The 57,671-nt window shown below is 40.5% G+C and carries 45 protein-coding genes and 2 pseudogenes (1 of these 47 running past the window's edge); 22 read left to right on the top strand and 25 right to left on the bottom strand.

The window, feature by feature from the left end:
• Positions 1–128: 128 nt before the first annotated feature.
• Positions 129–521: pseudogene (locus QMA12_RS17300) on the top strand (integrase core domain-containing protein); the annotation flags it as partial.
• Positions 522–980: 459 nt separating this feature from the next.
• On the opposite strand, the pseudogene QMA12_RS22235 reads toward QMA12_RS17300, so the two are convergent.
• Positions 981–1,100 (bottom strand): annotated as a pseudogene (locus QMA12_RS22235) (PAS domain-containing protein); the annotation flags it as partial.
• Between the two features lie 293 nt (positions 1,101–1,393).
• Between QMA12_RS22235 and htpG the strand changes: the two are divergent.
• Positions 1,394–3,310, top strand: a complete 1,917-nt coding sequence (htpG, locus tag QMA12_RS17305) for a molecular chaperone HtpG (protein ID WP_290210764.1) — start codon at positions 1,394–1,396, stop codon at positions 3,308–3,310.
• A 175-nt stretch (positions 3,311–3,485) separates the two neighbouring features.
• Entirely contained in the window at positions 3,486–4,130 is a 645-nt protein-coding gene (gene adk, locus QMA12_RS17310) for an adenylate kinase (protein WP_087533681.1), read from the top strand.
• Positions 4,131–4,204: 74 nt separating this feature from the next.
• Here adk and tpx read toward each other — a convergent pair whose 3' ends face one another.
• On the bottom strand, positions 4,205–4,786 hold the full coding sequence (tpx, locus tag QMA12_RS17315) for a thiol peroxidase (RefSeq protein ID WP_290210765.1): 582 nt from the start codon (positions 4,784–4,786) through the stop codon (positions 4,205–4,207).
• A 204-nt stretch (positions 4,787–4,990) separates the two neighbouring features.
• On the opposite strand from tpx, the gene QMA12_RS17320 reads away from it, so the two are divergent.
• Together QMA12_RS17320 and QMA12_RS17325 are read left to right on the top strand one after the other, a co-directional pair.
• Positions 4,991–5,995: a response regulator gene (locus tag QMA12_RS17320; RefSeq protein WP_290210766.1), complete on the top strand. Its 1,005-nt coding sequence runs from the start codon at positions 4,991–4,993 to the stop codon at positions 5,993–5,995.
• Positions 5,996–5,999: 4 nt separating this feature from the next.
• A complete protein-coding gene (locus QMA12_RS17325; RefSeq protein WP_290210767.1) occupies positions 6,000–6,962 on the top strand; it encodes a diguanylate cyclase in 963 nt (320 codons plus the stop codon).
• Positions 6,963–6,988: 26 nt separating this feature from the next.
• On the opposite strand, the gene QMA12_RS17330 is transcribed toward QMA12_RS17325, so the two are convergent.
• The 4 genes from QMA12_RS17330 to QMA12_RS17345 all read right to left on the bottom strand — a co-directional run bounded on the left by QMA12_RS17330 (position 6,989) and on the right by QMA12_RS17345 (position 12,579).
• Entirely contained in the window at positions 6,989–8,503 is a 1,515-nt protein-coding gene (locus tag QMA12_RS17330) for a SpoVR family protein (RefSeq protein WP_290210768.1), read from the bottom strand.
• A 21-nt stretch (positions 8,504–8,524) separates the two neighbouring features.
• Entirely contained in the window at positions 8,525–9,808 is a 1,284-nt protein-coding gene (locus QMA12_RS17335; protein WP_290210769.1) for a YeaH/YhbH family protein, read from the bottom strand.
• 31 nt (positions 9,809–9,839) lie between these two features.
• On the bottom strand, positions 9,840–11,762 hold the full coding sequence (locus QMA12_RS17340) for a PrkA family serine protein kinase (protein WP_290210770.1): 1,923 nt from the start codon (positions 11,760–11,762) through the stop codon (positions 9,840–9,842).
• A 235-nt stretch (positions 11,763–11,997) separates the two neighbouring features.
• On the bottom strand, positions 11,998–12,579 hold the full coding sequence (locus QMA12_RS17345; RefSeq protein WP_087533674.1) for a Fe-Mn family superoxide dismutase: 582 nt from the start codon (positions 12,577–12,579) through the stop codon (positions 11,998–12,000).
• Positions 12,580–12,855: 276 nt separating this feature from the next.
• On the opposite strand from QMA12_RS17345, the gene QMA12_RS17350 reads away from it, so the two are divergent.
• Complete coding sequence (locus tag QMA12_RS17350) at positions 12,856–13,194, top strand: Grx4 family monothiol glutaredoxin (RefSeq protein ID WP_016709200.1); 339 nt, start codon at positions 12,856–12,858, stop codon at positions 13,192–13,194.
• A 44-nt stretch (positions 13,195–13,238) separates the two neighbouring features.
• Here QMA12_RS17350 and QMA12_RS17355 read toward each other — a convergent pair whose 3' ends face one another.
• The 6 genes from QMA12_RS17355 to QMA12_RS17380 form a co-directional block, all read right to left on the bottom strand.
• Entirely contained in the window at positions 13,239–14,552 is a 1,314-nt protein-coding gene (locus tag QMA12_RS17355; RefSeq protein WP_290210771.1) for an ATP-binding protein, read from the bottom strand.
• Positions 14,552–15,889, bottom strand: a complete 1,338-nt coding sequence (locus QMA12_RS17360) for a sigma-54 dependent transcriptional regulator (RefSeq protein ID WP_290210772.1) — start codon at positions 15,887–15,889, stop codon at positions 14,552–14,554. The genes QMA12_RS17355 and QMA12_RS17360 overlap by 1 nt, the downstream gene beginning before the upstream one ends.
• An 84-nt stretch (positions 15,890–15,973) precedes the next feature.
• A complete protein-coding gene (locus tag QMA12_RS17365; protein ID WP_290210773.1) occupies positions 15,974–17,182 on the bottom strand; it encodes an FtsX-like permease family protein in 1,209 nt (402 codons plus the stop codon).
• 10 nt (positions 17,183–17,192) lie between these two features.
• Positions 17,193–18,506 carry an ABC transporter permease gene (locus QMA12_RS17370; RefSeq protein WP_290210774.1) on the bottom strand — a complete coding sequence of 438 codons (1,314 nt, stop codon included), beginning with the start codon at positions 18,504–18,506 and terminating at the stop codon, positions 17,193–17,195.
• A gap of 3 nt (positions 18,507–18,509) precedes the next feature.
• The gene (locus QMA12_RS17375) at positions 18,510–19,220 is read right to left on the bottom strand and encodes an ABC transporter ATP-binding protein (RefSeq protein ID WP_290210775.1); all 711 of its coding nucleotides are present in this window, start codon (positions 19,218–19,220) and stop codon (positions 18,510–18,512) included.
• Between the two features lie 40 nt (positions 19,221–19,260).
• Positions 19,261–20,514: an HlyD family efflux transporter periplasmic adaptor subunit gene (locus QMA12_RS17380; protein ID WP_290210776.1), complete on the bottom strand. Its 1,254-nt coding sequence runs from the start codon at positions 20,512–20,514 to the stop codon at positions 19,261–19,263.
• Positions 20,515–21,305: 791 nt separating this feature from the next.
• Here QMA12_RS17380 and gltB point away from each other — a divergent pair.
• The 4 genes from gltB (at position 21,306) to QMA12_RS17400 (ending at position 28,454) form a co-directional block, all read left to right on the top strand.
• Positions 21,306–25,763, top strand: a complete 4,458-nt coding sequence (gene gltB, locus QMA12_RS17385; RefSeq protein ID WP_290210777.1) for a glutamate synthase large subunit — start codon at positions 21,306–21,308, stop codon at positions 25,761–25,763.
• 9 nt (positions 25,764–25,772) lie between these two features.
• Positions 25,773–27,188, top strand: a complete 1,416-nt coding sequence (locus QMA12_RS17390; RefSeq protein ID WP_290210778.1) for an FAD-dependent oxidoreductase — start codon at positions 25,773–25,775, stop codon at positions 27,186–27,188.
• A 505-nt stretch (positions 27,189–27,693) separates the two neighbouring features.
• Complete coding sequence (locus QMA12_RS17395; RefSeq protein ID WP_290210779.1) at positions 27,694–27,960, top strand: DUF1778 domain-containing protein; 267 nt, start codon at positions 27,694–27,696, stop codon at positions 27,958–27,960.
• On the top strand, positions 27,951–28,454 hold the full coding sequence (locus tag QMA12_RS17400; RefSeq protein WP_290210780.1) for a GNAT family N-acetyltransferase: 504 nt from the start codon (positions 27,951–27,953) through the stop codon (positions 28,452–28,454). Before QMA12_RS17395 ends, QMA12_RS17400 begins: the two co-directional genes overlap by 10 nt.
• A gap of 357 nt (positions 28,455–28,811) precedes the next feature.
• On the opposite strand, the gene QMA12_RS17405 is transcribed toward QMA12_RS17400, so the two are convergent.
• The 6 genes from QMA12_RS17405 to nadK form a co-directional block, all read right to left on the bottom strand.
• On the bottom strand, positions 28,812–29,732 hold the full coding sequence (locus QMA12_RS17405; RefSeq protein WP_290210781.1) for a hypothetical protein: 921 nt from the start codon (positions 29,730–29,732) through the stop codon (positions 28,812–28,814).
• A 508-nt stretch (positions 29,733–30,240) separates the two neighbouring features.
• On the bottom strand, positions 30,241–30,564 hold the full coding sequence (locus tag QMA12_RS17410) for a hypothetical protein (protein WP_290210783.1): 324 nt from the start codon (positions 30,562–30,564) through the stop codon (positions 30,241–30,243).
• A gap of 98 nt (positions 30,565–30,662) precedes the next feature.
• On the bottom strand, positions 30,663–31,085 hold the full coding sequence (locus tag QMA12_RS17415) for a hypothetical protein (RefSeq protein WP_290210784.1): 423 nt from the start codon (positions 31,083–31,085) through the stop codon (positions 30,663–30,665).
• A 41-nt stretch (positions 31,086–31,126) separates the two neighbouring features.
• A complete protein-coding gene (gene recN, locus QMA12_RS17420) occupies positions 31,127–32,800 on the bottom strand; it encodes a DNA repair protein RecN (protein WP_290210785.1) in 1,674 nt (557 codons plus the stop codon).
• A 215-nt stretch (positions 32,801–33,015) separates the two neighbouring features.
• Positions 33,016–33,573, bottom strand: a complete 558-nt coding sequence (locus tag QMA12_RS17425; RefSeq protein WP_290210786.1) for a hypothetical protein — start codon at positions 33,571–33,573, stop codon at positions 33,016–33,018.
• A 78-nt stretch (positions 33,574–33,651) separates the two neighbouring features.
• Positions 33,652–34,536 carry an NAD(+) kinase gene (gene nadK / locus QMA12_RS17430; protein WP_087533686.1) on the bottom strand — a complete coding sequence of 295 codons (885 nt, stop codon included), beginning with the start codon at positions 34,534–34,536 and terminating at the stop codon, positions 33,652–33,654.
• Between the two features lie 105 nt (positions 34,537–34,641).
• On the opposite strand from nadK, the gene QMA12_RS17435 reads away from it, so the two are divergent.
• Positions 34,642–35,607, top strand: a complete 966-nt coding sequence (locus QMA12_RS17435) for an HrcA family transcriptional regulator (RefSeq protein ID WP_087533659.1) — start codon at positions 34,642–34,644, stop codon at positions 35,605–35,607.
• A gap of 58 nt (positions 35,608–35,665) precedes the next feature.
• A complete protein-coding gene (grpE, locus tag QMA12_RS17440; RefSeq protein WP_087533658.1) occupies positions 35,666–36,274 on the top strand; it encodes a nucleotide exchange factor GrpE in 609 nt (202 codons plus the stop codon).
• Between the two features lie 35 nt (positions 36,275–36,309).
• Here grpE and QMA12_RS17445 read toward each other — a convergent pair whose 3' ends face one another.
• Complete coding sequence (locus QMA12_RS17445; protein WP_290210787.1) at positions 36,310–37,506, bottom strand: Bcr/CflA family efflux MFS transporter; 1,197 nt, start codon at positions 37,504–37,506, stop codon at positions 36,310–36,312.
• 188 nt (positions 37,507–37,694) lie between these two features.
• On the opposite strand from QMA12_RS17445, the gene QMA12_RS17450 reads away from it, so the two are divergent.
• On the top strand, positions 37,695–38,492 hold the full coding sequence (locus QMA12_RS17450; protein ID WP_290210788.1) for a M48 family metalloprotease: 798 nt from the start codon (positions 37,695–37,697) through the stop codon (positions 38,490–38,492).
• 58 nt (positions 38,493–38,550) lie between these two features.
• On the opposite strand, the gene QMA12_RS17455 is transcribed toward QMA12_RS17450, so the two are convergent.
• Both QMA12_RS17455 and QMA12_RS17460 read right to left on the bottom strand, forming a co-directional pair.
• A complete protein-coding gene (locus tag QMA12_RS17455) occupies positions 38,551–39,675 on the bottom strand; it encodes a polysaccharide lyase family 7 protein (protein WP_290210789.1) in 1,125 nt (374 codons plus the stop codon).
• A gap of 285 nt (positions 39,676–39,960) precedes the next feature.
• Positions 39,961–41,805, bottom strand: coding sequence for a M2 family metallopeptidase (locus tag QMA12_RS17460; protein WP_290210790.1), 1,845 nt, complete (start codon positions 41,803–41,805; stop codon positions 39,961–39,963).
• A gap of 177 nt (positions 41,806–41,982) precedes the next feature.
• Here QMA12_RS17460 and QMA12_RS17465 point away from each other — a divergent pair, with 177 nt between their 5' ends.
• Positions 41,983–44,259 carry an acyl-CoA dehydrogenase gene (locus QMA12_RS17465; RefSeq protein ID WP_290210791.1) on the top strand — a complete coding sequence of 759 codons (2,277 nt, stop codon included), beginning with the start codon at positions 41,983–41,985 and terminating at the stop codon, positions 44,257–44,259.
• A 46-nt stretch (positions 44,260–44,305) separates the two neighbouring features.
• Here QMA12_RS17465 and QMA12_RS17470 read toward each other — a convergent pair whose 3' ends face one another.
• From QMA12_RS17470 to QMA12_RS17480, 3 genes are all read right to left on the bottom strand, one after another.
• Positions 44,306–44,746: a hypothetical protein gene (locus tag QMA12_RS17470; protein WP_290210792.1), complete on the bottom strand. Its 441-nt coding sequence runs from the start codon at positions 44,744–44,746 to the stop codon at positions 44,306–44,308.
• A gap of 144 nt (positions 44,747–44,890) precedes the next feature.
• Positions 44,891–45,859: a cysteine synthase A gene (cysK, locus tag QMA12_RS17475; protein WP_087533652.1), complete on the bottom strand. Its 969-nt coding sequence runs from the start codon at positions 45,857–45,859 to the stop codon at positions 44,891–44,893.
• A 557-nt stretch (positions 45,860–46,416) separates the two neighbouring features.
• Entirely contained in the window at positions 46,417–47,040 is a 624-nt protein-coding gene (locus QMA12_RS17480; protein WP_290210793.1) for a LysE family translocator, read from the bottom strand.
• A 223-nt stretch (positions 47,041–47,263) separates the two neighbouring features.
• Here QMA12_RS17480 and QMA12_RS17485 point away from each other — a divergent pair, with 223 nt between their 5' ends.
• The 5 genes from QMA12_RS17485 (at position 47,264) to ihfA (ending at position 52,858) form a co-directional block, all read left to right on the top strand.
• Positions 47,264–48,319, top strand: a complete 1,056-nt coding sequence (locus QMA12_RS17485) for a DUF2066 domain-containing protein (protein ID WP_087533649.1) — start codon at positions 47,264–47,266, stop codon at positions 48,317–48,319.
• Positions 48,319–49,029 carry a DnaA inactivator Hda gene (hda, locus tag QMA12_RS17490; protein WP_176372566.1) on the top strand — a complete coding sequence of 237 codons (711 nt, stop codon included), beginning with the start codon at positions 48,319–48,321 and terminating at the stop codon, positions 49,027–49,029. The genes QMA12_RS17485 and hda overlap by 1 nt, the downstream gene beginning before the upstream one ends.
• Before the next feature lie 143 nt (positions 49,030–49,172).
• Positions 49,173–50,153 (top strand): phenylalanine--tRNA ligase subunit alpha, encoded by a 981-nt coding sequence (pheS, locus tag QMA12_RS17495; RefSeq protein WP_087533648.1) that lies wholly within the window; start codon positions 49,173–49,175, stop codon positions 50,151–50,153.
• Positions 50,154–50,168: 15 nt separating this feature from the next.
• Complete coding sequence (gene pheT, locus QMA12_RS17500) at positions 50,169–52,556, top strand: phenylalanine--tRNA ligase subunit beta (protein WP_087533647.1); 2,388 nt, start codon at positions 50,169–50,171, stop codon at positions 52,554–52,556.
• A 2-nt stretch (positions 52,557–52,558) separates the two neighbouring features.
• Positions 52,559–52,858, top strand: a complete 300-nt coding sequence (gene ihfA, locus QMA12_RS17505; protein ID WP_002960690.1) for an integration host factor subunit alpha — start codon at positions 52,559–52,561, stop codon at positions 52,856–52,858.
• 46 nt (positions 52,859–52,904) lie between these two features.
• Here the strand turns inward: ihfA and QMA12_RS17510 are convergent, their stop codons facing one another.
• Positions 52,905–53,705 carry a DUF2989 domain-containing protein gene (locus QMA12_RS17510; protein ID WP_290210794.1) on the bottom strand — a complete coding sequence of 267 codons (801 nt, stop codon included), beginning with the start codon at positions 53,703–53,705 and terminating at the stop codon, positions 52,905–52,907.
• A 177-nt stretch (positions 53,706–53,882) separates the two neighbouring features.
• On the opposite strand from QMA12_RS17510, the gene QMA12_RS17515 reads away from it, so the two are divergent.
• The 3 genes from QMA12_RS17515 to QMA12_RS17525 all read left to right on the top strand — a co-directional run.
• A complete protein-coding gene (locus QMA12_RS17515; protein ID WP_290210795.1) occupies positions 53,883–55,325 on the top strand; it encodes a glyceraldehyde-3-phosphate dehydrogenase in 1,443 nt (480 codons plus the stop codon).
• Positions 55,326–55,535: 210 nt separating this feature from the next.
• Positions 55,536–56,666, top strand: coding sequence for a M14-type cytosolic carboxypeptidase (locus QMA12_RS17520; RefSeq protein WP_087533644.1), 1,131 nt, complete (start codon positions 55,536–55,538; stop codon positions 56,664–56,666).
• A 307-nt stretch (positions 56,667–56,973) separates the two neighbouring features.
• Positions 56,974–57,671 carry the 5' portion of an alanine/glycine:cation symporter family protein gene (locus QMA12_RS17525; protein WP_087533643.1) on the top strand. Its footprint extends 817 nt past the window's final position, so 698 of the gene's 1,515 nt are visible here — the first part of the coding sequence; the start codon lies at positions 56,974–56,976; the stop codon falls past the right edge of the window.

Here is a 57,671-nt window from a genome sequence, read left to right on the forward strand (position 1 = left end):
TGGTAAAACAGCATACGAAAAGTAAGGGTTCAATAAGAAGTAAGTGCGTAAGAGCATGTTATGACGATGCTTTTAGGGAAGAATTGTTGTTTGGTTAACATCATTAACAAAGTGTGCTCGCGCCCTGGTTGGCTACATTACAGGAGTTAGGCATTGTGCCATCATTTAGTCGACCGTCAGTAAGTAATGACAACCCGTACTCTGAGTCATTATTTAAAACGTTAAAGTATCGCCCAGAGTATCCAGAAAAGGCATTTGAAGATATAAGCGCAGCAAGAGAATGGGTAAGCGGGTTCGTTGATTGGTACAATAATGAGCACCTACACAGTGGTATAAAATTTGTGACGCCAAACCAACGTCATTCAGGTTTAGATAAAGAAATATTAGCTAAGCGTCAGCAGATAAATGACGCAGCTAAATTGAATAACCCAAGTCGTTGGTCAGGAAAGTCACGAGACTGGTCAATGATAAATGAAGTAAATTTAAATCCTGAGAAAAAAGAAGAAATGCGGGCGGCATAAAATTTAACTTGAGGCGACAACTAACTTGAAAACTCCGTGATAGGAATAAATCAGTTGCCTGAATTTAAGTAAGGCAACTGATCAGAACTTCTGTGAACGAGTACTAGAGTATTAAATCTGGCTTTATGGATAGAGTTAGGAGTGACAGCGCGGAGCATATTGTGCAAAATAGTAGACGCATTCATGGTGTTTAGTTCTGTTGTTTTTGGCGATTCATAAGATCACAAAACACCATGAATGTTCCCTCACATTCCACATTTTTTAATACTATTAGTTCATTGATATATAAAGGCTAATTCTGGGGGTACTTTAGGTTAACTTCATTAGGCGAGAAAAAATCCCATGGTGTTTACCAACTAGTTGAGCTCGGCTATATTTCACACCATTCAAGAAGTTATCATTTGCATCTAAAATAACACCGTCTAAACTAAACTCAAATCGCCTTACTATGTTTTTTATTCACTGATTTTTTAATAAGATTTCATCAAAAGAGCGATTAATTATTTCTTCATATGAATACCCTAATACAGTACAAAAACGTTCATTAGCATCAATTATTTTAGACTTATCGTTTATAGAGAAAAAAGCATCTCCTCTTTCAGTTCATTTTTAATTCGCTCATATTCGAAAGCAGCAATTTTAATTTGTGAAATTTCACTCCGTAATTTTTTCCTGTGAATTACATTATTTAATTTCTTTTGCAAATGAATGTAAACAGGTTTACAGCTTTGGTAATGGTTAAAATGGAAGCCCAAATTTATTCTTTTTTTACTCTTGAATTGTTCGACTATGGACACAATATTCTAAGCCATGCTACTAGAGCAAATTTGATTGTGTACCAACTTGTGTACCAGAAAGTATAGGGTAATATTATGTCAGAAGAAAAAAACATCACAAAACATGAGTTTGGGTCAGATACAGGTCGCTTATTAAACCTAATGATCCATTCGCTTTATTCAAATAAAGAAATATTTTTACGTGAGCTTGTGTCGAATGCCTCAGATGCGGCTGACAAGTTACGCTTTTTAGCGCTTTCAAATGGTGACTTATACCAAGGTGATGCGGATTTACGTGTTCGTATCAGTGCTGATAAAGATGCAAAAACAGTGACAATTTCAGATAACGGTATCGGTATGACCCGTGATGAAGTTATCAGCTCATTGGGTACTATTGCAAAGTCAGGCACTGCTGAGTTTTTCAAAAATCTAACTGGTGACCAAAGCAAAGATTCGCAGTTGATTGGTCAATTTGGTGTTGGTTTTTACTCAGCTTTTATTGTGGCTGATTTAGTGACAGTTCGCACTCGTAAAGCTGGCGAAGAAAAAGGTGTTGAATGGCAATCACAAGGTGAAGGCGAATACACCCTAGAAGAGATTGAAAAAGAAGGCCGTGGTACAGACATTATTCTGCACCTGCGTGAAGACGAAGCCGAGTTTGCTGATGAGTGGCGTTTGCGTAGCATTGTCACTAAATACTCGGATCACATTTCTACACCGGTACAAATGTATAAAGCAGAAGTACCTGAGTCTGAAGGTGAAGATGGTGAGAAAATCCCAGCTGTTCCAGGTGAGTGGGAAAGCATTAACCGCGCTACAGCACTTTGGACGCGTGATAAGTCTGAAATATCAGAAGATGAATACAAAGAGTTCTATAAGCATGTAAGTCATGACTGGGAAGAGCCGCTAAGTTGGGGTCACAATAAAGTTGAAGGTAAGACTGAGTACACAAGCCTGCTTTATATCCCTAAAAAAGCGCCTTTCGATTTATGGAACCGTGAGCGTCAAAGTGGCTTAAAACTTTACGTACAACGTGTCTTTGTAATGGATGACGCTGAGCAGTTTATGCCAAGCTACTTACGCTTCGTAAAAGGTTTACTAGATTCAAACGATTTACCGCTGAATGTATCGCGTGAAATCTTACAAGATAACAAAGTGACACAAGCTATTCGCAAAGGATGTACTTCACGTATTTTAAAAATGCTTGAACGCATGGCGAAAAACAAAGCTGATGACTACCAAACATTTTGGAATGAATTTGGCCAAGTAATGAAAGAAGGTCCGGCTGAAGATGCGACCAACAAAGAAGCGATTGCTAAATTACTACGTTTTTCTTCAACACATACAGATGAAGAAGCTCAAAGTGTTTCATTAGAGCAATACATCGAACGTATGAACGAAGAGCAAGATGCGATTTACTATGTAGTAGCTGATTCATTCACTGCGGCTAAAAGCTCACCACACTTAGAGATCTTCCGTAAGAAAGGTATCGAAGTATTATTAATGAGTGACCGTGTTGATGAGTGGATGATGAGCCACTTAACAGAGTTTTCTGAAAAACCGTTTAAATCAATTACCCGAGGCGATCTTGACCTAGGTAACTTGGATGATGAAGAAACGAAGAAAGCGCAAGAAGAGTCAGAGAAAGAAGTAGAAGGCTTAGTTGAGCGTATTAAAACAGCACTGGGTGATAGCGTGAAAGACGTACGCTTCACACATCGCTTAACAGACTCACCAGCGTGTGTTGTTGCGGATGACAACGATATGAGTTCACAAATGCAAAAGCTGATGGAATCGGTAGGTCAAGCGGCTCCTGAAGCAAAACCAATTTTTGAGCTAAACCCTGAGCATCAACTTGTTAAGCATTTAAATGTTGAGCAAGATGAAGATAAGTTTGGCCAGTGGTCACATGTACTGCTTGACCAAGCATTGCTTGCTGAACGTGGTACATTAAAAGACCCTGCGGGTTTTGTAACTCGTTTAAATAAATTAATGCTAGATATGAGTAAATAATTGCTAAATTAAGCATTTGATTGAAAAAGGGGCGAAAGTCCCTTTTTTGCATTCTACGGCTAGTTAATTAGTATAAGTTGCTTGAGTATCTGTAGCGCTTATGGAAGAATTCAGGCTTTAAAAATAAATATTACTGAACTGCTTTTTCAGTTTGGTATCAACCGAGGACAATGATATGCGCATTATTCTTTTGGGCGCGCCGGGTGCAGGTAAAGGCACTCAAGCTCAGTTTTTGATGGACAAATACGGTATTCCGCAAATCTCTACTGGTGATATGTTACGTGCAGCGATTAAAGAAGGCACGCCACTGGGTTTAGAAGCTAAAAAAGTAATGGATGCGGGTCAGTTAATTTCTGATGATATCATCATTGGTCTAGTAAAAGAGCGCATCGCCAAAGATGACTGTGAAAAAGGCTTCTTATTAGATGGTTTCCCTCGTACGATCCCTCAAGCTGACGCGATGAAAGAAAATGGCGTAGTGGTTGATCACGTTATTGAGTTTGACGTAGCTGATGAAATCATTGTTGAACGTATGGGCGGACGCCGAGTTCACCCTGGCTCTGGTCGCGTTTACCACGTTGTTTATAATCCGCCAAAAGTGGAAGGTAAAGATGACGTAACAGGTGAAGATTTAATTATCCGCGCCGATGATACTGAAGAAACAGTTCGTAAACGTTTAGGTATATACCATGAGCAAACAATGCCATTGGTTGATTATTATCAAGCAGAAGCGAAAGCGGGTAACACCCAGTATCATAAATTAGATGGTACTCAAGCAGTTGAAGCGGTAAGTCAACAGCTTGGTGAATTGTTAGGCTAATAAACGTCTAAAGTAAAAACCGCCAAATTTGGCGGTTTTTTTCTATCTTTACTATTTTAGTAAACCATGGTGGCTTAAAGCGCGTTCATTGCGTTGATCACAGCATCATAGTTAGGCTCTTTTGATAAATCATCAACAAGCTGCTTATACACAATTTTATGTTCACTGTTTAAAACAAATACTGCACGGGTAAGAAGTCCCATATCTTTAATGATCAACCCATAATTTTGACCAAAGTCACGCCATACTGAATCAGATAAAGCGGTAATTTTATCTATATTCTCGGCTTTGCAAAAACGCTTTTGTGCAAACGGTAAATCCACACTGATAGTAAGCATCACTATATTTGGAAACTTCTCGGCCACTTTTTCGTTGAAATGTTTAGTTTGAATACTACACACTCCAGTATCTAGGCTTGGCACTACACTAATGAGTACAGCCTGACCTTTATAGTCATTTAATGTGATTGGTGAGAAAGAGTCATTGACAACTTTAAAATTAGGCGCTTGTTGCGAAACTTCAACCCCAGTACCAAGTAGTGTAATTGGTTTTGACTGAGCAGAAACTTTACCTGCATCTAAGCTATTTTCAGCTATATTAGCCGCAAAAGTCGCTGAACAAAACGTACATAACGCAAAAGTGATTAAACGAAGCATAAGGTATTTCCTTTAGAATTAACGCAATTGCACTCAGTGTATTATAATCAACACAGTGCACCAAGGTTTTACGCTAATTTAAAATTGTAAATCTAGGTTACATTGATTAACATAATGCAGTAATAAATGTTTATTAGCTGACAAATAATAATAAAGAAAAGTTGTAGGCTTTGCCTTATACAACTGAAACAACAGAGAGAAGTTATGTCAACATCGGTACTAATTTGTGATGACTCAAAGCTAGCGCGACGCCAATTGGCACGTTCGTTACCTGATGATTGGGATATCAAAGTTGAGTTTGCCGAGGATGGTGTTCACTGTATTGAACAAATTAAAGCGATTCAGCCAGAAATACTGTTTCTTGACTTAAACATGCCGCAAATGGATGGCTACGAAGTACTGCAAGCTATTCAGCAGCAATCTCTGTCGGTATTAACGGTCGTTGTTTCAGGTGATATTCAGCCCAACGCACACCAACGCGTGCTTGACTTAGGGGCCATTGATTTTATTCAAAAGCCTTGCGACGCGCAAAAACTTGCCGACATCATTGAGCATCACGGTATTAAAGATAAAGCGATGCGAGAGCGCCTTGCTCATCAGCTTGGTGAGCAGGTTGATCCTGATGTGAGAGATATCTATCAAGAGTTAACCAACGTCGCTATGGGACAGGCAGGGGACTTACTTGCCCGTCTTCTTAATGTGTTTGTTGAGTTACCCATCCCTAATGTGAATATTCTTGAAGTTAATGAGCTTGATATGGCGCTACGCTCCATTGATGCTAACGCAAGTACTTCTGGGGTATGCCAAGGCTTTATCGGTGGTGGTGTATCTGGTGAAGCTCTTTTATTATTAAATGATTCAAGCTTTAAAGAAATTGCTTCACTAATGAATTACCAAGGTGAGCTAAATAATAAAGTTGAGCTTGAGCTATTAATGGATATCAGTAATATCTTAATTGGCGCCATTTTAACGGGTCTATCGCGCCAATTAGACATGACATTTAGCCAAGGCCACCCCGTAGTATTAGGCCAACATTGTGATGTATCAGATTTAGTAAGGGCGAATAAATCCCGCTGGCAACGTACTTTAGCAATAGAGATAAGCTACGGTATTGAAAATCACAATATTAACTGTGACCTTATGCTGTTATTTACCGAAGATTCACTTAAAACTTTGAAATACAAAGTTGCTTACCTACTAGAAGACTAACATTATGCCAGCAGCTGATTTTAACATGAATGAAATCCATTGGTTAATGGATATGTTTAACACCGTCGATGTCGGTTTAGTGGTGCTCGACCGTGACTATAAAGTGTGTATTTGGAATGGCTTTATGGAAAATCACTCGGGTATGTTGCCGAGTGCGGTCAAAGATAAAGATTTATTTGATTTATTTCCCTCTATCGATGAAAAGTGGTTCCGTAGTAAGTCAGAATCCGTATTTATTTTAAAGAATCGCTCATTCACTATTTGGGAGCAACAGCCGTATATTTTTCGCTTCAAAAACTACCGGCCAATCACAGGTAAAGCGGATCATATGTATCAAAATGCGACTTTTATTCCACTTTCAAATACCATGGGGGAGGTAAGCCATATTTGCGTCATTCTTTATGATGTAACGGATGAAGCGGTAAATAAAAAAGAGTTAGAAGAGGTTAACCGCAAGCTTGAACAAATGAGCCAAACCGATGCATTAACCCAACTGAATAACCGCGGCCATTGGGAGAACACATTACGGCAAGAGTTTTTACGCATAAAACGCAATTCAGGTATATGTACTTTATTGATGTTTGATATCGATCACTTTAAGAAAATCAATGATGAATATGGTCACCGCTGCGGCGATGAAGCATTACGCCATATTGCAGACTTACTACGTAAAACCCTCAGAGAAACCGATATAGCAGGACGTTATGGTGGCGAAGAGTTCGCTGTAATTCTACTTGATAGTGATAAAGTAGGTGCTGAGACTTTTGCCGAAAGGCTGCGTAGCTTAATTGAAAACTCATCTGTTTACTTTGATGGACAACAAATCAAAATGACGGTGAGTATTGGCTATGCTAGTTTTGATGAGAGTTTTGAACGTTATGAAAAGTGGATTGAAGCCGCTGACAAAGCTCTATATGCGTCTAAAGATAATGGCCGAAACTGCATTACTGATTACAAAAATTTATAAAGAAAAATGACGCATTGGCGTCATTTTTATTCTGTGCTGTGTCTCGAGTCATCTAACGGGCACTGGCCAAGGATGCTCACATCACCAGTTCCTGATTGCTGCTCTAATTTAACTTTAAATCCCCATAGTCTATAAAGGTGTTTCAACACTTCATCTTGCGATTTTGCTAGCGGAATGTTTTTATGTGGAACATAGCGCAGAGTTAATGAGCGATCACCACGAACATCTACATCATAAACCTGTATATTTGGTTCAAGATTACTCAAATTATATTGTGCAGATAATGCTTCACGCACTTTGTGATAGCCACTGTCATCATGTATCGCGCCCACTTCTAAGGTCGGGTCTTTTTCATGATCAATAATGGTAAAGAGTTTAAAATCTCGAATCAGTTTAGGAGATAAAAACTGGCTAATAAAGCTTTCATCTTTAAAGTTTTGCATTGCAAAATGCAGTGTATCCAGCCAATTACTTCCGGCATATTCAGGAAACCATTGTTTGTCTTCTTCAGTGGGGTTCTCACAAATGCGGCGAATATCAACCATCATCTTAAAGCCAAGTGCATAGGGATTAATACCTGAGTAATACTGGCTGTTATAGGGCGGTTGATAAACCACATTGGTATGGCTTTGCAAAAATTCCAACATAAATGAATCTGTAAGCTTACCTTCATCATATAAGTGATTCAAAATAGTGTAATGCCAAAATGTCGCCCAACCTTCGTTCATGACTTGAGTTTGCTTTTGCGGGTAAAAGTATTGCGATATTTTGCGTACAATACGAATAATTTCCCGCTGCCATGACTCTAATAATGGCGCGTTTTTCTCAATGAAATACAAAATGTTTTCTTGTGGCTCTGAAGGAAAGTGTTGCTCTCGCTTTTTTGTTTCCTGCTGATGTGTTGGAATTGTACGCCATAGCTCATTGACTTGAGATTGCATATATTCTTCACGCTCTTGCTGGCGCTTTTGCTCCTCAAAAAGTGAAATTTGCTGAGGACGTTTATATCTGTCAACGCCGTAGTTCATTAAGGCGTGGCATGAATCAATAAGGTTTTCTACATCATCTATGCCATACTTTTCTTCACAGCGCGCGATATAGTTTTTGGCAAATAATAAATAGTCGATAATAGAGCTGGCATCAGTCCATGTTTTGAATAAGTAATTGCCTTTAAAAAATGAGTTATGGCCGTAACAAGCGTGAGCCATTACCAACGCTTGCATGGGAAGGGTGTTTTCTTCCATTAAATAGGCAATACAAGGGTCTGAGTTAATAACAATTTCATAGGCAAGGCCCATTTGCCCGCGCTTGTAGTTTTGCTCGGTTTGAATAAACTTTTTCCCGTATGACCAATGACTGTAACCAATTGGCATACCAACGCTTGAATATGCGTCCATCATTTGTTCTGCGGTGATCACTTCAATTTGGTTTGGGTAAGTATCTAGGCGATAATGCTCGGCAACGCGAGCAATCTCATCTTGGTATTGTTGTAATAAATCAAATGTCCAATCAGGACCATCACTTATTCGTTTATCGGTCATATAAATACCTCGTTGCGAATCTTACGCTGCACCCTGATGTTGACGACTTTTCTTAAATAGCTCGCGGAAAATAGGGTAAATGTCTCCAACCGTTTTAATATGCTGCATGGCAAAATTGTCATGACTTTGGCAAATGTTTTGATATTCTCGCCAAAGACTTTGGTGTGCACGGGTGGTGATTTCGATATAAGCGTAATACCGTACATCATCAAGTAACTTATTGCGTAATAGTTCAGAGCATTGGGGTGAATCATCAGCCCAATTATCACCATCGGATGCTTGCGCTGCGTATATGTTCCACTGCGACGCGTTGTAGCGTTCTTTAATAATCTCGTTCATTAACTTCAGCGCACTTGAAACAATGGTGCCGCCGGTTTCTTGGGAGTAAAAAAATTCTTGCTCGTCCACCTCTTTTGCTTGGGTATGATGGCGAATATAGACCACTTCAATATCTTTATAGCTACGGGTTAAAAATTGATAAAGTAAAATATAAAACCGTTTAGCCATATCTTTCGTTGCTTGATCCATTGAGCCTGACACATCCATAATGCAAAACATCACGGCTTTGCTGGTGGGGTGAGGCTGTTTTTCATAGTTACGAAAACGCAAATCGTAATTATCTATAAAAGGCACCGCTTTTATTTGCAGTTCTAATTGCGCAATTTCTTGTTCCAGCAAAGTTATTGCAGCTAAATCAGGCTCTGCTTCTGCGAGCAGTATGGCAAGTTGTTCATTGAGCTCGTTTAAGCGACGTTTCTTGCTAGCACTCATGGCAACACGCCTAGCTAAGGAGCCTTGTAATGATCGAACAATGTCAATATTACTAGGCATACCATCGCTACAAAAACCAGCACGGTGGGTTTTCATTTTCACTAATTTATCAAGCTGGTTTTGCTGTAAATTGGGCAGCTCTAAATCTTCAAACAGTAAGTCTAGGTATTCATCTTTTGATATTGAAAAAACAAAGTCATCTTGACCTTCGCCAGAGTCACTTGCTTCGCCTTCACCGGCGCCACCACCTTGCCCCCCTTGTGGGCGTTGTATTTTATCACCGGTAGAGAATTGATCGTTACCTGGGTGTATTTGTTCTCTATCACCGCCTTTGCCTTGATGAAAAATAGGCTCACTAATATCTCGTTGCGGAATAGATATGCTTTCTCCGCTGCTTGTGTCAGTCACACTGCGTTTGTTAATCGCATCAGACACCGCTTCTTTTATTTGCTTTTTATAACGCCTGATAAACCGTTGACGATTTAACGTGCTCTTGTTTTTACCGTTCAGGCGACGGTCTATAAAGTGCGCCATAGAGACCCCCTAAAAGTACATCAGTCACTAACTACTGTGATTTACGAACGCGTAAGTACCACTCTGATAGCAAGCGAACTTGTTTTTGGGTGTAGCCTTTTTCGACCATACGGTTAACAAAATCTTCGTGTTTTTTCTGATCTTCTGCGGATGTTTTAGCATTAAACGAAATAACCGGTAGTAACTCTTCGGTATTTGAGAACATTTTTTTCTCAATCACGGTGCGCAGTTTTTCGTAACTGGTCCACAAGGGGTTTTTACCGTTATTATGAGCCCGTGCTCGTAATACAAAGTTCACTATTTCGTTTCTAAAATCTTTCGGGTTGGAAATACCAGCAGGCTTTTCAATTTTTTCAAGTTCCGCATTAAGTGCTGCACGGTCAAATAACTGGCCGGTGTCAGGGTCGCGGTACTCTTGATCTTGAATCCAAAAGTCTGCATAAGTGACATAACGGTCGAAAATGTTTTGGCCATATTCAGAGTATGATTCTAAATATGCGGTTTGCAGCTCTTTACCGATAAACTCTACATATTGAGGTATAAGGTAACCTTTTAGATGACTCAGGTAGCGCTCTTCAACATCAGCAGAAAATTGCTCGCGTTCTATTTGTTGTTCAAGTACGTAAAATAAATGCACCGGGTTGGCTGCTACTTCAAGGGTGTCAAAATTAAATACCCGAGATAAAATCTTAAACGCAAAGCGGGTAGACAGCCCAGTCATGCCTTCGTCTACGCCGGCATAATCACGGTATTCTTGATATGATTTGGCTTTAGGATCGGTGTCTTTGAGGCTCTCCCCGTCATAGACTCGCATTTTCGAATAAATGCTTGAATTTTCTGGCTCTTTTAGGCGCGATAAGGTGGTGAATTTAGCTAATGTTTCGAGTGTCCCTGGCGCACATGGAGCATTGTAGAGCTCACTGTGCTCAAGGAGTTTGTCATAAATCTTTATTTCTTCAGAAACACGTAAACAGTAAGGGACTTTAACGATATACACACGGTCTAAGAATGCTTCGTTATTTTTATTATTTTTAAAGGTTTGCCATTCTGATTCATTTGAATGGGCTAAAATCATCCCATTGAAGGGCAGGGCACTGATGCCTTCGGTGCCGTTGTAGTTACCTTCTTGGGTTGCTGTTAAAAGTGGATGCAGCACTTTAATAGGCGCTTTAAACATCTCAACAAATTCCATCAAGCCTTGATTCGCAAGGCACAATGAGCCTGAATATGCGTAAGCATCTGGATCGCTTTGGGCAAAATGCTCCAACTGACGAATATCCACTTTACCTACCAGGGCAGAGATATCTTGGTTGTTTTCATCGCCGGGTTCAGTTTTTGCAATGGCAATTTGATTTAAAATTGAAGGGTAGCGTTTTACAACTCTAAACTGGCTAATATCACCATTAAATTCATGCAGTCGTTTAGTTGCCCATGGGGACATAATGGTTTTTAAATAACGTGGTTTAATACCATATTCTTTCTCTAGTAGCTCGGCATCTTCGTTAGCATCAAAAAGTGCCAAAGGGTGATCGTTCACCGGCGAGCCTTTAATTGAATAAATGGGTACCTGTTGCATTAAGTACTTTAGCTTTTCAGCAATCGAAGACTTACCGCCCCCGACTGGACCAAGTAAATACAGTACTTGCTTACATTCTTCTAAGCCTTGTGCGGCGTGTTTCAGATAAGATACTATTTGTTCTATGGCATCTTCCATACCATAAAAATCATTAAAGGCGGGGTAACGTGCAACAACGCGATTGGAAAATAATCGGCTTAACCGAGCATCGGTTGAAGTATCAACCATTTGTGGCTCACCAATAGCCATGAGTAATCGTTCAGGGGCGCTGGCGTAAGCTGCTTTGTCTTTTTTACAAATATCGAGAAATTCTTCGATACTGTACTCTTCTTCTTTTGCTGCTTCGTATCGTGATTGATAATGCTCAAATATACTCATAGTAGAAACCTCCGAAAACCCGCTAAAAAAACCAGTTTTGAATGAAAGAAAAAAGCAAAGGTTAAGTTAAGGGTAGTCACGATTTTGATTCTTTGCGCAATAAAATTAAGAATTTAATTGAAATATTCTCACAGTGATAAGATTTAGTTATGAGTGCGTGTGACACATAAATGCCAGGCATAAAAAAAGACGCCGTAGCGTCTTTCTATCAATTTTTAACTAACTGCTAAGTTAATTATGCGAAGTTTGCGTTCGCGAATTCCCAGTTAACAAGTGACCAAAAACCTTTTAGGTAGTCTGGACGCACGTTACGGTAATCAATGTAGTAAGCGTGTTCCCACAAATCAACAGTTAGGATAGGTGTAACACCTTCGTCAGTAAGTGGAGTTGCAGCGTTAGACGTATTTACGATGTCTAATGTGCCATCAGCAAGTTTTACTAACCACGTCCAGCTTGAACCGAAGTTGTTTACTGCTTTATCATTTAATGCATCTTTAAATGCGTCGAATGAACCCCATTTTGCGTTGATAGCATCAGCAACCGCGCCCGTTGCTTCACCACCGCCGTTTGGAGATAGGCTGTTCCAGTAGAAAGTATGGTTCCAAATTTGTGCAGCGTTGTTAAATACGCCACCAGTTGAAGAACATACGATTTCTTCAAGTGATTTGCCTTCAAATTCAGTACCTGGGATCAAACCGTTAAGTTTAGTCACGTAAGTGTTGTGGTGCTTACCATGGTGAAACTCTAAAGTTTCTTGTGAAATATGTGGCTCAAGTGCATCAATTGCATAGGGTAGTGACGGTAGTTCAAATGCCATTTTTTATCTCCATCTTCTTTTGGTTGATAGTCCAAATAGTAATAGTTAATACCTGCACAAACAGGGTAGTTACCTATACCAAATGGGATTATAGTGTTACTATAATTGTTGAGTATTTTACTCAAGTTTTAGCAAACAGCAATGCCAAACAGCGTTGCAAATGCAAGACTATTTCGATTGTGGCTTTATTTGCCCACTTTAAGATACATATATGAGGCTAAATGAAAATTTTTCAAGCCATGAATATGTTCAGCTATCGTCACTTTGAGGTTGTAGATGGAAACCATTGATAAAATTAAACAGCAAATTTCTGAAAATCCAATTATCCTTTATATGAAAGGATCGCCTAAGTTACCAAATTGTGGTTTTTCTTCACAAGCATCTCAAGCACTTATGTCATGCGGTGAACCGTTTGCTTATGTTGATATTTTACTCAACCCTGATATCCGTGCTGAACTTCCAGCATACGCTAACTGGCCAACATTCCCACAACTATGGGTTGAAGGCGAGTTAATCGGTGGTTGTGACATTATCATCGAAATGTTTCAACGTGGTGAATTACAACCATTGATCACTGAAACAGCTGCAAAATATAAAGAAGCAGACGCAGAATAACCTTCTCGCGAATGTTTAAAGGCCGCACTAAATTGCGGCCTTTTTTATTGCTTATTTGGCAGAACTACATGCACACTGAGACCGCCATTAGGCTGATTATGTAAGCTAATTTGACCATGATGTGCCTCAACTATTTCACGGCATAGTGCCAGTCCTAAGCCGCTGCCTGTCGCTTTAGTGGAATAAAATGGGATCAAGGCATTTGCCATCACTTGTTCACTCATTCCTTTACCCTGATCGCTAATTGTTATTCGCGTACAATTTGCATCTTGTGACAAGTTCACGCTTATCTGCTCAATGTTTGATTCTGACTCATGGGCGTTTTTCAATAAGTTGATTAACAGTTGCTCGATTTGTGTGTGATCGGCATAGGTAGTTACATCAGCGTGTGCATTTAAACAAAATGCCCATTGATTCTGTAATTGTTTTAATAGCTGTGGCCAATTAATGCGAGTAAGTTGTGGGGTGGGTAGTTTGGCAAACTTACCATACCCTTGAACAAATTCGTTTAAATGTTTAATGCGCTCTTCAATTGTTGAAAATACGCGACTAAGTCTTGGTTCATCGACTTTTTCGCTGAGAATTTTTCCACTGTGTAACATGGAGGACATAGGCCCAAGGGAATTATTAAGCTCGTGACTGATTATACGTATCACTTTTTTCCAGACTTCCACTTCTTGCCGGCTTAATTCGCGGGTTAATTGTTTAAACACGTATAAAGTATGGTACTGGTTGTTGAGTAACAGTTTGCCAGTGGCTAAATGCCACGTTTGTGATTCTTGTTGCTGATTATCAAGGGTAAATAAACCGTCTACTCCGCGCTCAAGAGCGTTAACTAACTGCGGATGAACATCAACAAACAACGTTGAAAATTGACTACCTTCAAGTGAACTTTTAGCATTGAGTAAGTCCCTGGCACTGTGGTTACTGTAAACGATAAAGCCTTGATCGTTTTTTAAAATAACCGCTTGCGGTGAGCTTTGTAATACTTTATCTAACATTAATTCACGTTGATAAATCCACTGTTTTTCTTGGCGTAACTGCTTTGCTGTTTGGTTGTACAGTTGGCATAATTTGCCGACTTCGTTATTCGCTTTGTAGGCAAGCAGTGACGACAGTTCGCCATCTTTAAAATTGAGCAGTCCCGTCTCTAAAGACTGTACACCTTGAACGAGTGGTTTAGCTAATCGCAGGGCTAGATAGCCACTGATCAAAATGCTAATAGCACTGACACTGACAACCCATTGCCAAGAAAGTTGGGTTAGCCAACTTATAAACCACACAGGCACTAAAGCAGCTACTGCACTAATTATGATTAACTGTTGGGTGATAGTTAAATTGATGCGGTTACTGGTCATTAATAATCAATCTCAAACTTTTGCAAACGACGGTATAATGCTTGTCGACTCATACTAAATTGTCTGGCAACTTTGGCAATAACACCTTGATGACGATGCATCGCGTCTTCAATCTCTTGCTTAGTGATTTCTTGCGTTGATGTTGCCGTAGTTGTACTTTGCGCTTTGCTGGTTTGCAGCGCAAAGTCAGATAAGTTAATAGTACCCGATGGCTTAAGCACGGCTGCGCGTTTACAGGCATTTTCAAGTTCACGGACATTGCCCGGCCAACTGTGCGCTAACAGTGCGTGCTCAGTATCGAGTGTTAACTCTCGGTTATTTAAAAAATGCTGAGCAAGTGGCAATATATCATCAGGTCTTTCAGCTAGGCTGGGTAAGTTAAGCTCGATAACATTGAGCCGATAATATAAATCCTCTCTAAATTTACCCACTTTGATAGCTGAATGTAAATCTTCGTTGGTGGCAGAGATCACCCGCACTTTTACTTTACGAGTAACCGTTGAGCCTAAGCGTTCAAATTCACCAGTTTGTAATACTCGTAATAACTTCATTTGGCCTGAAAGCGGTAAGTTGCCAATTTCATCTAAAAATAAGGTGCCGCCATCTGCGGCCTCAAAACGGCCAATTCGCTGCTTAGTGATACCCGTATAAGCGCCGGCCTCTGCGCCAAATAGCTCTGCTTCAATAAGCTCATGGGGCAGGGCGCCTGCATTAACAGTAATAAATGGCTGGGTACTCAGTAAAGAGTTAGCTTGAATGATTTGGGCTATGCGCTCTTTACCGCTGCCGTTTGGGCCTGTGATCAGCACTGATGCATCAGACTTTGCTACTTGAATAGCCATAGTTAAAATACGTTCCATGGCGGTGCTTTTATAAATCAAGCCAACTAAGTCAGCACTGCTTAAGCTGGCATTCCGCTCTTGCTGGTGGCGTTCATAGGTCGCATTTTGCTGCTTTGCTTTACCCAGTTCGACTAAATTATTCACGCAAGTCAGCAGTTTTACATCATCCCATGGCTTTGGTAAGTAATCTGCAGCGCCCGCTTTTACTAACTCAATGGCAGTCTCAAGCTCTGTCCATGCGGTGATCAAAATAATGGGTAGGTGGGGGTTAATTGTGCGTAATTGATAAAAGAGCGCTTTGCCCTCTTCACCTGAAGTTGTATCAGCGGTGAAATTCATATCTTGGATCACTAAAGAGATACGTTGGTATTGTACTACTTGTAGCGCTTCAAATGGGGTAGAGGCGGTGACCACTGCAAAATCATGTATCTCGAGCAGTAATGATAAGGCCTGTAAAACGGCAGGGTTATCATCAACGATAAGTATTTTTTCCATGTGTGTTTAATCGCTGTTTTTATTAAGTAATCAGTGAAAATGCTACACCGTGTTAACCCAGTGTAGCATAGGTTGGGAGCAGCTTTATATTGTTCTAGTTGCGATACTCGGCGAAATATTAGCAGCGCGTTTAGCGGGCCCTAATACTGCAAGTAGGCTCATGAAAAACACCATCACAGCAGTAATCGCAATATAGCTCGGTGGTAAAGCAGCAATAGAAAAATGTTGCATTAACATTTGACCAAGCAATAGTGCTGCAATTACACCTAAAAATAAGCCAACACTACAGATCAAGGCATTCTCAACTAAAAAGTAATTAATAATGGCTGACTTTCTCGCTCCAAGAGCACGCCGAGTACCTATTTGTTTAGTCCGTTTACTGATATTAAACAAGGTTAAACCAAAGATACCTAATGCAGTTACCAGCACTAAAATAGTGATAAGCACAATCAGCATACGCATCATAAGTTTATCCGCAGCCATATATTCATCTTTCAACTCATCGAGCCCTCTAATATTATTAATTACGCGTTTGCTGTAATTTTTAAGCATCAGGCTTTCAATATCTTTCATTACAGCAGCACGTTGTCCGGGCTTTGCTCTTACAGCAAATTGGGCATAAGTTCTGCTTTGAATATACGGAATAAGCGCAACATTATTGGGGTGAGAGTCTTTTAACCAAGGGCCTTTCATTGGTGCTGTGATACCGATGATCTTTAGTGGCAAGTCACCAAAATAAATGGTTTTTCCTAGGGCATCACTTTCAGGAAATAACTCATTGGCTAACGCTTCGGTAATGACAGTGACGTTAGTTGTTCTATCTGTCGGTGAATTAGTGATGAGTACTTCATCTTCACTAAAATTACGCCCTGAAATCAATTTTACGCCGTATGTGTCAAGGCCGTGCTCATCAATAAAAAAGTAAGCAGTGCGCACACTTCTACTTTCTTGTGGTGCTGGTTTTAAGTTAAAGCCAGCGGCACTGCCGCTACCAGATAACGGAATACTGCTACTTTGCGCGGCACTTTCAACCCCAGGTAGAGCCCTTAACATGGCTTCGTCCAGTTCAAACTGCTGGCTTAAATCTACATCTTTACCAAAAGTCATCACATTGAACTTAAACAAGTCTTGCTCTGGATAACCGGTTTCTTGATTCAAAAAAGCAATTCTATCTTGAATGATAAATGCGGCATTGCTGACTATGGCAGTGGTAATCGCAATTTGGATCAATAACAGTACTGCGCCTACCTTTGAGCGGCAAAGGGCATGAAATATCGGTTTTATTTCTAACATGAGTGGCTCCTTATTGGCTCTTAAGATAAATAGCAGGGTTGGTTTTACATACTAGCCATGCAGGGTATAGCCCAGCAATAATGCATGTTGTTATCGCGATAACGGGTGCACTCAATAACATGGTTAAATCCATTGTGGCGAGATTAGCGTAGTAATTGTAGCTTTGTCTTACGCCAAATAGACCTATTTGTGCAAGTACAATACCGAGCAAACCACCAATAAAACCAAGCATGGCTACTTCAACTAAATGCTGAAGAAAAATTTGTCGTTTACTGGCTCCAAGTGCTCGGCGTACACCCACCTCAGGTGCGCGGCGTAAAAATTTGGCAAGAAGTAGCCCTAAAATATTGGCTAAACACACCGCTAAAAACATAAAGCTTAGACCAACCAGTATTTTATTATCTTCACTGACCACATTGTTGTACTCCATCCATTGATTTACATCACGCAGGCTATATTCAGGCTTTTCGCGGGTGAAGCGACCTCGTTTTTTTTGCTCTTCAATGTAAGATGTGAGGTAATTACCGTATGCTGTTTTTTGCTCTGGTGTATCAAGCTGTGCCCAAAATTGGATCCACACTATTTCCGATTGCAGTCTATCGGCAAAGCTATTTATGTTTTCATGTTTCCAGCCATTGCTATTGCCCCAGCTAGTAAGCTCTTTTGCTTTGATTAAACTAAAGGGTAAAAATAAATCTTCTACTTTATTAAACGCACCATTATTTAAGTCATAAAATTTTAGGTTTAAGGGCCAGTCATTAATCACGCCAACAACTTGATAGCTATCGTCATCGAGATAAACTAGCTTACCAATTGAGTTTTCACCCGCAAACAACTTATCGTTCAGCTCTTTTGAAATCACCACAACAGGGGCTGCAGATTGTTCTTGTTGCTCACTCCAAACACCGCCATAAAGAAACGACACATCAAACATGTTAAAAAAATCAGGTGTGGTCATGCGGGCGTTGCTAATAAACGGCTTCACTTCATCCGAGTCTAAATACACCGAAAATCCTGTGCGCATCATGGCCACTTTTTTGTCAGTAATAGGGGCGTTGTATAAATTTTCTGCATCTTGATAAGTCAGTTGCATAGGAATATCGTCACCCGTCCACCAAGTATGGCCTTCATCCATGGTTTGCAGCTGTACATAATACAATTGACTGCTCTTATGTGGGATGGGGTCTGCCGACATCATGTGATAAACACTTAAACTGGTCATGGTTATGCCGATACCAATGGCAATCGCCAGCACCATGAGTGCACTTACTAGTGGCGTGCGTTTAAAGCTACGCCAACTTAAATCGAGGTAATGTAATAGCATGGCTTATGCTCCTGCAGCGCTTTTAATCGTTTGTGTACCTTGATACAAGGTAAAGTCAGCCAGTTGGCCGTCAACCACTTGAATGTTACGTGGTGCACGACGGGCAAGTTCTGGATCGTGGGTCACCATCACAATGGTGGCGCCGTCACGATTTATTTGCTCAAGTAACTCCATCACTTGGCGTGCCATTAAGCTATCAAGATTACCAGTTGGTTCATCCGCTAATAAAAAGCGAGGTTCACCCGCAAGTGCGCGGGCAATCGCCACGCGTTGTTGTTGGCCACCAGATAACTGCTGTGGTAAGTGCTTAGCGCGTGATGCAAGGCCAACTTGTTCAAGGCATTGTTCTATACGACGTTTACGTTCATTGGCTTTAATGCCTCTGTAACGCAGTGGTACTTCAATGTTTTCGAATAAATTAAGGTCGGGGATCAAATTGAACCCTTGGAAGATAAAGCCAATTTTTTGATTGCGAACATCAGCCCGTTGATTATCGTTTAATTTACCTACATCTATACCGTCTAGTAAATATTCACCTTCAGAGAATGGCTCTAACATGCCTGCTATATTTAAAAAGGTGGTTTTACCTGAGCCGCTAGGGCCTGTTACTGCAATGAATTCACCTTCATCCACTTGTAAGCTGAAGTCGCGTAAAGCATGAGTTTGTACCATTTCGGTTTGGTATATTTTACTAATGTTGTTCATTTTTAGCATGTGCTTATCCTTTTTATTCGTTCTTAATTAGTTGTCGCTGTTAACGAAGTAATAATGTTGATGCGTCTTTAAAGTTGTCATAACTTGAAATAATAAGTTCGTCACCAGGCTCGACACCGGTAATTAACTCAATGGCATTTATACTGGTTGCACCGATAGCAATGTCTACTCGTTGGGCTGTATCACCTGTTACTTTGTAAACTTGCGTTCCGCCTTGTTGCATAAATGCACCGCGTTTAACTTGTAAAACGTTGTCACGGTTCTCTAATAGGATGCGTGCGGTCAATCGCTGGTTTTGGCGAATGCCTGAGAGTGCTTTATTAAATCTTACTCGGGTTGTAACCTCGCGGTTATTTACCTCTGGCGAAATTGCAGAGAGCGTACCGGTTACTTTTCTTGCACCTAGTAACAATTCAACTTCCATCCCGAGGCCAAGTTCATTTGCATAGCTTTCAGGTACTTGCAGCTGGGCCTCAAAGTTACTTAAATCAACCAGTGTCATTAGAGGTTGGCTTTGAGTTACAGCCTCTTTTTGTTGCACTAAAAGATTACCAACAATCCCCGTTACACTTGCTTTGATGGTTAAATTGCTAACTTGACGGTTTAATTCATCAACAATGAGTTGTTGGCGTGTGAGATCACGCTCTGCGGCTTGTAGTTCAAAAGCGAGTGTATCATTAGCAAGCGCAACTTCTTGCTCGGCATGTTTGTACGAGAGCTTTGCACGGGCGAGATCATCCACCGCTTTTTCTAAATCAATTTGGCTGATCAAACTTTTTTCGATTGATAACTTTGCGCGGCGGTTTTCTCTATCTGCGGCGTTGAGTTCTACTTGCGCGAGATCCAATGCTTTAGTTAAGCTCAGTTTTTGTCGTCTAGCTTCTAAATGTTTACGTTGTAATTCACCCTCAAGGCGAGCTAATACGGACTGTTGTTGCTTGAGCTCATTGGTAAGTTCGGGGCTGTCTACTATTGCAATCACCGCATTTTCACTCACTTTGTCACCGGCTTTGACGTGCAAATCTACATAACCACGTTCAGGGCTATACACTTTAGGTGCATTGGCCGCAACAACTTTACCACTGGCAGAAACATCTCTTGTTAGAGTTTTTAAACTGACAGGTGCAATTTGTAAGGTGTTTCTAGCTACTGATATTGTACCTTGCTCCGTTCCCATAAATGCCTTTACACATAAGGCAACGAATGCCAATAGCGCGATTAGTATCACTAATGGCTTTTTATAATTTTTGCGCTTGCTTACAGAAATATCCTGCGCGCTAGTATCTTTAATCATGAGGCGTCCTATTTTTATTGTGTTTAATCTTCGAGATACGAAATCATCAAACTCACTGCAAACATGGTAATAGGTGAGATTAAAAATAAACTGAGAGTAAACATAATAGTGTCCTGTTAAAAACTTACTCTTTATTATTCGAATATCATGCCAATTTTCAAGTCATTGTATTTTAAGGTTATTTTTAATTTTGATGAATTCTAAGAGTGTCCGCGGACAGATTAAGTGTCCGCCGCGGACACTTTTAATGACGAGCTTTACCTGTGCGTTATACAGCACGCCCAGTAAATCACGCTAACTTATGCGTAATCTATGCAAAAAATAACTGGCAAGTTTATATTTATGCATTAATTAACTTGCTAGTAATAAGTGACTTAATTTTAAAATGAGGGTGATTACTCTAACTGTCGGTGTTTTTTAGGTTTTTCAGACAGGTGATTGAGTTGAACCTTGGCCCTTGTGTTGGTGTTACTGAAACGCTTCGGTGAATAATTATTCACTAAAGCAAGTGGTTTACGTTTACGTAAACTGGATATTTTGAGTGTGGCTTTTTTTACAACTTGTTAAATATGACACCAGTGTCATAAAAAAATAATGGCTAAAAAGGCGCTAAATGTTAAAAAATGGCATGAAATATAAAAGTTGCGCTTAAGTGAGAAATATTCAAGAATGTGAATATGTATTCAAAATTTTATTGACTCTACATACGATAGGCGATAGTTTTGACCGTCTGCTAGCAAACCGTCGAGAAGATCTTTAATAGCTAGCTGTTGTAGCAAGGGGAGGGGTCTATGTTATACGACTCAAAATTAGAAAAAGATAATTGTGGCTTTGGCTTAATAGCCCAGGTCAATGGTCAAGCTAGTCATCGCTTAATAAGAACTGCGATCACCGGTCTTGACCGTATGGAACACCGTGGTGGTATTTCTGCCGATGGTAAAACAGGCGATGGCTGTGGGTTATTATTACAAAAACCAGATAGCTTTTTTCGCGCAATCGCAGCTGAGAACAATTGGCATCTAGGTAAGAATTATGCAGTAGGCATGATTTTCTTAAATCCAGATCCAGTATTAGCACAAACCGCAAAAGACATATTGAGTGAAGAACTCGAAAAAGAAACACTTAATATTAAAGGCTGGCGTGTAGTACCCACTGATGCTTCATGTTTAGGTCCAATTGCCAAAAAACAATTACCAAACTTTGAACAAATATTTATTAATGCTCCAGAAGGTTGGCGTCCAAAAGATTTAGAACGCCGATTATACGTTGCGCGTCGTCGTGCAGAAAAACGTTTGAGCAATGATGAAGGTTTTTATATTGCCAGTTTGTCAGGGCTTGTGACTATCTACAAAGGCTTGATGATGCCAGTAGATTTACCTAACTTTTATCTAGACTTAGCTGATATCCGCATGACCAGTGCGATTTGTGTTTTCCACCAACGTTTTTCAACAAATACACAACCGCGTTGGCCTCTTGCTCAACCGTTCCGTTATTTAGCGCACAATGGTGAAATTAACACCATTCAAGGTAACCGCCAGTGGGCGCGCGCACGTTCGTACAAATTTGCATCGCCACTGATCCCAGATTTACAATCAGCTGCGCCATTTGTTAACGAAACTGGCTCGGATTCATCAAGCCTAGATAACATGCTTGAGCTATTTTTAGCGGGTGGTATGGATTTATTCCGTGCGATGCGCATGCTGGTGCCACCTGCATGGCAGAAAAACCGTGCTATGGATGATGATCTTCGTGCATTCTACGACTTTAACTCAATGCATATGGAACCATGGGATGGCCCTGCGGGTATTGTAATGTCTGATGGTCGCTTTGCAGCCTGTAACCTAGACCGTAACGGTTTACGTCCAGCGCGTTATGTGATCACGCAAGATGGCTTTATTACACTTGCCTCAGAAGTCGGTATTTGGGATTACACCGCTGATGAAGTGGTTGAAAAAGGCCGTGTAGGTCCAGGCGAGCTGTTAGTTATTGATACTCAGCTTGGTAAAATTTGGCATTCAGACGAAATTGACCAAGATTTAAAATCGCGCCACCCATACAAAGCATGGCTTGAAGAAAACGTGAAACGCTTAACACCGTTTGAAAAGTTATCAGAGCAGGATGCGGGTAATCGCTCATTTGACGACGAAACTTTACTGAAATATCAGAAAATGTTTGGCTTCACTAACGAAGAGCTAGACAGTGTCATTCGTGTAATGGGTGAAATTGGCCAAGAAGCAACGGGTTCTATGGGCGATGATACGCCATTTGCTGTGCTATCTGAAGGTAACCGTTCGTTGTTTGATTACTTCCGCCAAAAGTTTGCGCAGGTAACCAATCCGCCGATCGATCCTCTTCGTGAAAATCACGTCATGTCACTGGCTACTTGTATTGGTAGTGAGCAAAACGTATTTAACGAAACCACAGGCCACGCTAAACGCTTGCAGTTTGATACGCCTATTTTGATGTATGCAGACATGCAGCAGCTACTTAGTGCTGACCAAGCTCACTACAGCTACTGTAAAATTGATATTACTTATAGCCAGGAAGAAGGTTTAGCCAATGCGGTAACACGTATTTGTGACGAAGCACAAGAAAAAGCAGCCGGTGGCTGTGTGATGTTGTTTCTTAGTGACCGCAATTTTGATGAAAATCAATTACCAATTCCTGCTGCTATGGCGGTGGGTGCTGTGCAAAAGCGTCTTGTTGATAATAACTTACGTTGTGAGTCAAACATTATTATTGAAACCGGTAGCGTACGTGATGCGCACCAGTTTGCGGTTTTAATTGGCTTTGGTGCAACGGCAATTTACCCATACCTAGCGTATGAATCACTGGTTGCAATGAGCGACTCTAAAGTGATCAACAAAAGCTACTGTGAAGTGACCCTTGCATATCGTAACGCGATAAACAAAGGCCTTTATAAGATTATGTCGAAAATGGGTATTAGTACCGTTGCGTCATATCGTTGTTCAATGTTATTCGAAGCCGTCGGCTTGTCTGACGCGATAGTTGATACTTGCTTTAAAGGTGTTGCTAGTCGCATTAAAGGGGCATGTTTTAGCGATTTTGATGAAGATCAACGCAAACTTCATAAACTGGCACATAGCAAGCGTAAACTATTAAGCCACGGTGGCTTACTAAAATATGTGCACGGTGGTGAGTATCACGCCTATAACCCAGACGTTATCCAAACATTGCAAAAAGCAGTGCGCTCTGGTGAATACACAGATTACAACGTGTATGCCGATTTAGTTAATAAGCGCCCAATTTCAACTTTACGTGACATGCTAGCGCTTAAATTACCAGCAGAAGGCATTAGCATCGATGATGTTGAGCCTGCTACTGAGTTATATAAACGCTTTGACTCTGCGGCAATGAGTATTGGTGCGTTGTCACCAGAAGCACATGAAGCACTGGCTATTGCGATGAACCGTTTAGGCGGTTGCTCAAATTCAGGTGAGGGTGGTGAAGATAAACTACGCTACGGCACTGAGAAAAACTCGCGCATTAAGCAAGTTGCATCGGGCCGATTTGGTGTAACACCACATTACTTACGTAGTGCAGATGTAATTCAAATCAAAGTGGCGCAAGGTGCAAAACCAGGCGAAGGTGGTCAATTACCGGGTGAAAAAGTAACCCCGTATATCGCTAAGCTACGTTACTCAGTGCCCGGTGTGACGCTTATTTCGCCTCCACCACATCACGATATTTATTCAATTGAAGATTTAGCCCAGCTAATTTTTGATTTAAAACAAGTAAATCCTAAAGCTCTGATCTCGGTCAAACTTGTATCAGAGCCAGGTGTGGGTACGATTGCAACAGGTGTTGCAAAAGCCTATGCCGATTTAATAACAATATCTGGTTATGACGGTGGTACCGGTGCGAGTCCATTAACGTCCGTGAAGTATGCGGGTAGTCCATGGGAGCTTGGTCTTGCAGAGACCCAACAAGCATTGGTTGAAAATGGCTTACGTCACCGCATACGTCTACAAACAGATGGCGGATTAAAAACAGGTTTAGACATTATTAAAGCCGCTATTTTAGGTGCTGAAAGCTTTGGTTTTGGTACCGGACCTATGGTTGCACTAGGCTGTAAATATCTACGTATTTGTCACTTAAACAACTGTGCGACCGGTGTTGCAACACAAGACGATACACTGCGTCAAAAGCATTACCATGGTCTGCCAGAAATGGCGATGAACTACTTTAAGTTTATTGCCCAAGAAGCACGCGAAATCATGGCAAGCCTTGGTGTAGCAAATTTAACCGACTTAATTGGCCGTTTAGATTTACTTGAAGCGATTGAAGGCAAAACGGCTAAACAACAAAAGATTGATTTATCTTCTGTGATTGCGCAGCCAAATAACCCAACGGGTGAAACGCTTTATTGTAGCGTGCCAAATTCGTCACATTACTTAGGTAAACTAAACGAAACGTTACTTGAAAAAGCACAACAAGCAATCGATGAAAGTACGGGAATTTCACTGGTTAATCGTATTTGTAATACCGACCGTTCAGTTGGAGCGATGTTATCAGGCTATATAGCTGATAAACACGGTAACCAAGGTATGGCTGCTGATCCTGTGTCAATTGAATTGCACGGTACTGCCGGTCAATCATTTGGTGTGTGGAATGCAGGCGGCCTTGAGATGACGTTAGTCGGCGATGCGAACGATTATGTTGGCAAAGGCATGGCAGGCGGTAAGTTGGTTATTCGTCCACCATTGGGTTCATCATTTGAAAGTCATAAAGCAACGATTGCGGGTAATACCTGCTTGTACGGTGCAACAGGTGGTAAATTATTTGCTGCAGGCTGTGCAGGTGAGCGTTTTGCTGTGCGTAACTCAGGTGTGCAAGCGGTTGTTGAAGGCTTAGGTGATAACGGCTGTGAATACATGACCGGTGGTGTTGTGTGTGTACTTGGCAACGTGGGTGTTAACTTTGGTGCCGGTATGACAGGTGGTTTTGCGTATATTTTAGATGAGCGAAATGACTTTGAAAAACGCATTAACCCAGAGCTCGTTGAAATAGTGTTATTGGATGAGCTCAGTTCTCACCAAGAGCATCTACGTGGCCTAATTGCAGAGCACTTAGAGTCAACAGGTTCAAGCCGTGCAGAAAATATTTTAGCGAACTTTGAAGCTTACTTACCTAAGTTTAAGTTAGTTAAGCCAAAATCAAGTGATGTGAAAAGTTTACTCGGGCATCGCGCTCGTAGTAGTGCAGAACTTCGTGTTCAAGCACAGTAAGGGGGTAGTATGAGCGAGAATGTATATCAATTTATAGACGTGCAACGGGTTGATCCCCGTAAGAAACCTATTTCGTCACGTAAGAAATCGTTTGTTGAAATTTACGAACCCTTTTCAGAAACTCAAGTAAACTCACAAGCGGATCGCTGCCTTGATTGTGGTAACCCATATTGTGAGTGGAAATGCCCAGTACATAACTATATCCCACAGTGGTTAAAGTTAATTCGTACCGGCCGTATATTAGAGGCAGCAGAGCTGTCTCACCGCACCAACAGTTTACCTGAAGTATGTGGCCGAGTTTGTCCACAAGATAGATTATGTGAAGGCTCATGTACTTTAGATGAAGAGTTTGGTGCAGTAACTATCGGTAATATTGAAAAATATATCACTGACACTGCATTTAAAATGGGCTGGAAGCCTGATATGTCCTATGTGACATGGACAGATAAAAAAGTAGCCATTATTGGTGCAGGCCCTGCGGGACTAGGTTGTGCAGATATTCTAGTGCGTAATGGCGTGAAACCGGTGGTATTTGATCGTCACCCAGAGATTGGTGGGCTATTAACCTTTGGTATTCCTTCTTTCAAACTTGAAAAAGAAGTCATGCAAAAGCGCCGCGAAATATTCACTGAAATGGGCGTTGAGTTTAAGCTTAATGTTGAAGTGGGTGTTGATATCACCATGGATGATATTTTAGCTGATTACGACGCTGTGTTTTTAGGCGTGGGTACGTACCAAAGTATGCGTGCTGGCCTTGAAAATGAAGACGCACCGGGTGTACATGATGCACTGCCGTTCTTAATCGGTAATACTAACCGTGTAATGGGCTATGACGAGACAAACCAAGCGTACATTGATATGGCCAACCAAAAGGTTGTAGTACTTGGTGGTGGTGATACCGCGATGGACTGTGTTCGTACATCGATTCGTCAAGGCGCTGACAAAGTAATTTGTGCCTATCGCCGTGATGAAGAAAATATGCCTGGTTCGAAGCGTGAAGTTAAAAATGCCAAAGAAGAAGGCGTAGAATTTACCTTTAACGTACAACCTACAGGTATTGAGCTTGACGACAAAGGCCATGTTGCTGGCGTCAGAATGGTTAAAACTCAAATGGGTGAACCTGATGAGAATGGTCGTAGCCGCGCAGAAGTCGTACCTGGTTCTGAGCATGTTATCGAGGCAGATCAAGTCCTTATGGCATTTGGTTTTAAACCACACAAAATGGATTGGTTAGAAAAATACGATGTTGAAATTAACCACTGGGGCGGTATTAACGCACCAGAGCAGGGCGAATTTACTCATCAAACGACAAATCCAAAAATCTTTGCTGGTGGCGATATCGTTCGCGGCTCTGATTTAGTAGTTACTGCAATCTTCGAAGGGCGTAATGCCGCTGAAGGCATTATGGACTACTTAGAAGTGTAATGTTTTGAAGATTTAAGAATGTAAAAAGCAAGCCAACTGGCTTGCTTTTTTTTATGGGCTTAATAAAAGCGAGAAGTTTTAAGCTTGCTCGGTGTTAAATTAAGCGCAGTAGTTTGGCTTGAGTATAACGAAACCAGCAAAAAATACCTTTCATTCGGTATCAAGCTCTTACGTTATTGAGTGATCTATATTTTAGGAAAGCCACTTAAGTGAAATTCACAAAGAGGTCAAGAGGCGCTGCGCTTAAGAGTAGATATTAAGATTATATTTAAGTCGTAAAGGTAAAACGCAGACAGCTTAGTACCACCACATTAGGTCATTCGGGTAAGTTCGTTTATGCCCCATAATGGTTTGTAGGAATTTAAATTAAGTGTAAAAAAATCTCTATCGTTTTAGTGTTTATTCCATATATACCCGAGCTATACGATTAAAAATAATTTAACCTTTGTGTATATCCAATAGATACACCACAATTTGTATATCTAATTAATATACGGGAGCTAATATGGCTACTAAAACTGCACCTATAAATATGCGAGTAGAACCGTCTGTTCGTAATATCATTGATGCTGCGGCTAATTTATTAAAGGTTTACCGTTCTGTATTTATTCAACAAGCAGCGCTTTGTAAAGCATATCAAGTTATAGCTTCACAAAGAGATTTTGCTTTGGACGAACAAGCCTTTGCTGCATTTGAGCAAGCGTTAGACGCAGAACCAACGGTTAATCAAGGTATGGTAGAGTTGCTGAATAGGAAATCACCTTGGGAATAACTGCACCTGAATTGCTTAGCGAAACTCACGATTTATCTGATTTTGATTGTGGCAGACCTGAGCTAAATGACTGGTTAGTAAAAAAGGCGCTTAAGAGCCAACAACGAAATAACGCAAAAGTTTATATAGTCACTGATTCTATCACTACAAAGGTAATCTGTTATTACGCTATTGCTATGGGCTCTATTCAACGAGAAGGTGCGATTGCAGCCCTAAGAAGAAACAGCCCCAACCCAATTTCAATGATCGTTCTTGCGAGATTAGCCGTTAATGACTCATATCACGGAAAAGGCATCGGTGTTGGCCTTCTTAAAGACTGTGTCAAAAGATCTGTTCATGCTATGAACGTAGTCGGCGGGGCGGGGGTTCTTGTTCACGCTATCGACGATTCAGCAAAAGATTTTTACGCGAGATTTGGCTTCAAAGAATCCACATTTGACCCGATGACGCTTATGGCTAGAATAAAGGATATTGAAGCTGCTCAAAAAGCATAAGTTTACAGGATCAGAAGCTTTCCAAAAAAATTATTACTGCTATTCAGAAAGCTTAAACAAGAACGGCAAGCTCAAGTGATCATCGTTTCAAATAGCCTGCGCTCATAAATATTCTAAAGCTCGGCTTTGAGCGTGAAACAGACAGTCGATCTAACTCATTTTTGGACAGAAACGTGTTATTGAAGAAGGACAGTTGTGTGCCAACAACCGCCGTTCGGCTAGTAGAGTGCAATTCTCATGACTTTTTGGAAGCATACGCTCGGTAACGCCGCAAATAAACTGCTAAAAATAGTTGGCTAAAATAAGTGAGTTACGAACAAAGCCAACAGTTTTTTGTCCGTACTTTAATTTGCTTTGTTAGCCCTGCTCTGAACTACAAGTGCAGCAGCAACCAGTCTCATAGCTAATCACATTTCCCGGACAGTCGTCTGCTGTACAGTCGGTTCTTGTAACAGGGTGCAAGTCATCACATACGAAGCAATATAAGTGCTCTGAATCTGGCTCATTAGGCTGCAATACAGCATATTTCGGTTCGATCATTTCGTACTTTTCGCTTTCATAATGACATTCTGGACATAAATACAATCGTTGTCGTTTATCTATTTTGAAAAACCTTTTTATCTGAGATCGTGTCAAGAAATTGAAAACCGTCAGAAACTCTTTAGCGATGAGCCCGTTCACATGATCGGTATCGAAATGCACATGAGTAGCAGGTGATTCAAAGAGAAAGTCCCTTCGTGTTGAAACCCAATTATCACTAGGGTATAGATGCTCATGCACTTCAAGTAATATGGTAACAACATCCTGCGCGGATACATTTAACTCTCTATCGACAGTATGCATTGCTTTATTTCTAAGTTTTCTAACCTTTTCAAATAGGTTTACGAAATCACCATCAAGCTGAGAAGTTGAGGCAGTATTGTGTACCTTTATCAAATCTTGTGCATCTAATGCTCTGAAATCAGAGAAGCTAACACCAGAACCGTCTGGATCTTTTGGCCAGTCACTCGGGTTACCTGCAATAAGAAGATATGGGCTAATTGAAACAAGCTTTCCTTTTAACGATAGCTCTACACCTTGCTGAACTATAATTAGCGCAGTCAATATTCTCTGTCGCGCCGTCTCCCAGAAGGCAATTTCATTTCTTTCATCTATATCAGAATAGCGTCCGGCATCATCTAGGGTTAACAAAAACGAGATTACAATATCCCACGCAAAATCAAACTGAGCCTTTGCCGCAGAATTAAATTCAGAGCTAGTAGGTATATCTTTAATCATTCTTAATTATAATTCCTTAGTCGCATGCTAGGGCTAACGTTTTTCTACCACAGCGTCGCTCGTTTTTCTGAATCACTCATTTGTAGCAAACTTCTTAACTAATTGCCATTACTACTAAAATGCAGTTGTTCTAGCTTTTGTCTCAAGACAAAAACGAGCGATTGGGTCGCTTTCCTGAATATGCAAGCAATATACTTTGATAAAATAGAAAAGCAATTTTGAATGGCCGAAATTCGCTCTTTTTAGTAATTCGTCTAAACACGTTTTGGGGCAGAAACGAGTTATCTCTGAATGTTTGATTATGGCACCAAGCCACCCCTAAGCTCTAAATCATTTGTGTCCAAGCGAGTGGAAGAGCGTTTGCTTCACGGCTTAAGCAGTAACTAAAATTTTAATATTGATTGTTGGGTTTCGTTGCACTCAACCCAACCTACGGTGATAAATTAAACACTGAGCTAAATGTGGCTTCCTAGCGCCTATTGCCTAGCCCCTCGTACCTTTAACCTTATTAATGACTAGCTTGCAAGCTTTGTAGCCAAGCATCGGGTTCTGCGATGATAAATTCTAGACAATGTTTATCTGTGGTGGTGATTTTAATACCAGAATTGCTGATAGGTATTATGCCTGCGGCTTTTGCTGTGCATCTTTCAACGCGTGCTATGGTGTCGCGTTTAATGGCGTAACTACCTAAGTTTAACTGTTTATTAAGGGCTTCAAAGTGGAGTAAATGCTCAGTTAACGTTAAACGTCCATCAGCTTTTGCAGCGCCTAATTGTATTGTTGCGTAACTTGTTTTTAGTTGGGTTACTTTTGCAAGAGTTGCGTTCATCATTCACTCCGTGATTTTAATTTTTATTGAGTGTAAGCGGTGTTTTAATATGTGTCAATTTTGTAAATTAAATGTATTTATATTTGTCTGTACATAAAAGATTACAAAAAATTCTTTGCTCTATTATGTAGCTTTTGTTGTTTGTTTAACGAGATAAAAGCAAATAACACCACGCTCATTTGCACTGTTAATGCAATTAAGGTGCTCACTAAATTAAAGCGGCTCTGTGCACTGTTAGTGGTGTTTAGCTCGATTAACCATGCAAGCGCTAACATTAACACTAACGAGCCATGTAAAAAGCGTTGCAGATTGGCTTTAAACTTTAAATGTTTAAAAAAGCTAAAACCAAAGAGCAGTAAACTCAGGATTGGAGTGAGCAAAATACAAATAAATGACAGCGTTATAAATGGTTGCCAATTTATGGCCGTGAGCGCGCTTGATTGTTGAATATAGTCTTTACAGCCGGTTAAAAGCACGAAGGCAAACGTGATCGCGCTAGTTTTGAGTGTGGTGTTATTTATCATTTTCGTCTATTCATTATGAGTTATTAAACAAAGTACTGAGCTTAACCGTGGGCAGAAATAAGCTCTTTAGCGTTTGCCCGGGCCATTTTGCTAATGTTATCGCCGGCGAGCAAGCGGGCAATTTCATCAATACGACCATTTTTATTTAAACTCTGCATATGGGTAAACGTTTCGCCATCGGCGATTTCTTTGGCAACAAAAAATTGTTGATGCCCTGAACTTGCCACTTGCGGTAAGTGAGTAACGCAAATAACTTGGGTTGATTTACCCAGTTGACGTAATAATTTTCCTACCGCTGAGGCCGTTGGGCCAGAAATACCCACATCTACCTCATCAAAAATCAGGGTCGGTGTTGTCACTTTTTGCGCAATAATAACCTGTATCGCTAAGCTAATTCTCGATAACTCACCACCCGATGCTACTTTAGATAAAGGCTGTAGCGGTTGCCCTGGGTTGGTTGATACTAAAAATGCAATAGAGTCAAAACCAAGGCTATTAGGCGCACGCTCTGGCTCTTTTTTTAGGGCTATTTCAAATTGGCCATTCTCCATAGATAAGTTTGCCATACTAGCGCTGATCAAGGTGTTTAATGTCATTGCAGCTTGCAAGCGGCTTTCACTTAATTCATCAGCGGCATATTGATATGTACTAAGTGCGTCTTCAATTTCTTGTGCTAGCTGCTCGAGCCTGTCAGAGTTGTGGCTTATTGAGTCAAGCTCTTGGCTAATTGATTGGTGAAAATCAACCAGCTCTTCTGGTTTAATATGATGTTTGCGAGCAAGATCCATGGCGCCACTTAAACGCTCTTCAACCTCAACTAAGCGGTTAGGGTCAAGCTCCGTTTGCTCGGCGTAGTTTCTGATTTCGCGGCTGGCTTCTTCTACTTGAACAGCCGCTTCTTCTAGCAAGGTTGCCACACCAGACAAATTTGCATCGTAGTGCGCTAATTCAGCAAATTTTTGGGCGCTGTGTTGTAAAATAGAACACGCATTTTGCTCGTCGCTTTCGTACAAGTGCTGCAACTCTCGCTGACAAGACTCAAGAATCGTTTGGCTGTGGCTTAATTTGTGATGTTCAGCTTCAATAGCGCTGAATTCATTTTGTTGTAAAGCAAACTCGTCTAATTCAGCTACTTGATATTCCAGTAACTGTTTTTGCGCAGCTTGCTGTTGCTGGGCTTGTTCAAGCGCAGTGAACTCTTTTTGTAAACTTTGATAATGTCGATATTTACTTCGCACAGCATCAACAAGTTCAATATGCCCAGCATAAGCGTCTAGCAAATGCAGTTGATGATCCGCTTTTAACAGGTGCTGATGAGCATGTTGACCATGAATTGAAATAAGGTGTTGGCCAAGCTCTTTTAATTGAGCTGCCGTGACAGGGCTGCCATTAATATAACTTTTACTACGGCCATTTTTACAAATAACGCGGCGTAGCAAGCATTCATTGTCGTCATTGGAAAGTAAATGTTGCTCTAGAAATTGCACTGCATTAGGTAATGCGGTGATATCAAATTGAGCGCAGATTTCTGCCCGCTCTGTACCAGGGCGAACGGCTGAGGCCTCTGCACGTTCTCCTAGGCATAAAGATAGGGCATCGATAGCAATCGATTTACCGGCACCGGTTTCACCGGTTATTGCTGTCATGCCACTGTGCCATTCAGTGCTGAGGTTGCTTACAATTGCGAAGTTTTTTATTTCTAATCCAATTAACATACTGTTTATCCATCCAGCTAATTGACTGTTAATTTATACAGTGTTTTGGGTTTTTGCAAATTAAATTTTTAAATTAATTCAAATTTTATACACATAGTAGAAAGGGCAATGAACAGTGGAAGGGCTAAATGTGGCAGGAGAAACTGTAATAGGTAGTTGAGTAATATAGATAACTTTTAAATCATTAGTGCAGGGTGAATTGCTCACCCAACCCGTTATGCAATATTACTATGTATGCTGTTATTTTGTTCTGCTGAGTCGTTGTTATTATCCGTTGTTGTGATGTAGTCATCGCCATTGCCGCTAAGCTCTGCTGACTCCAAGGTTTTTATAAGAGAAGGGAGTATTTCATAATAAAATGTACGGTTGTACTCAATACCGCCATACGGCAACTCGGCCACAAATAACGACAGTTGTTCTGATAACTGACCACGCTCACCGGTCACGTAGGTTTTTGCCAGTTCACTATTAACCGTGTTTATGAGTGAATCAACAATGCGCTCTAGGTATAGTAAGTTTTCATCTGTGTGTGGTTGCACAACAAAAAAGTTACTGGCAATCACCTGAATGCGGGCTATATATTTTGGTTTTATAATTTTTGCTGCGCAAAACTCGTTTAGCTTTGATTTTAAGTGAGTCGTAACTTCGGCCACTCTACTGTTAAACAGTCGTTTTTCGGCTTCGCGTGCTTTGCGGCGATTGTTTTCAATAACAAGGTAGGTACCTAATAATGTAATTAATAACAGCAAAGCTAAAAATACAACGTACGTCATATCGGCTTTATTTCCCATTTAAGGTATTTATACTATTTTTTGATATTTTGCTCTAAAGTATGGGTAAGTGCAATAAGATTAATACAAACGACTACCCCAATTAAGCTTAGTTCGTAAAACGTGATAATAAGAGTAGTCTTTAGGATGAATTAATCTCAGTTTTTTATCCGCCTTTTTAATGACTACTTCATCGCCTGGGAGTACAGCTAAAACCACATGGCTGTCGCAACTTACTTGCAGGCTATCGGTATTTTCTAAGCTCAGCTTTAGTCGCACTTCGTTATCAGCATCAACCACTAATGGGCGGCTTGAAAGAGTGTGTGGAAACATCGGCACTAATGAAATCGCGTTAAGTTCAGGTGTTAAAATTGGTCCACCACCAGAAAGCGAATAAGCAGTTGAACCTGTTGGTGTTGATACGATTAAGCCGTCGGAGCGTTGAGAAAACACAAACGCATCGTTGATAAAGGCCTCAAATTCAATCATGTGGGCGACTTTATCGGCATGTAGTACGGCTTCGTTTACCGCTGAATTTGCGCTTTTAAGCTCAGCATGACGATACACTTCTACTTCGAGTAAAAAACGGTTTTCTTCTATATATTGGCCACTTAGTACTTGTTCTAAGCTTGCTTCAAAACCTTCGGGGTTTAAATCTGTCAGAAACCCTAAATTCCCCCGGTTTACACCAATAACGGCTACATTAAACCGCGCTAAAACACGCGCTGCACCTAACATGTTTCCATCACCGCCAACTACAATGGCTAAATCAGCTCGTTCACCGAGCTCTATGAGTTTAACGAGTTTGTCTTTTGGTATATCAGCAAGTTGGTGCCCAGTGCGCTGTTCAACAATCACGTTAAATCCTAACGCATTTAAAAATGTATAAAGGCGTTGTAAGGTAGTGGCTGCGCCATCGTGATTTGCTTTGCCAATTAAGCCTATGGTTTTAAACGGTGATTCCATGATGTTTACGCGAATAGTTATAATATCGTTAGGGTAACTCATAAATGATTGCTTTGAAAACCTCAGAGTCTTGAAATAACTTCTCGTTGCCCCGATATACCCAATATGCAGCAAGATGTAGATACTATGAATTTAAATCCGCGAGATCAGCAAATATTTTCCGCCGTAATGAGTCTTTATTGTAATGGTGAAGGTTTACCTGTGGCGTCAAGCCGTATTGCTAAGCAAAAAGGCATGGCTGTATGCTCTGCAACGGTGCGTAATGCTATGTCACGCCTTGAAAAGGTCGGGCTGTTATATTCACCTCATACCTCCGCAGGGCGCGTACCGACTAATGCAGGCTTTGATTATTGGCTAAGTGAGTTTTTTCCGTTAACTAATATTGCTCAATATTGGCATCCCGCTCAGGCGCAATTGGTTGAGTTGGCTCATGGATTAAGTCAAAAATACCAAGTGTGTTGTTGTGTTGGCTTACCGCAAGTAAGCTCGCAACATGTATTTAGAGTAGAAGTGCTCGATTTTGATAGCAACGACTGGCTTATTTTATTACTCGATAGAGCAGGTCAAAGTCATAATATTTGTATTCACAAACCCAATGATGCTTCAGATACTGTGCGATATCAGTTCGCTACGTGGTTAAATACGGTATTTAGTCAACAAACCTTAATGGAAGGTTTGTATCGGATGCAGGCGATGGCCAATACAGCACCGCGTAATTGTCATGATTCATTAAATCAGTGGACGCGAGAATTGAGCCAAAAGCTGGGTTCAGACAATAGCATTGTAGTTGGTGAGAATTATCTGTATCGACAAATCGATTGCCAACAAAGTTTAAACATTGGTGTGTCGTTCTTAAATTTTGTAGAAGATAAGCTGGCTTTTAAAAATGGCGTATCTGTGCTTAATACCGATCAACTGCCATTTACAGATTGCGATGAATTAATGGTGATCAGTGTGCCGTATTTTCAGAATCAAGAATATCAAAGTCGATTTTGTGTTATTTGCCCTAAATCGGCGCAAATTGAAGCAATCATACAAGAATTTAGATTAATCGAGTCATCTGACTCTTGAATCTTTTGATTCAATCCCCATAATTATCGCAATTGTAAAGAATTGGAGTACTTAAATTATGTCTGAGCAGACAAAATCACCAGAGCAAGAAGTTGAACTCAACGAAGAATTAGATCAAATGCAAGCAGATGTTGAAGCCGCTGTAGAAGCCGCAGATGCACATGAAGCTGAAGAAGTAAGCCCTGAAGCTGAAATTGCGATGCTATACGCTGAGCTTGAAGCTGCAAAGCAAACTATCAATGATCAAAAAGATGGTGTCGTTCGCGCTGCTGCTGATGTTGAAAATATTCGCCGTCGTGCTGCACAAGACGTAGAGAAAGCGCATAAATTTGCTTTAGAGAAATTTGCAAACGAATTACTACCTGTTATTGATAATCTAGAGCGTGCTATTGAGTTCTCTGACAAAGAAAATGAAACGTTAAAGCCGTTACTTGAAGGTATTGATATGACGGTTAAAAGCTTTAATGATGCAGTTGCAAAATTTGGTGTTGAAATTGTTAATCCACAAGGTGAGCAATTTAACCCTGAGTTTCATCAAGCCATGTCAATTCAGCCAAGTAATGATGTATCACCCAATACAGTGTTAGCGGTAATGCAAAAAGGTTATACATTGAATGGTCGTTTATTACGCCCTGCCATGGTAATGGTGTCTAAAGCTGCAGAATAATTTGTTACTCACAGTTTGAAAAAATGCCTCATCTATTATGAGGCATTTTTTTTATCTCTCGCTCGGTGCCACAACTGGGCAATTAAAGTAAGTACTAAAGCACTAAACATTAGGCTCGAAAAAGGGACGGCACTTTGCGCGTGCATAAGCGCTAAAATTGGTCCAACTAATGCGCCGCTACCAAAGCGTAAGGTGCCAATCACCGCTGTAGCAGTGCCTGATTTTTCTTCAAATTTCATTAAAATGAGTGCATCAGCATTGCTTGCGATGACACCTAAACTCATCATTAATGGCGCAATAGCCGCAACAATAAAATACAATGATAAGTGTAAAATACTAAAGCTAAGTAGCGAGCTACCAGCAATAAAGCCTATAAATAAACCGTAATAGAGCATTTTTCGTGAGCCAATACGTGGTACCAACCGGGTATTTAAAAAGTTACCAAACATTAAGGCCATTACATTAAAAGCAAACAGTAAACCAAACAACTGCTCTGAGACTTTAAAGTAGTCGAGGTATACAAATGGAACGGCGGTTAAAAAACAAAAAAAGCCAAATGAGACAAACATCGAACTGGCTATGTCTGCTCGGGCATCTTTATTACTAAATACGGTTTTGTAGCTATCAAAAAAGAGCGCAAAACCTTTGAGTGGGCTTTTAAAAATTGGTATATCAATTAAGTGTATTTGTGCCAGTGCTAAGATAACAAAGCTATAACTTGCCAGTACAATAAAAATTGTTTGCCATTGTGAAAAGCCTAAAATCATAGAGCCGACCGTCGGAGCTATAAGTGGCGCGACCATCATTATCATCGATACATATGACATACCTTTTGCCGTGTCTTTTTGATAAATATGGCGAATAACTCCAGGCACTACAACCGTTGCTGCTGCTCCTGTAAAGGCCTGCACAATACGAAGACCCCAAAATATATGAATATCACTGCAAAAGGCGAGAGCGAGGGAGCTTATACCAAATAGAGCCAATCCTGTTTTAGCTAACACACGTCGGCCAAGTTGGTCAGCAATCGGGCCAAAAAAGAGCATGCCTAAAGCATAACCCGCTAAATAAAGACTAAGCGATATTTGTACATTAGGCATAGTCGTATTTAAGTCATTCGCAATGACCAACATAGCAGGTAAGTACATATCTATTGCCAATGGTGTTATTGCAACAATACTGGCGAGCAGGGGGAGTAAAATACGCTTACTAAAAGAGTCTTGAATGTGCATGATCCACTCGAGAAATGAAAAGAGCCGCTATTGTAGCAGTCAATATTAGAACACGGAACTTAGTTTGCGTGCTAAGTAATCATTATTAAAATTAAGTAAATAGAAGTGCCGTAGTAATATTAAATTAAGGCATGTTTTGCTATATTATTATTAATGTCTAAGTTACTGAATATGCTTGAGGGAATACAATGAAAAAGTTAGTTTTGGCGATACTTGCTACGGCTGTATTAGCAGGCTGTAAAACATCACCAACGGGTCGCACTCAGCTTGCGCTTTATTCTGATCAAGAAATGAGCCAAATGGGGCAGCAAAGTTTTGCTGATATGAAGCAAAATCAAAAGATTAATAATGATCCATCGGTTAATGCTTACGTTAAGTGTATTGCTGAAGATGTAATTGCTGTACTACCACAGCAATACGCGTCTCAAAAATGGGAAGTTGTAGTGTTTGAAGAAGACTCTGCCAACGCGTTTGCTTTACCTGGTGGCTATATTGGTGTTCATACAGGCTTGCTTCAAGTCGCTAAAAACCAAGATCAATTAGCAACGGTGATAGGTCATGAAGTAGGCCATGTCATTGCAGAGCATTCTAACGAGCGAGTATCACAAAGTTCAATTTTACAAACTGGCATGCAAGTGGGCAGTGCCGCCCTTGATATGGGAAATGTGCAATACCGTGGTGAAATTATGCAAGCTTTAGGGTTAGGCGCTCAGTATGGCGTTATTTTACCGTTTAGCCGCTCTCATGAGTCAGAAGCTGACATTATTGGTTTGGATTTAATGGCTAAAGCGGGCTTTAATCCACAAGAGTCAGTCACACTTTGGCAAAATATGAGTCAAGCGGGAAGTGGTGAAACACCTGAGTTTATGTCGACTCACCCAGCGCCGGGAAATCGAATAAAAGAATTACAGGCGAACATGTCAGAAGCACTCTCAGAGCAAAAGGTAGCAAATAGCTCAGGTAAAAACCCTCAGTGTTCTTTGTAATGTAAGTCGAGCTAAAATGATAAAAGCCTGTAAAAATACAGGCTTTTGTTCAGGGGAATTATTTGTAATCTTCATTTACAGGTGTTGCGTCACTAAGCACTAACTTAGAAAAAGTAACTTGTGTGTAGTCACCATTGGCTTTATCGGTTTTCCAATCACCCGTACCAGGACAGGCTGTGTACCAACCACCCGGTGAATCTTTGGTACTACATTGGTTATAAGCACCGGCTTTAAAGTAATGCCAGTCAGCTAAGTAACCTAATGGGTGATCGTATTTATCAACTTCACCGTTAGCATCGACGTTGTTTGATAAGTCAATAGCGTATTTTACTGTTGGTTTTCCTTTTGCAGTAAATGTCAGGTGCATTGTGCTTTCATACACATTGATTTCGTAGCTAAACTCTTCACCAAGGGCGATACCCGCAGCGCCAGGCTCTTCAGGGTTCTTCCAGGTATTACCCCAAACTGGGTAGGTGATATCAGTACGATTCGGATCATCTTTTGGTAAGTTACGTTCGTAGTTCCAAAATACAGATCCGGTTTCGTGGTTTGGCCATTTTTTATAGTAAATTTTAATCGGTTCGTTGCCCCAGCCAAAACCAAAATCTTTTTCAATTAAGGCTTTATCTTTACCTGCATGTATTTGTCCTACAACTACACTATAAGCAGGTGGCTTATCAGCATGGCCTGCACGAACAGCAACATGGTCAACTTTTAACGTTGCTTGCATTTTGCCACCGACAGAGCCAAAACGTTCTGACAAAGGGTGAGCTGCAAGCGCAAAATTGTTGCGAGAGTTTTTTGTTTTAATTTTAGTATTTGTACCACGGATCATTTGACGTAACTCACTACGAGTATTACTTGAAGTCGCCGTTGTAATTGCTTTATTTGGGCTGGTAAATACCATGCCGCCTTGATCATCTAAATAAAAATAATCAGGGTGAGCATAGGTTTGAATTTCTTCTACATCTATTTCGTCGATTTTACCATTACCGTCTTGATCCATTGGTAAAGTTATCTTCCATTGACTTAAATCAAATTTATCGGCAGGGACTAAGTTGGCGCTATTGCCAGTGTTTTGCGGTTTGTCGCCGCCGTTGCTACTACAAGCTGCTAGTATTGAAAGAGAAAGAGGTATCACCGTGCCATAAAAAACACATTGCTTAAGTCGATTATTTTTCATTTATATCTCTTTAATTTTACGTGTGTGTTAAAACCAATTAGCAAAATATAACAGACCAATTAATTAAATCAACAATACCAATTAATAAAATAAAAATAAGATTTGAGATTTTATGTTTTCATTTTTTGTCATGCCAATTAACTGTGTAAGGTTATATACGATGTTGAATGATGAAGGTGAATACGAATATTTATGCTGAAATGTCTGTGCGCAGAAAAGAGTGGCTATATAAAAAACTAAGCCCGTAGGGCACGGGCTTAGTGACTTTACTATTAAAAACTTAGCTTACCAGCCACATTGGCGGCCTTGGTTTTGTTCATCTAAGTATTTTTGTAATGGCGCAAAATAATCCAGTAGCGCCGTCGCATCCATTTCAGGTTTACCGGTTACCGTAGCAAGTGCTTCTTGCCATGGACGGCTTGAGCCCATTTCTAGCATCGCGTTAAGCTTTTCACCGGCTTCTTTTGAATTATATACAGAGCAGCGGTGAATCGCTTCTTTGTTTCCTGCTATTTCACATAGGCTACGGTGGAAATCAAATTGTAAGATATGGGCTAAGAAGTAACGGGTATAAGGTGTATTACCTGGAACATGGTATTTAGCACCTGGATCAAAGTCAGCTTCTGTACGGGCTATTGGCGCTTGAACGCCTTGATACTTTTGACGTAAATCCCACCAAGCTTGGTTATAGTTCTCAGGCGTTACTTCACCAGAGAATACTTTCCAACGCCATTGATCTACTAACAAGCCAAATGGAATAAAGGCAACTTTATCGAGTGCCATTTTCATTAGTAATCCAATGTCTTTAGATTCGTCTGGAACTTGCTCTAATAAACCAATTTCTTTTAGGTAACCAGGAGTCACTGATAAGGCTATAGTGTCACCGATGGCTTCGTGAAATCCATCATTAGCACTTTCTTGATAATAAAGCGGTTGAGTATTGTACGCACGCTGGTAAAAGTTGTGGCCAAGTTCATGGTGAATTACAGAAAACTCTTCGCCAGTGCGTTGTATACACATTTTTATACGCAGGTCGTCTTTACTATCAATATTCCATGCTGAGGCATGGCATTGTACGTCGCGATCTTGTGGCTTTGTAAACAATGAACGCTCGTAGAATGTTTCTGGCAGGGGATCGAAGCCCATTGATGTAAAGAACGTTTCAGCGCCACGCACCATTTTTAGTTCATCGTAATTATGTTCGGCGAGTAAAGCGGTCACATCATAACCTGGATCGGCGTTTTCAGGTGCAACAACATCATAAATATTGCCCCATGTTTGCGCCCACATGTTACCTAAAAGGTGGGCTGGAATTGGTTGATCTTGTGGTACTTTATCTTCACCGTATTTTTCGCCAAGTTTCGCGCGAACATGACAGTGTAATGAGTCATAAAGCGGTTTTACCTGACCCCAAATACGGTCAAGCTCGGTGGCAAAATCATCCGCAGGCATATCATATTTACTGCGCCACATGGCACCAGTGTCTGCGTAACCAAGCTCTTTTGCACCTTCATTTGTCAGTGCAACTTGTTGTTCATACAGTGGGCGCATCGGTTTTGAAACTTGACGCCAGCCTTGCCATAAATCAAGCAGTTCATTGTAATCACGGCTGCTTGCCATTTTTGCCGTCATATCACCTAAGCTTAAGCAGCTGCCGTCATCTTTACAGTATTTACCTTTGCCATATAAACCGCCTAGCTCAGCAACGAGTTGCGAAAGTTTTGCTGTTTTTTCTGCGTCTTGAGGTGCAGGTAACGTTAATGCCAGTTTTAGTTTATTTAGTTTGCGGCGCGCATCGTAATCAAGTTCTAATTCGTCAAACTTTGCAGCTTCATTAGCAAGGCGAACGACAGCTTCGGTCATTTTGCGGTTTACTTCAGCTGATAATGCAGCTGTATCATGGGTGATAAAGTTTGCGTAAATCCATTCAGCACGGCTTGATTCTAAATAAAGCGCATTGAGTTCTTGTTCGGTTTTATCAATAAATGCATGGGCATCTTTTGCGTTTACAGGGGCTGGTGTTACAGCCGTTGTATTGTTTTTTGCTGTTTCTTGGTTGCAGCCAGATAGTGCTAAGGTACTTGCCACCATTAAGGCGCTTAAACTGAGCTTAAACTGTGGAGTAGTCATGTTGTGACCCTTATATTTGTTATTTGTCGGGTAGGATAATAGCAGCGTCTGTCACTTAGGCAAAATTTATCAAGTGAGTTGGTGAAAGTCAGGCGATGTCGACAGTGACATTGTATTTATAAAAGGATCGGTCATAATTGAAGCTAGTCATTTTCATTAATTAAAAGGATAGTTTCCATGTCAGTGTTCATATTATTACTGGTCGTGGTGATAGTTATTTTTGCGGTAAAAGATATTCGCATTAGCTTAATTAGTCGCCCTGCATTTAAGTTTTTCAAAAAAGTCCTTCCTCCATTATCGCAAACCGAGCGTGAAGCGATGGAAGCGGGGGATGTTTGGTGGGATGGAGAGCTATTTAGTGGTAACCCTGATTGGCAGATGTTACATAGCTACCCTAAACCAGAGCTCAGTGAAAAAGAGCGAGCGTTTTTAGATAGCGAAGTTGAAACATTGCTTGCGATGCTAGATGACTATCAAATAGTGCAAAAAGACAAAGACCTACCAAAAGAAGTATGGGATTACTTAAAGGTAAAGGGCTTTTTTGCACTTATTATTCCAGAAGAATTTGGCGGTCGTCAGTTCAGTGCAATAGCAAACTCTACGATAGTGGCAAAAATTGCGACCAAAAGCTTAACGGCGGCGGTCACTGTTATGGTACCTAATAGTTTAGGTCCGGGTGAGCTTTTACTGCATTACGGTACCAAAGAACAGCAACAACGGTGGCTTCCAACGCTTGCGACTGGCGAAGACGTCCCGTGTTTCGCGCTTACAGGCCCTGAAGCGGGCTCTGATGCCGGCAGCATTCCTGATTCAGGCGTGGTCTGTAAAGGTAATTTTAATGGTGAAGAAGTCGTTGGCTTACGTCTAAATTGGTCAAAGCGTTATATAACATTAGCGCCTGTGGCAACAGTACTTGGTCTTGCTTTTAAAATGTATGACCCTGATGGTTTATTAGGCAAGCACAAAGAGCTGGGTATTACCTGTGCGTTGATCCCAACTGACCATCCAGGTGTTGAAACAGGCGAACGTCATTTTCCACTTAATATGGCATTTATGAACGGCACGACATACGGCAAAGATGTGTTTATTCCATTAGATTGGATTATCGGTGGGCAACAAGGCGCAGGCCGGGGTTGGCGTATGTTGGTTGAGTGTTTGAGTGCTGGCCGAGGAATTTCATTGCCAGCACTAAGCAGTGCGACTGGGCATTTATGCGCGCGTATGACGTCAGCATATACCATGGTGCGTCAACAATTCGGTTTATCAATTGGCCAATTTGAGGGGGTTCAAGAAGCCCTAGCGCGGATAGGTGGATTAACTTATAGCTTAGAAGCTTGTAGGTTAATGACTGCAGGCGCAATTGATCTTAAATTAAGCCCGTCAGTGGTTACGGCTATTGCTAAATACCATATGACCGAAATGGGCCGTACCGTTATGAACGATGCCATGGATATCCACTCTGGTAAAGGGATTCAAGTTGGCCCTAATAACTACTTAGCTCATGGTTATATGGGAATTCCTGTTTCCATTACTGTGGAAGGAGCCAATATTCTAACTCGCAACTTGATGATTTTTGGTCAAGGGGCTACACGATGCCATCCATTTGTGCTTAAAGAAATGGAAGCCGCGGCAATGGAAGACGAAGATGTTGCATTAAAAGAGTTTGATGCATTATTGCTACAGCATATTCTTTTTGCCGCTACTAATGCGGGGATGGCGTTTATTCATGGCTTAACGCGTAGCTTCTTTGCAAAATCGCCTGTTTGTGGTGCAACCGCTAATTATTATAAACAGCTTGGTAGAATGAGCCGAGGTTTAGCGTTTTGTACAGATGTAGCCATGCTTATTTTAGGCGGTGAGCTTAAACGTAAAGAGATGATTTCTGCTCGTTTAGGTGATGTACTGAGTCATCTTTATCTTGCATCAACGGTATTAAAGCGCTTTGAAGACGAAGGTCGTCAGCAAGCTGATTTAGCATTTGTGCAATATTCTGTAGAGCGCTCTCTGTTTGAAATTGGCCAAGCGTTTGATGGTTTCTTTAAAAACTTCTCAAACCCAGTGGTTAACTTCTTATTAAAACGCATTGTTTTTCCACTGGGGAATCATTATCACCGACCTAGTGATGATATTGCACAAACAGTGTGTGAACACATGACGCAGCCGGGCGTATTTAGGAACCGTTTAACTCATTTATGTTATATCGACGATAATGCTGGCACTGGGGTAATGGAAAACGCCTTTATTGCTATGCATGACACGGCGAATGCATTTAAGCGATTAAAAAAATGGCAACGTGAAGGAACTCTGAACCGTAACGCTGATATTGCAACAGCGATTAATGACGCAATTGAAAAACAACTTATTACTGCCGAGGAAGGGCAAAGGCTCAATGAAGCAAATGAGTTGAGAAAACAAGCTATTGCAGTAGATAACTATAAACAAGGTGAGCTATAAATAAAAAAGCCTCAGCAGTAGCGAGGCTTTAGATTTTAACTTTGTCTTATCTGGCAAATGGGTCGGCGTTTATTTTATCAACGTACCATTTGCCTTTTTTACGCACCATTTTTACGCTACGCATATCATCTATTTTGTCACCGTTAAAATAACCAGTGAAAATTAAGTTAATGTTGGCTTTATCCCCGTACTGCTCGCGCAGACTCATATTAGTCATATCAACTTCGATAACAACTTCATCGTACTGCATGTTAACTAAGTTTCGCGCAAATTGCTTTGCGGTACCGTATGATTTCATAATACGTGCAAGCTTTGGTGTCGCCATTGTCATCGCTTTACTGAGGTCTTTAGCATTATAAAGCGTGTCAAAGTAAAGCGCGGCACTTTCGCCAGGAGTATTGTTTTCACCAGAAGGGATGCCATCATCGCCACAGCCTTGCAGCATGAGCGCACAAACAAATGTGCAAATAGTTAGAAATAATTTCATTCGCAATAGTTGAATTATTATTGATGATTTAGTGTGAGACTAAACGAGGAATATGTAAAGTTAATCACATATAATAGTTGTTTATTTGGCTATAAATAATAAAAAAGGATGCTAATTAGCATCCTTTTAAATGTACAGTTGTTACTACTGTACTAGTTCTTGCTCTGAGAACTCTTCAGCAAATAATGGGCTAGATAAATAGCGCTCTGTAGCACTTGGTAAGATAACTACAATATTTTTGTCTGCGTTTTCAGGTAGTTCAGCAATGCGTTTTGCTGCAACCACTGCAGCACCAGATGAAATGCCGACTAAAATACCTTCATCTTTCATTAACTGGTGCGCCATAGCAATAGCATCTTCGTTAGAAACTTGCTCAGCGGCATCGATAACATCTAAATCTAAGTTGCCAGGAATAAAGCCAGCACCGATACCTTGGATTTTATGAGGCCCTGGCGTTACGTCCTCCCCAGCTAATGTTTGGCTAATAACAGGGGAGTTTGTAGGTTCTACCGCAATTGATTTTACATCTAAGCCTTTTTCAAGCTTTAAGTAGCGGCTTACACCAGTAATTGTACCGCCAGTACCTACACCCGCTACGAAGAAATCTACTTTACCGTCAGTTGCATTGAAAATTTCAGGGCCTGTTGTTTCAAAGTGAATTTTAGGGTTCGCAGGGTTTTCAAATTGTTGTAACAGAATGAATTTAGTTGGATCGCTTGCTTGGATCTCTTTTGCTTTTTCGATTGCGCCATTCATACCTTTAGCACCCTCGGTAAGTACTAAATTAGCGCCTAGAGCTTTTAATAGTTTACGACGTTCTAAGCTCATTGTATTAGGCATAGTAAGTGTAAGCTTATAACCGCGAGAAGCTGCAACAAACGCTAGTGCTATACCTGTGTTACCTGAGGTCGGCTCAATTAGTTCTTTATCTTGCGTTAATTGCCCAGACTTTTCGGCTTCCCAAATCATTGATGCACCAATGCGGCATTTAACACTGAAGCTTGGGTTACGAGATTCAATTTTAGCGAATACATTACCAGATGTAACTCGATTAAGTTTTACCAGTGGTGTATTACCAATGCTGAGTGAATTATCTTCAAAAATTGTAGACATAGTGGTCCCTTGGGTGCAATTTGTTCAATCGGGATCGAATTATAGCAATCGATCTGTAATAGCTACACTTTACTGCTCAATAAAAAAAACTAAAGTAAAGTTTGGGTATAAGATATACCCAAACCAACTCAAAATACAGAATTCAGCGTTTCACAGGGGCTTAATATCAAGGCGTTATTTTGCAAGAATGGTAGTCCCTTTTAAGAAGTAACAACGATGAGAGTAAGTTCCTGTGAAACGCCCTACGGGTTGGTTTAAAAGCGATTAATACTGCGTTATTGATTTTAACAATAGAACCACTATTATTTGCAATCAATGCCTTGCCTAAATCGCTTTTAACTCCAACTGAAGCTCGTATCTTGAGATGGTTTGGGTATAGATCTATTCGGCTTATAATAAAATGAAATTAACTTTTAAGTTTTGTATGTTTTTTGTTATTAAAATTATTTTTATAATGCAGTTGTGGTTTATTAATGTGCCTTCAGCACGGGTTATACATATGTCAGTGATATTTTAGTTTGATGTTTATCTACATGCTCACATTCCTAGTTGTCTTTTTAATGTAATCCAATAGCCAACCAGACACCTACTGCTATCATTAAGCTGCCAGCGATTGCGTTCATCCATTTTATGTTATCGCCGCGGTTTAAAAATAAGCGTAAACTTTTACCACCCGTTGCATAGGCCATCATACAAACAAATTCACTAATAAGTATTATAGCAACCAAAATACTCAGTTGAGGAGCAATAGCATAGTCAATGTTAATAAAAGGGGGCAGTAACGAGATCATAAAAGCCCAACCTTTGGGGTTAGCCATAGCAGTCACCAACCCTTGGCTAAATAATATTTTGCGACTTATTTTACTCTTTTGATGATTATCTAGATTGAGTTTAGCCTCATCGCGCCACATGCTAATGCCTATAAAGACTAAATATGCACCGCCGGCCCATTTTAAGATTGAAAATGCCTGCGGGTAATTTAACATGATACTTGCCACGCCTAATACGGCAGCTATAGCTACTAGGGCTACACCAAGTAACTCACCTAGCATCATCCACATAGTCCGTCTGACGCCAATACTCATACCGAGTGTCATTGCTAGTGTCATACACATACCGGGTGTGATTGAAACAAAAAAGAATGTTGGTATAAATGCCGCCAGTATTGCTAAATCAAACATCAAGTTATCCACTGAAAATTATCTGGACATGACAATATCAAGATCTTGCGCTCTAAACCAAGAAATCGGCTATGTTTATAGCAAAAAATATAAAGCAGCAAAGCAGCATTGCGACATCTTTTGGCTAGTGGCATTAAATAGCTTGGTATTTTGAATATATTTTTGCTTTGTGCGGTGCTTTGAATTAGGATCAAATTAGTTTAAAACCAAGAACTAATGGCCTGTGTCTAGATTATTAATTTTACTTACTGCTATATTCTTCAGCTATTCGATTAAAGCTGTTGAAGTTACTGATTTATATCAAGATATACTTAAGGTTGAAGATAAATCCCGAGATGCACGTTTAACGGCAAGTCGTGCTGCACTATTAAACGTTTTGGTAAAGGTAAGTGGTGATCCGTATGCAGATCAAAACCCGCTTGCTAAACGGCGTAGTAAAGATATCTCTGATTATATGCTTAAATTTGAGTATGATGAGAAAACAGACGGCACACTTCAACTTGTTGTAAAATTTGAAGCTAATAAAATTAATGCCTTGATTAAGGAGCTTAACCTGCCACTATGGGGAACACGTAGACCTTTAGTTGCAATCTGGTTAGCAATCGAAGATAACTGGCGGCGAGAGCTTGTAACCCAAGAAAGTTACCCGCAACTTGAACAGCTTATTTACGACACTGCCGCTCGCCGTGGGTTACCTGTTGTTGTCCCGTTACTTGATCTACAAGACAGAGCACTCGTTGGTATCCCTGAAGTGTGGGGTAATTTTTCTGAGCCAGTAGAACAAGCATCAAGCAGATACAGAGCGGAGCGAAGTATTACTGCACGTTTATATACGCAGCAAGATAGCGAAAACTGGGTACTTGATTGGCGTTTTACAAACGATGACTTATTTGAAGCAAATCGTTTAACGGGCGATAAGCAACAAACCATTGCTTTAATGATAGATAGCTTAGCAGCAGGGCTTGCCGCTGAGTATGCTGTCGATCCAAATTCTTCAGGGCAACTTGCTCAAGCAATCTTTAAACTTAAAGGCACGCAAAGTTTTGTTGATATTGAACTTGCAAAAAGACGATTGGAAAGTTTAAGTGTGGTTACAAAAGTAGTAATCCGTTCACGTGATAGCCAAACGATTTACTTTGAAGTTAATCACACTGGTTCTTTAAGTGACTTTAAAAAAGCGTTGGAGTTAGACCGTACATTTGAAGCGTTTGTCGATCCTAGAGCTTTTTATCAGGTTGCTTCTGAGAATGATCTTGATTATCAATGGGTCGGCTTATAATGCAGGCATTAGAGCCGGTGCAAATGGCGCTTCCAGTTACACTGCCTGACGATGAAACGTTTGCATCGTATTTTGGTGGTGAGAACTCCTTGGAAGTAAGCCACTTAAAAAATGCCTTTAAAAGCCTTGCGACCACGTTTCAATATACTTATTTGTGTGGGCTAGGTGATTCTGGTAAATCTCATTTATTATATGCTACCTGTATTCATGCGCAAGAACGTGGTTTATCAACTATGTTGCTGTCAATGCGTGAAGTAATTGATTTTGGCCCTATGGTGCTAGATGGCTTAGACGCATTAGATGTATTGTGTATAGATGACGTGCACTTAGTTGCGGGTAATGATGCTTGGGAAAAAGCATTATTTAACTTCTTTAACCGTTTTAACGAACCTGGTAAGTGTCTAGTGGTCACCGCGGATTTACTCCCTGATATGCTTAATATCACACTGCCGGATTTGGTTTCTCGGCTGAAATGGGGAACGACGTTTCAGATTCGTTCAATGAGTGATGATGATAAGGCTGAAGCGTTAGTAAAACGTGCAAATATGCGAGGACTTGAACTTAGTGATGAATGTGCTCGTTTTTTATTAACCCGCCTAAGCCGTGACATGAGAGCGCTATTAGATGTGCTGGATAAGCTTGACCATGCGTCTATGGCTGCGCAACGAAAACTCACTATTCCTTTTATAAAGTCTGCATTAAAGTTGTAAAAAACGTATTTCCTCGCTTTTAGACGCATGTTATTTAGAAAGAATTCAATAAGATTAGTATAAAGCCTAGAATCTAGTCCTTGCTTTCAGTTATCATTAGTCAACAAAATTGTAATCACCTTCTGTGAAAGATCAGGTACCGAATGAACTTAGAAAATATATTAGCGCAAGCACTTGAGGCAGTTGCCAGTGCCAATGAAATCGCGCAGCTTGAAGATATCAGGGTTAATTATCTTGGTAAAAAGGGCGAAATCACCAGTTTATTAAAAACGCTTGGTAAAATTGCGCCTGAAGAGCGTAAAGAAGCCGGTCAAGTTATCAATCAAGCAAAACAAGATGTACAAGTCGCGATTAACGAAAAACGCGAATTACTTGCTAGCAAAGCACTTGAAGAAAAACTTGCCGCAGAAACAATTGATGTAACATTACCAGGACGCGTTATGCCTACTGGTGGCCTTCACCCAGTGACACGTACAATTGAGCGTATTGAAAGCTTTTTTGGTGAATTAGGCTTTGCTGTTAAATCTGGCCCTGAAGTTGAAGATGATTTTCATAACTTCGATGCGCTAAATATTCCTGAGCATCATCCAGCGCGTGCTGATCACGATACCTTCTATTTCAATCCAAAGCTTGTGTTACGTACCCAAACAAGTGGTGTACAAATACGTACTATGGAAACCGAACAGCCGCCACTTAGAATTATTTCTCCGGGTCGTGTTTATCGTAATGATTATGACCAAACACACACACCAATGTTCCATCAGGTTGAAGGCCTAATGGTCGATACAGATGTAAGTTTCACAGAGCTTAAAGGTATTTTGCACGATTTCTTGCGTAACTTCTTTGAAGAAGACATGGAGATTCGTTTCCGTCCATCTTACTTCCCATTTACTGAACCGTCAGCTGAAGTAGATGTGATGGGTAAAAATGGTAAATGGTTAGAGGTATTAGGTTGTGGCATGGTTCACCCTAATGTACTTAAATCAGTGGGTATTGATCCTGAAAAATACACCGGTTTTGCCTTTGGTATGGGTGTAGAGCGTTTAACTATGTTGCGCTATGGCGTAAATGACTTACGTGCGTTTTTCGAAAACGATTTAAAATTCCTAAACCAGTTCCGTTAAGAGTGAAGATATAAAATGAAATTTAGTGAAAAGTGGTTAAGAGAGTGGGTAAATCCTGCAATTGACACGCAGGCTCTTTCGGAACAGTTATCGATGGCTGGCCTTGAAGTTGATGCTGTAGAGCCAGCGGCTGACGAGTTTAACGGTGTTGTGGTTGGTGAAGTTGTTGAATGTGGTCAACATCCTGATGCAGACAAATTACGTGTAACAAAAATCAATGTTGGTGGCGATGAGCTACTTGATATTGTGTGTGGCGCACCAAATTGTCGTCAAGGTATTAAGGTTGCAGTAGCAACTGTAGGTGCAGTATTACCGGGCGACTTTAAAATTAAGAAAGCCAAGCTTCGTGGCCAACCATCTCACGGCATGTTATGTGCGTTTGTTGAGCTAGGTATTAGTGAAGAAGGCGATGGCATTATGGAATTGCCATTAGATGCGCCTGTAGGCACTGATTTACGTGAATATTTAGGCCTTGATGACAATATCATTGATGTTGATTTAACCCCTAACCGTGGTGACTGCCTTGGTATTAAAGGGATTGCCCGTGAAGTCGGTGTGCTTAACAGTATTGATGTTAAAGCGCTAGAAATTCCAGCAGTTAAAGCCACAATTGACGATAAAGTATCAATTGAATTAGTTAACGAAGATGCCTGTCCTCGTTATTTAGGCCGCGTGATTAAAGGCATTAACCTTGATGCAGAAACGCCGCTTTGGATGGTAGAAAAACTACGTCGTAGTGGTATTCGTTCAATCGACCCTGTGGTTGATGTAACTAATTTTGTGTTGCTTGAGCTAGGCCATCCAATGCATGCATTTGACTTAAATGCGATTGAAGGCGGTATTAAAGTTCGCAGTGCAAATGCAGGTGAAGAACTTGTTCTTCTTGATGGCAACACAGCAAAACTTAACGAATCAACTTTGGTTATTGCCGATCACAATAAAGCGTTAGCAATTGCCGGTATTTTTGGTGGCGAGCAATCAGGTGTAACAGAAAAAACCGCTGATATTTTATTAGAAAGCGCATTTTTCAACCCAATTGCAATTGCAGGTCAAGCTCGTAGCTACGGCCTACATACGGATGCATCACACCGCTATGAGCGTGGTGTTGATTTTGCACTGCAACATGATGCTATGGAACGTGCGACTGCATTATTACTTGATATTGTAGGTGGTGAGGCCGGCCCAGTTGTTGAAGCCGTTGCTAAAGACAAGTTACCAAAAGTAACAGAAGTACGCCTACGCCGTGAACGTCTAGACCGCGTAATAGGCCATCACATTGCTGATGAAAAAGTAACGGATATCCTAACGCGCCTAGGTCTTGATGTGAAAATTGTTGATGGTGTGTGGAGTGCTGATGTACCAAGCTACCGCTTTGATATTCGTATCGAAGAAGATTTAATTGAAGAAGTAGCGCGTGTATTTGGTTACAACAGTATTCCAAATGTAGCGCCTACAGCTAAATTGAAAATGACAACGCATAATGAAGCCACCATTGCCGTGAATAAATTTCGCAATGCACTTGTTACACGTGGTTATCAAGAAGCCATTACTTACAGTTTTGTTGATCCAAAAGCACAAACTATTTTGCACCCAGACAGCGATGCACTTATCTTACCGCATCCGATCTCAAGTGATATGTCAGCAATGCGTGTAAGCTTAATGCCAGGATTATTAGCATCATTGGTTTATAACCAAAACCGTCAGCAGCCTCGTATTCGTTTATTCGAACATGGTCTTAAATTCTTACGTGATGAAAACGCAGAAAACGGCGTTAACCAAGTGGCAGTTATTGGTGGTGTTATTACGGGCCTTGCTCATGGTGAGCATTGGGTTGAAGAAAAGCGTAATGTTGATTTTTATGATTTAAAAGGTGATGTTGAAGCATTACTTTCATTAACTAATGATATAAATCGTTTTGAGATCAAAGCAGAGCAATCTGATGGTTTACACCCAGGTCAATCTGCTGCTATCTACGTTGATGGCAAAAAAGTAGGTTTCTTTGGTGCCATTCACCCGCAAGTACAAAAATCGCTAGATATTAATAATGCGGCTTATGTATTTGAAATTGAAATGTCAGCAATTGAAAAAAGAAATTTACCTGAAGCTGTAGGGGTATCTAAGTTCCCTTCAAACCGCCGCGACATCGCTATTTTAGTGGAAGATCAGGTGAAATCTGGCGACATTTTATCAGTGATAGAAAAAGTTGGCGGAAATCAATTGGTTGACCTAAACTTATTCGATGTGTATAAGGGCAAAGGTATTGAGCCAAATTATAAGAGTTTGGCGATTGCTCTAACACTGCAGGCGGTTGATAGAACACTCGAAGAGAAAGATATCAATCAGGTAGTGGATAACGTGGTGGCCGCACTGGCCGAACAGTTTAATGCATCGTTGAGGGACTAGATATGGCGCTTACTAAAGCCGACATAGCTGAACACCTATTTGAAAAACTCGGGATCAATAAAAAAGATGCCAAAGATTTAGTTGAAGCGTTTTTTGAAGAAATCCGCTCAGCGCTTGAAAAAGGCGAGCAGGTTAAGCTCTCTGGATTTGGTAACTTTGATCTTCGTGACAAAAAAGAAAGGCCAGGACGTAATCCGAAAACAGGAGAAGATATTCCTATTTCGGCGCGTCGAGTGGTCACTTTTAGACCGGGTCAGAAATTAAAGACTCGTGTTGAAGTAGGCACTAGCAAAGCAAAATAAAAAAAGGCAGCGTAAGCTGCCTTTTTCTTTTCTAACTGGTGAGATATTAAAACCCTCGTGGTGATACAAATTGACCGCTTTGAATGCTGTCGTAGGTTTGCTGCGCCAATGTCTCTAAACTGTCTAAACTTTTACCAGTGGCCGTTATCTTGTGCTCAATTGGTAAAATATCAATATTTGTAATGCCTGATAATTGAGCGACGCGGGCAAAGGTATATGCGTGTTTATATTTTTCGTGTTTGTTAAATAAACTCACTAGCGTCATATACACTTCAGGGTTTGGAATTTGATCAGCTTCATTGAGTTCCAGCGTTTTGTAGAGTAAATCAATGGTTTTTTCTTCATCAAACTTAATGTAGTAAGATGCTAAGAAAAATTGCATCTGTGCATCTTGCGTTACACTTGGATCATCTTCAAGTGCTAAAAGTTTAGTCAATGCAGACTGATCATTATTGCGAGACCAATGATAATAAAGTAACCCAGGGTGATTAGTGCCCTTAGTATCTTGATAAATTCGCGTCATCTCTTTGATACTTGTTAAATGACCTTCAACACGGGAGGTGGTTTTTTCTTTGAGTTTGATGTGTTCAATTTTTGCCGCAAGTGATACGCATTGACTGTACTGTTCAAAGCCTTGTAGTAGCAAGTATTTGTTTTCTTCAGTGGGTTGTTTATATTCATGGTAACGTGCCATGATCACATCCGCGCGTTGTTTCTTACAATGACTGTCTTTGTTTAAATCGTTACATAACCCAGGGGTTTCCTTGCACACCTTTGCTTGCGTAAGCGGCTCTTCACACCCGGTTAGTACTAATAAACTCAATAATAAACTTGCCCTGAGCAACATCCCTCAATCCCACAGTAATAATTTCTTATTTATTCTAACGCAATGAATTGCTCTGTAACAGTGGAGAATAAAGTGAGTTTAAATTAGAATAGCCATGCCCATAGTGGCGAATTGCTCTCACATGCTTAATTCGCATTATGGTTATCCGTTCAAAAATTGTTTAATTAGGTAAAAAACATGACCTCATCTCACGAGTTAGAATATACAAATAGCTGGCAAGAGCGCCAAGATTACGCAGAAAGCATGCAACCGATTATTGGTAAACTTTACCGTAGTCGCGGTGTTGAAATTGCAGTGTATGGTCGTCCGCTTGTTAATGCGAGCACCATTGATATCATTAAATCTCATAAAACAGTGGCGCAGTTTGAAGGTACTAAATTACGTTTACGCGAAAGCTTCCCGTTTTTAGAAGCCATCAGCAAAATGGATTTAAACTCAGCACGTATTGATATTGGTAAACTTGCTTATGGTTATTTATTTAACGATGCTGCTAAAGGTCGTTCAATTGAAGATTATCTAAATGATGAATTAGCTGAAATCATTAACTCAAAAGCAAAAGAGCCTCGTGATGTCGTACTATATGGTTTTGGCCGTATTGGCCGTTTATTAGCGCGTTTGCTAATCGAAAAATCAGGCCCGTATGCTGACTTACGCTTACGTGCAATTGTTGTGCGTGGTGGTAAAGAGGGTGACCTTGAAAAACGTGCAAGCCTTTTACGTCGTGATTCAATTCATGGACCATTCAATGGCTCTATCACCATTGATAAAGAGCGTAATGCAATTAAAGCAAATGGTAGCTATATCCAAGTTATCTATGCTAACTCGCCAAGTGAAGTGGATTACACAGCTTACGGTATTGAAAATGCATTAGTTGTTGATAACACGGGTATCTGGAAAGATGAAGCAGGCCTTGGTCAACACCTAGAGTCAAAAGGTGCTGCAAAAGTATTATTAACAGCCCCTGCAAAAGGTAATATCAAAAATATCGTTTATGGTGTAAATAACCAAGATATTTTACCTGAAGATAAGATTGTGTGTGCGGCAAGCTGTACGACAAACGCAATTACACCAACACTTAAAGCATTAAACGATAAGTTTGGTATTAACAACGGTCATGTTGAAACGGTGCATTCTTATACCAATGACCAAAATTTGATTGATAACTATCATAAAGCTGAGCGTCGTGGCCGTGCCGCTGCACTTAACATGGTAATCACCGAAACCGGCGCTGCGAAAGCAGTATCAAAAGCGCTACCAGAACTTGAAGGTAAGCTGACAGGTAATGCTATCCGTGTTCCGACGCCAAATGTATCTTTAGCCATTTTGAATCTGAACTTAGCAAAAGACACCTCAGTAGAAGAGTTAAACTCTTTCTTACGTGATGCTGCCCTGCATTCTGATTTACGCGACCAAATTGATTACACCGCCTCTACAGAAATCGTATCAACTGACTTAGTCGGTAGCCGTTACGCCGGTGTTGTTGATTCACAAGCGACAATTGTTGATGGCAACCGTGTTGTACTTTATGTTTGGTACGATAATGAATTTGGCTATAGCTGTCAGGTTGTGCGTTGTATGCGTGATATGGCTGAGGTTTCATTCCCAAGCTTGCCACGTTAATCTGTAATAGCTATAAATATTTACAAAAAGCCAGCGAATGCTGGCTTTTTTAATCGTGAACTTTTTCCAAATCTCTAAGCGTGTGGTAGGCTGTTTCTAGTTTGCTACATTTTACTAACAAAGCATCCCTTGCAATGGGGTGTTGCTTAATTTCTAACTGACAAGCGACTGACTGTTAGGAGTTATTTTTAACCTAAAGGTTTATTTTAGATGAAAATCACCAGTAATTTTGACAGTGGTAACATCAATGTTATTGAAGCCACTGATCCATTAAACATACAGCTTGAGATCAACAAAGATCACGAGTCTGATTTTTTCCAATGGTTTCATTTCCGTCTCGAGACCACCCCTTTTCAAAATCATAAACTACACATTAATAATCTTGAAAACTCAGCTTACCCAGATGGCTGGGTAGGGTACCATGCCGTTGCATCTTATGACCGTCAAACATGGTTTCGTGTGCCGTCAAACTACGAAGAGGGCACATTAAGCTTTGAGATTGAGCCTGAATGCGGCACGGTATATTTTGCTTACTTTGCACCTTACAGTTACGAGCGCCACCTTGACTTAATTACGTGGGCACAAAGCCAAGAAGCATGCCAGCTAGAAACTTTAGGTGAAACACTCGACGGCCGTGATATGAGTGTATTACGCATTGGTGGTGATAGCGATGAGAACAAAAAAACAATTTGGATCACCGCACGTCAACACCCTGGCGAAACCATGGCTGAATGGTTTGTTGAAGGCGTATTACATAAGCTACTCGATGACGAAGACCCACACGCAGCGGCGTTACTTTCAAAAGCAGTCTTCTATATAGTGCCAAACATGAACCCAGATGGCAGTGCTCGTGGACACTTACGTACTAATGCTAAAGGGGTTAACTTAAATCGTGAATGGCAGACACCAAGTATGGAAAATAGCCCTGAAGTGTACTTAGTGCTTAATAAAATGCGTGAAACAGGTTTAGACATGCATTTAGATATCCACGGTGATGAAGCTATCCCGTATAACTTCTTTGCTGGTAGCGAAGGTATCCCATGTTATGACGAACGCTTAAAAGGTTTAGAAGATAGCTTTAAAGCAGCAATGCATATCGTAACACCTGAATTTCAGGATGTTCATGGCTATGATAAAGACGAACCTGGTCAAGCTAACTTAACGGTTGGCTCTTCTGCGGTTGCACAGGAGTTTAATGCACTTGCTTACACCGTTGAAATGCCATTTAAAGATAATGATGGCTTACCGGATCCAGATTATGGCTGGTCTGATCGCCGCTCTTATCAGTTTGGTCAAGATACGTTAGCAGCAATTGTTAATGTGGTTGATAAGCTTAGATAAGACCTAAGTTATGGGTATTGGCTAAGGCTGATGCCCATTACAATATGAGCGATAACTTTATTATAAATTCAGTAGGAAACTCTTTAGTTGTTCAAATGTAAAACAAAAAAGTTTAATAATATTTTATAGAGTCTGTGCGGATAGTTGAATAAATTAGTAATTATGAAAATTAAGTGTTAACTAAACTGGTTGGTTTAAGTTAATATGCAAAAACAATGAAAATTAGTTTTATATTCGTCGCGCATTCTGAGTAACTGAAGCAGAGTATCGTAACTAAAAATAAAAAATATAATTATAGAGGATATCCATGGAAGCTTTTGTAAGTGCCGTTAATGACGTGGTTTGGAGTAGCGCACTCATATACTTATGCCTAGGCGCAGGTCTATTTTATTCAATTTTAACTCGCTTTGCGCAAGTTAGACACTTTAAAGAAATGTGTAAACTGTTACTCACTTCTAACCGTTCCACTACGGGTATTTCATCTTTTCAAGCGCTAGCTGTATCGTTATCTGGCCGTGTAGGTGTAGGTAACATTGCCGGTGTGGCTGCTGCTATTGGCTTTGGTGGTCCAGGTGCCATTTTTTGGATGTGGATTGTTGCATTTTTAGGTGCGAGTACTGCTTATGCAGAGTCTACATTAGGGCAAATTTATAAAACAGAAGAAGACGGCCAATATCGTGGTGGCCCAGCTTATTATTTTGATCGTTGTCTAGAGCAAAAGTGGTTAGGTATTCTATTTGCTGTTTCTGCAATCATTGCCTGTGGAGTATTTTTACCTGGTGTTCAAGCCAATGCCGTTGGTAACGCGTTTACCCAAGTGTTTGGTAATGGTGAAATGGTAACAACGAGTTTTGGTGAAGTTGGTACATTTAAGCTTGTAGCATTAGCCATTATTTTAATTGTGTTAGCCTTTATTATTTTTGGTGGCATTAAGCGTATTGCAAACTTTACCCAAATAGTTGTGCCATTTATGGCGCTTGGTTACATTGTATTAGCGTTGATCGT

The organism is Pseudoalteromonas sp. APC 3893, from assembly GCF_030408095.1.
In the GTDB taxonomy this organism is placed as follows: domain Bacteria; phylum Pseudomonadota; class Gammaproteobacteria; order Enterobacterales; family Alteromonadaceae; genus Pseudoalteromonas.

Coding starts and splice junctions, on each gene's coding strand:
- gltB (WP_290210777.1), top strand. CDS start 21,306: ATGTTATACGACTCAAAATTAGAAAAAGATAATTGTGGCTTTGGCTTA.
- adk (WP_087533681.1), top strand. CDS start 3,486: ATGCGCATTATTCTTTTGGGCGCGCCGGGTGCAGGTAAAGGCACTCAA.
- tpx (WP_290210765.1), bottom strand. CDS start 4,786: ATGCTTCGTTTAATCACTTTTGCGTTATGTACGTTTTGTTCAGCGACT.
- QMA12_RS17405 (WP_290210781.1), bottom strand. CDS start 29,732: ATGATTAAAGATATACCTACTAGCTCTGAATTTAATTCTGCGGCAAAG.
- QMA12_RS17435 (WP_087533659.1), top strand. CDS start 34,642: ATGCAGCAAGATGTAGATACTATGAATTTAAATCCGCGAGATCAGCAA.
- QMA12_RS17445 (WP_290210787.1), bottom strand. CDS start 37,506: ATGCACATTCAAGACTCTTTTAGTAAGCGTATTTTACTCCCCCTGCTC.
- QMA12_RS17450 (WP_290210788.1), top strand. CDS start 37,695: ATGAAAAAGTTAGTTTTGGCGATACTTGCTACGGCTGTATTAGCAGGC.
- QMA12_RS17360 (WP_290210772.1), bottom strand. CDS start 15,889: ATGGAAAAAATACTTATCGTTGATGATAACCCTGCCGTTTTACAGGCC.
- QMA12_RS17520 (WP_087533644.1), top strand. CDS start 55,536: ATGAAAATCACCAGTAATTTTGACAGTGGTAACATCAATGTTATTGAA.
- QMA12_RS17510 (WP_290210794.1), bottom strand. CDS start 53,705: ATGTTGCTCAGGGCAAGTTTATTATTGAGTTTATTAGTACTAACCGGG.
- QMA12_RS17455 (WP_290210789.1), bottom strand. CDS start 39,675: ATGAAAAATAATCGACTTAAGCAATGTGTTTTTTATGGCACGGTGATA.
- QMA12_RS17410 (WP_290210783.1), bottom strand. CDS start 30,564: ATGATGAACGCAACTCTTGCAAAAGTAACCCAACTAAAAACAAGTTAC.
- QMA12_RS17395 (WP_290210779.1), top strand. CDS start 27,694: ATGGCTACTAAAACTGCACCTATAAATATGCGAGTAGAACCGTCTGTT.
- QMA12_RS17480 (WP_290210793.1), bottom strand. CDS start 47,040: ATGTTTGATTTAGCAATACTGGCGGCATTTATACCAACATTCTTTTTT.
- QMA12_RS17345 (WP_087533674.1), bottom strand. CDS start 12,579: ATGGCATTTGAACTACCGTCACTACCCTATGCAATTGATGCACTTGAG.
- QMA12_RS17335 (WP_290210769.1), bottom strand. CDS start 9,808: ATGGCGCACTTTATAGACCGTCGCCTGAACGGTAAAAACAAGAGCACG.
- QMA12_RS17350 (WP_016709200.1), top strand. CDS start 12,856: ATGGAAACCATTGATAAAATTAAACAGCAAATTTCTGAAAATCCAATT.
- pheS (WP_087533648.1), top strand. CDS start 49,173: ATGAACTTAGAAAATATATTAGCGCAAGCACTTGAGGCAGTTGCCAGT.
- QMA12_RS17340 (WP_290210770.1), bottom strand. CDS start 11,762: ATGAGTATATTTGAGCATTATCAATCACGATACGAAGCAGCAAAAGAA.
- recN (WP_290210785.1), bottom strand. CDS start 32,800: ATGTTAATTGGATTAGAAATAAAAAACTTCGCAATTGTAAGCAACCTC.
- QMA12_RS17515 (WP_290210795.1), top strand. CDS start 53,883: ATGACCTCATCTCACGAGTTAGAATATACAAATAGCTGGCAAGAGCGC.
- hda (WP_176372566.1), top strand. CDS start 48,319: ATGCAGGCATTAGAGCCGGTGCAAATGGCGCTTCCAGTTACACTGCCT.
- QMA12_RS17375 (WP_290210775.1), bottom strand. CDS start 19,220: ATGCTAAAAATGAACAACATTAGTAAAATATACCAAACCGAAATGGTA.
- pheT (WP_087533647.1), top strand. CDS start 50,169: ATGAAATTTAGTGAAAAGTGGTTAAGAGAGTGGGTAAATCCTGCAATT.
- grpE (WP_087533658.1), top strand. CDS start 35,666: ATGTCTGAGCAGACAAAATCACCAGAGCAAGAAGTTGAACTCAACGAA.
- QMA12_RS17390 (WP_290210778.1), top strand. CDS start 25,773: ATGAGCGAGAATGTATATCAATTTATAGACGTGCAACGGGTTGATCCC.
- QMA12_RS17470 (WP_290210792.1), bottom strand. CDS start 44,746: ATGAAATTATTTCTAACTATTTGCACATTTGTTTGTGCGCTCATGCTG.
- QMA12_RS17325 (WP_290210767.1), top strand. CDS start 6,000: ATGCCAGCAGCTGATTTTAACATGAATGAAATCCATTGGTTAATGGAT.
- cysK (WP_087533652.1), bottom strand. CDS start 45,859: ATGTCTACAATTTTTGAAGATAATTCACTCAGCATTGGTAATACACCA.
- QMA12_RS17365 (WP_290210773.1), bottom strand. CDS start 17,182: ATGTTAGAAATAAAACCGATATTTCATGCCCTTTGCCGCTCAAAGGTA.
- QMA12_RS17370 (WP_290210774.1), bottom strand. CDS start 18,506: ATGCTATTACATTACCTCGATTTAAGTTGGCGTAGCTTTAAACGCACG.
- QMA12_RS17460 (WP_290210790.1), bottom strand. CDS start 41,805: ATGACTACTCCACAGTTTAAGCTCAGTTTAAGCGCCTTAATGGTGGCA.
- QMA12_RS17320 (WP_290210766.1), top strand. CDS start 4,991: ATGTCAACATCGGTACTAATTTGTGATGACTCAAAGCTAGCGCGACGC.
- ihfA (WP_002960690.1), top strand. CDS start 52,559: ATGGCGCTTACTAAAGCCGACATAGCTGAACACCTATTTGAAAAACTC.
- QMA12_RS17380 (WP_290210776.1), bottom strand. CDS start 20,514: ATGATTAAAGATACTAGCGCGCAGGATATTTCTGTAAGCAAGCGCAAA.
- QMA12_RS17415 (WP_290210784.1), bottom strand. CDS start 31,085: ATGATAAATAACACCACACTCAAAACTAGCGCGATCACGTTTGCCTTC.
- htpG (WP_290210764.1), top strand. CDS start 1,394: ATGTCAGAAGAAAAAAACATCACAAAACATGAGTTTGGGTCAGATACA.
- QMA12_RS17355 (WP_290210771.1), bottom strand. CDS start 14,552: ATGACCAGTAACCGCATCAATTTAACTATCACCCAACAGTTAATCATA.
- QMA12_RS17425 (WP_290210786.1), bottom strand. CDS start 33,573: ATGACGTACGTTGTATTTTTAGCTTTGCTGTTATTAATTACATTATTA.
- QMA12_RS17330 (WP_290210768.1), bottom strand. CDS start 8,503: ATGACCGATAAACGAATAAGTGATGGTCCTGATTGGACATTTGATTTA.
- QMA12_RS17465 (WP_290210791.1), top strand. CDS start 41,983: ATGTCAGTGTTCATATTATTACTGGTCGTGGTGATAGTTATTTTTGCG.
- nadK (WP_087533686.1), bottom strand. CDS start 34,536: ATGGAATCACCGTTTAAAACCATAGGCTTAATTGGCAAAGCAAATCAC.